This window comes from Streptomyces flaveolus (genome assembly GCF_000716535.1).
In the GTDB taxonomy this organism is placed as follows: Bacteria; Actinomycetota; Actinomycetes; order Streptomycetales; family Streptomycetaceae; genus Streptomyces; species Streptomyces flaveolus_A.
In genome coordinates, this window is sequence record NZ_JNWV01000054.1 from 1 (window position 1) to 42,873 (window position 42,873).

Genomic DNA, 42,873 nt, shown 5'->3' on the forward strand with positions numbered 1-42,873 from the left:
CCGACTCGATCAGCAACGAGTCGAGACTCCCGCCACAGCTGCAATCTCATGCCTGACCAGCGGAATCCGCACACGGCATTCGGAAAGAGAACGGCCTCTCAGAAGTGACGCCTCGCCGCAACTCTTCAATGACCGCTCTGTCCCGGCCGAATCAGAGATCCGGGCTGTCACTCACTTTCGGGCGAACCGGTTCACGGTGGTGGGGTGGCGAACCCGGCGATGCCGTGTGCAAGGCCAGCAATCGCAAGGGGAGTGGTTTCTTATATCCGTCAATTTGGTGCTCAAGAGATGTTGATGGCCTTTGAAGGAACGGAAGCTCGACTGGTCCCGCTGCGTGGTCGGCTCCTCGCACGTCAGAGCGCTAAAAAGGGGGAGTCTCACGGGCCCGTCGCCGGTCGACCGGGGCCGGGCCGGCTCCAAACACCACCTGATCACCGACGGACACGACACCCCGCTCGCCGTCATCCTGACCCGCGGCAGCCACAATGACATCACCCAGCTCCTGCCCCTGCTGGACGCCGTCCTATCCGCCCGCGGCCGAGTCAGCCGGCCGCGCCGTAGAGCGGTCACGCTCTACGCGGACCGCGGCTACGACCACGACCGCTACCGCAAGCAGGTCCGTGCCCGCGGCATCCTGCCCGTCATCGCACGGCGCGGCACCGAGCACGGCTCCGGTCTCGGCGTCCACCGGTGGGTGGTCGAGCGGACCTTTGCCTGGCTCCACGGCTTCAGACGGCTGCGCGTGTGCTGGGAACGACGAGCAGACATCCACGAAGCGTTCTTCAAACTCGCCTGATGCCTGATCACCCACCGACAACTCAAGTAATTCCGTTGGCCGTTGTAAGAAGCGTCGGAGGTGCATTGTGTGTTTGACGCTGCTGAGGGCGCGGGAGGCGAGCTGCTCGACCAGGCGCTCATCGTGGGAGCGCAGGCGCACGGCGACAGTCCGGAGAATCCGGTACCTGTGGCCATAGAGACCGGCCCGGACTGCTCGTTGCCGCGCTGCGCATCGGCAGCCATCAGATCGGAGCCGTCGGCAGGTCGCCAACCAGGCCTGCTCCGTGTTGCGCGAGTACCACCCTGCCGCCCTGCACGCTTCCCAGGGCTAGGAAGACGGCCTGACCAGGACAGACGCCCGAGTAGTCCTCACCCTGGCCCCGAGCCTGGCGAAGGGGGCCCGGCTCACTCTCACCCAGATTCGGGCCGCCCTCGTAGGCAGCGGGTGCACCCGGTCCTTCGACACCGAGGCCGAGCGCCTGCGGACTGTCTTCCACGCCGGGTACACACCACCTCCCGGCCGTCGAGGACGCCTTGGGCCAATGACTGCCCGGCCCTGCTCAAGCAGTTGGACGTCGCCTGCCAGGCGGCGGACGACCTCGCCACGGCCACCGAAGCCGCTTTCCGTCAGCACGCCGACAGCGAGATCCTGCTCAGCTTCCCCGGCCTCGGTCCCCAGTTCGCAGCCCGCGTCGTCACCGAGGTCGGTGACGACCGGACCCGCTTCGCCGACGCCAGAGCATCCAAGCCCTGCCTCGGCTCCGCTCCATCACCCGTGGAACCGGGCAGGAAACGCCTCGTCGGCCACCGCTTCACCAAGAACAACCGGCTCATGCACACGGGTTTTCTCTGGGCGCCTTCTCAGATCCAGGCTTCACCCGGAGCAAACGCGCACTACCGGCACCGGCGCGAACACGGCGACTGGCACCACGCCGACATGCGCCACTTGCTCAACGAGAACAACGCCACTTCCACAGATCCGAGCTGTCGAGCGCGAGCTCAATCGGGGGGCGGGACCGGGGACCGCAGGCCCAGCCACTGCTCGGCGTCCCAGGCCCGGAACCGCTCTACTTCGGTGAACCTCAGCTTCGCCGCGAGGCGCATCGAGCCGGCGTTCGCGCTCTGAGTGTGGAGCACCATCGGCTCGCCGGGAAGAACACTGTCGAACCAGTCGAGTGCCGCCGTGCACGCCTCGGCGGCGTACCCGAAACCCCACGCCCGCGGCAGGAACATGTATCCGAGATCGACCTTCCCCGCGGCGGCCGGGCGACCGTGCTCCGGTACTCTCCTGAGCAGGACCTGGCCGATCATCGCCCCGTCGAGATCAACGACGAAACTCCCTGGCCACCGCTCGGGCGTCTCGGGCAACTCACGCTCAAGCTCGTCACGCGGGCGGGGTCCACCGAGGTAGGTGTGCACCTCCGGTGAGGCGAGCAGCTCGATGAATGCCGCACGATCCCGGGCCTCGGGCTCACGGAGCACGAGCCGCTCGGTCCTGATCGGTGAAGGCGGCCAGGTAATGGGTCCGAGATCGGTCATGTCGGCCAGCCAATCAGCAGGCTCGGCAGCGATCAAGACTCGCGGACCCTCTTGACTTCTCAGCACCCTGAGTTGTCTTGACGCAGCATCTTCGGTCGTCGATCAGGCTGCGGACAAGGGGGGTTTGTGGAATGGGCCCGCCGAGGAGCCGCGCGTCTCTGGTGCGGTGCGGTGGCCCACCCGGTGGTGCACGCGGTGCGGTGGACGGTCGGCGGTGGTGCGTGCGTGGTGCGCATCACTGCCGTTCCCGGCGCGCAGTATGCGATGGTCAGGCGCACCGGGTGCGCACCGGCCGGGGCGGGGTGTGCATGCAGGGCCTGGCCGACGCCGACGGCCTCCAGCTGGCGCAGGACATCGGGGACGTTCTCGTGGTCCTCGGCGAGGATCTGCGCGATGAAGGTGACGACGGCGCGGGCGATGCCCTCCTCGCGTCCGGCCCCCGGCATGCAGGTACGCAGGGTGGTGACGGAGACGTGTCCGAGGGCCTTCGGGGCGAAGGTGTCCGCGCACGACTCGCCCCGTTGGGGCCAGACAGCGCGGTGAGGGTGACGATGATCTGCTCGGCGACGTCGACGAGCAGCGCAGGCATCCGCGGCTCGGTGCTGGTGAACTCCGTTGCGGCTTCGGCGTCGTCGGCCTCCATGGCCCGGAGGTAGGCGAAGGCGCTGATCGCCGCATCCGGCGTCAGGGACCAACGGTCCGCCGTTGCCGGCACCGCGCGGCAGCCGCCCCGGCCGGCCGTCGACGCCCCCGCCGGAGTCCCGCCGCTCTGACGGCCGGAGCTTGGTGGGGTTCCACCTCACCGCCACCGCGGTGCCTTCCCCGCCGGTTGGGCCCGCTGTACGCGCCGCGCCTTCGAACAGACCGTCCAGCTCCTGGAGCTCTTTCTCTCACCGCGAAGGCCGCGCGCCCACCGCCAGCGGGCCTTCACGCTCGCACAGACCGACGACTTGGTCACCCGCAGCCACAGCGACGGCACCCGCGCCTTCGTCTTCTCGACCACCGTGGACCAGTCCGAAGCGCGCCCTGAGCCGGCAACATCCCGCATCGCTGGATCGACGACAGCACCATCGGCGGCCTGGTCCCCGAGATCGGCCACATCCTCCGCGCCTGCTTCGGCTGACGCTCACCGATCACCAGGGCCCGGCGACCCGACGGTCGCCGGGCCGGAAGCGGTGTCGTCAGGCGGGTGATGCATCAGCGGCGGGGAGTCGTTCCGTTCCGCCGCCGAAAGGGAGGAAGACCGTGCGGCTGGCGAGGAACCAGGCGCCGTCGATCTTGTGGAAGATGTCCTCGTAGTGGCCGACGTTCGCCGGGAGTCGAGGCTCGATCATTCCACCCGAGTAGCCGTCGACCCGGTATGTCGTCAGGTACGAGATCGCCCGCGCTGCCGTCTCCGACTCCACAGTGACCAGGATGTTCGTCATCAGACGGTGCGACAGCCTGTCCGCCGGGCGAGAGTCGAAGTAGGCGCGCAGGGCTTCGCGCCCCTCGATGCGCCGGTCACCGAAAGGCCAGTGCCAGACACCGTCGGGGGTGAACAGCTCGGCCACCGAACTCGGGTCGCCGAGGTCTAGGCGGTGGATGAAGTCCACAATGATGCGCTCGCAGGCGCGCTCCGCGAGCATCCGCTCGACCGAGAGCATGACTTTGTCGTCCATACCCCTGTCTATCAGCCCCAACAGGTCCCGCAGCAAAGGCTTTTCCCCGCCAGCACCGGCAGGGGGCGCGCGCTCTTCGCTCCCCACCCTCACCACTCGGTGTACCAGCGGACGAATTGAGGCGACGGTTGGTTTTTGGCCGGGGTGCGTGCACTTCACCGAGTGGCTTCCGACACGGCCTAGACGAAGCACGTCACCGGGTGGGTTTTCTTTCGGCGTGGCCTGCTTCACCATGCCCTGTGCGCTGCGGCATTCCCGGCGTTTCGGTGTGATCGCGGGCGTTGACGCTCGAGCCCGGGCGGGTTTGGTCGGCCACCCAGTCGGTGACGTAGGTGCAGCGTGATCCGGCGGCCGGTGGTAGCCATGTGGAGGGGGTCTGGTCGATTATGGAGCGGTTCGAGGCGGCCGGCACCACGGTCAGCGCCCGGTCGTCACTTGGTCGGCGCCCGGTTGCTTGGCGTGTTCTTCGGTATGCGGGGGCAGGCAGCCTGTCCGCCACCAGACCGGTTGCCGGTCTTGCGCGATGGGTGGAGGTGCGATGGCGGATCGAGCACGGCTACCGCGACCTCGGGTACGGCCTGTGCCTGGACCACTGCTGGGGCGGGGTGGAAGTCCCCGTTGCTCCGCCCCGGTGTCCCGTCACGGCGGCGCAGGGACTGGCCCCGGCCGGTGGCCCCATCGCCTGTGCGGCGCCGGCCCCCGGGACGGTTGCGGCTCCCGCCGATCACCGGATGAACCCTCGCAAAGTCCAGGTCCCGCCGGGTGACAGCAGGAGTGCGTCCTGGTGGGGTCGCCGCTCGTACCGCCCGGCTGGTCGCATGGGCCTGCGGTGCACGACTCGCTGTGCCGTTGCGCCGAGGAGAAGCATGCCGGCTTTGTGGAGTTCGGGACGTGAGCGAGCCGGTGAGGCGGGGTGCCGCTCGGCCCGCCCCACCGGCCCCCTGGGAGCTACGGCCCCCCGGGGGAGCCATGGCCTCCCTGGGGACTTACGGCCCCACGGGGAGCCACGCCCCCGGGGGGAGTTACGGCCCCCGGGAGAAGTTACGGCCCCCGGGGGGCTGTTGGCCCCCTTCGGGGGTTACCGGGTCACTTCCAGGAGTCCTGGTTCGTGGACACCAACTGTCCCGGAATCACCCGCCCCTTGGTCCGGAGCTCGGTGTACGCCCAGTACTCGACGTCAGGCTTCAGCGCAGCACCCGGCCGCAGTGTGTACGGCGGTGTCGTGCCGCGCTCCACTGCGGCCGGCAGTTCCAGCGTCGCCGGCGCGTAGTGGCCGTTACGGCTGAGGACGACGTGGCCGAGCCGGTAGTGGACGACCGGGCTACCCGCGTCCTGCGCGAAGACGTACGCCGTGTACGTGCCCGCTTCCGGCATGAAGACCCAGGCCCGCTCGGAACTGCTCCAGCTGGCGGCGCTCCGGTAGACCAGCTTGTCGCCCTTGTACAGCCACAGGTCGAGGTTGGTGTCCGGGTCGTCGGTGGAGGTGTCCACGACGATTCCGGCGCTGTGTGCCGGCACCGTGAAGGAGTGCGCCTGCACCCCCAGGGCCTTCCGGTCGAAGACCCCGCCGCTGACCCCGGCCTGCATCGAGTACGACTCCCGCTGCATGGGGGCGTAGCCGGTCGACCGTCCGGAGACCGGGCCGGTGAAGCCCGGCTCGAACATGCCGTAGGTGCCGTCGGCGAGCCGGCCGAACTCTTCGAGGTTGTCGTCGTAGGGCCGGGGCGAGATGCCCCACGGGCGCGCGGCGACCGGAATCCGTACCTGGTGGGCGGTGCCGCGCCAGGTGATCGCGCCGGTGACGTAGCGGTCCCACGGTGCGCTGCCGCGCCGCAGGGTGATGGTGACCGAGGCGGTCTCGCCCGGTGCCACCGTCACCGTTGCCGGCGCGACGCTCACCTGCATGCCCTCCAGCCCGCTCGTCGAGGCATGGTACGTCTCCCGCTTGCCGGCGACGTTGGTCAGTTTGCGGGTCACCACCACCGGCTTGGTGCCGTCGTACTCGCGCAGCCCGACCGACGGCAGGTTCAGCTCGAGGCCGTCGGGGTGCGTCGCTTCGCTGAACGCGGTCAGGCTCTTGGCGTCCGGCTCGATGACCAGCCCCGGATCGGCGGCCCCCTGCCGCGACACCAGCCCGCTGCCCTGGGCCAGCGGGCTGCTGTCGCCCACGGTGCCGGCTGTGGTGTGCAGCGCCGAGGCAACCGCAAGAGGCGACCAGTCGGGATGCTCGGCCCGCAGGATCGCCGCCTCACCGGCCACGTGCGGGGCCGCCATCGAGGTCCCCGAGTACGCGTCGTACTGCCGGCCGAAGTTCCCCGGCGGGGAGACGGCCGCGATGATGTCGCTGCCGGGGGCGACCAGGTCGGGCTTCATGAGCCCGGGGTGCGTCTTGTCCGGCCCTGTCGCAGAGTAGTCCGCGATGGCCGGCACACCTGGGGCATGGGAGCCGTGGCTGTTCGAGGTGAGCTGTGCGGTGCCGTCGGCCGGGTGCCTCATCAGGTAGTTGAAGATCTTGCCGGCCTGGTCCCTGGTGTTCAGATAGAGCACGGGGAAGTCGTAGATGCTGTTGACCCGGAAGTTGCCCTGAGGGGCGAAGAGGATCATTGCCGCCGCGCCCTTGGCTTTCAGCTCCTCCACCGCACCGTAGGGGCTGTCCAGGGCGCAGGCGACCACCTTGCCCCTCACCTTCGCCGCATCCAGACTGCCGGGCTCGCAGTACGCCGACCCCTCCTCCACTGCGCCGGCCTGCTCCCCGAAGACCAGCGGCAGAAACCGGCCACCGGGGAGCACGTCCAGCGAGGCCCCGGTGATCGAGGTGCCGTCACCGAGCCGGACTATTCCCCCGTTCACGCGGGTCACGGCCGCGCCGACTGTGGTGACCCACGGCTGGGTGTTGCTGACCGCGCCGCTGAAGCCGCTGTTGCCGGCCGCGGCCGTGACGAAGACTCCTCCCAGCGTGGCGTTGAGGAAGGCCTTGCCGATCGGGGTGTTGGGCTCACTGTCCCCCAGCTGCGTCCCGATCGAGTAGTTGAGCACCTGCACGCCGTCGGCGACCGCCGCGTCGATGCCCGCGATGATGTCGGCGTCGTATCCCGAGCCGCCCCAGAGGACCTTGTAGACGGCGATCCGCGCGTCCGGGGCCACACCGGAGACCGAACCGAAGTCCCGCCCCGAGATGGTGACGTCGTCCACGGGCAGGCCGGCCGCGGTGGACGCCGTGTGCGTACCGTGCCCGACCATGTCCCGGGGGGAGAGCACCTCACCCTCGGGCAGCGTGCCGCCCGACACCGCGAGGAGCGTGTCGGCGAAGTACCGGGCGCCGACGATCTTGCCGTTGCAGTGCTGGGCAGCGAAGGCGTAGCCGGTCTGGCAGGTGCCGTGCCAGCCCGCCGGGGCCGCCGGCATCCGCTTGGCGAACGACGGGCTTTCCGGCCAGATCCCGGTGTCCAGGACGCCGATCACGACCCCGGCACCGGAGCTTCCGCCCGGCTTCTGAGCGGCGGACTTCCGCGCGCCGGCCACCGGCGAGCCGGCCGCGTGGGCACCGGTGACCGATGCCCCAGCCTCGGCGGTCCCGGCTGTCTTGGTGGTCCCGGTTGTCTTGGCGGTCCTGGCTGTCCCGGCGGTCTTGGCCGCCTCAGCGGTTCCGGCGGTCCCGGCGGTCTCGGCAGTTCCGGCTGTCCCGGCTGTGCCCGTAGCCGTGCCAGTCGTCGGCTGCGGCGCGGTGTCACCAAGGGACGCCTGGCTGATACCGACCACCTGGGACCTGGTGACCGAACGGACCCGCTTGTCCGCCTTCAGCTCCTCGACCTGAGCGGCACTCAGCGTGGCGGAGAACCCGTTGAAGGCCGTGGTGTAGACCTCGTCGACCGTGATGCCGGCTGCTTCGGCCACGGCCGTCCGCTGGGTACCCAGGTGCTTCCGGTACGCCTTCGCCGCCCCCGACTGCGGTTCCAGCTGCTCGCCCGGCGCCGGGCGAGTCCGGGCCAGCCCCGAGATCCGGCCCGCGTACGTCGCCACCGGCTCCCCGGCAAGTTCCACGATGTACGGACCGCGACCGGAGGGCATTCGCTTGTGTTCCGCACCGGACTTGCCGGTCTGGTGCGGTCTGAACCGGCCGGCGCCCCCGGTCAGGGTGACCCGGTCTCCTTCGGGCCGCAATCCAGAGCTGACACCGCTGCCCACTGAGGTGTCCGGCTCGGCGCGTGCCGCCGATGCCGTACCCCCGGCCGCGACCGTGCCGCCGCCGGCCAGGATGAAGGCCAGCAGGGGTATGGCCAGCCTCCGTCGCCGGGTTCGTGCGCTCGTAGCCACGAGACTCCTTCCAGCAGCTCCCTGACGGGAGCGATCCATGAACGTCGGCGCCCCCTCCCGGAACATGCGAGGGGAACGCGACCTACCTGACAAAACATCAGTGACAAGGCATTACAGGTTGTTTCACATGCTCACGCGGCCACCGCGGTGGTACTCCCGCGGGAAGACAGAGGACCCCGTAACCGAGAGCGCTCCAGCCTCCTGCGCCCCCACGCACCAGTCGCCGCAGAGCCCGACCTCCGGGCGGACGACCGGCATGCGACAAGACCCACCCCCAATGCCGGTGACGCAACTGCCCCACGACACGATCCCGAAGCAAGACGCCGTACACTCCGGCCCCCTGTGAGAACGACCAACGGGCTCGCTTCACCCGGACGCACGCCACCGACACCTGCAGTTCCACCCACCAACACCGTTGCCGGGCACAGCGTCACGCCCACACCGCACCAGCCGCGCCGTCTCGCCAGACACCTCCTCAACGACGCGTCGCACAAGGCCAACGCCCTCCAAGAGCCGGGCCGCCCGTGTCCGGAACACGGTCACCTCCAGGCGCGCCTGACCACTCGCCCAGGCCCACGGCACAGACGGATTCGCCTGATCACCCCCCGGTGCTGCTCCACCTCAGCCCCGGCCCCCGCCCACACGCCACTCCCGGTACAAGCCCCTTGCGCTGACCAGAAACCGGGGGACGGGCAGCACCTTCCGCTTGCGCAGACACCGCGCCTCAGCAGCACACAAACTGACGGCACACAACTGACGGCACACCGCTGGCAGCACACAACGGGCGGCGCACAACTGACGGCGCACCGCGCGTCGTAGATGAGCACAAAGACGCCCTCGACGTCCGCCAGCAGGCGCTGCGCCCCACCGGACCGCTCCCGGCACCAGGAAGCGGTGCACACCCCATCAAAGTGCGCTCCTTGAACCGCGCAGCCCACTGCAACGCTCGCGGCCACCGCCTGATAGTCAGGGCAACGATCCCTGGTTGCCAAGCGGTGGCCGTCACGCGCTCTACCGGGCGGCCGAGCCCGTTGCGGCCGCAGGACCGGCGCCTGAGAAGTCCAGACTCCAACGCTGAAGATGACCCGGGTCCAGGTTGTAGAAGCCCGGGGTGCCGTCGGTCACGCGCAGCTTCCAGGTGCCGACCGTGGTGACCGCCGAGGCGTCGACCGTGTAGGTCTCGTGCAGCTCGGGCGTGACCACCCACGGACCCCAGGACTTGACGTGGATGACGGTGCCGTCGGGGGCGATCAGGTCGATCACCATGGCGTTGCTGAACCCATGGTCGAGATCGACCGTGACCTTGAGGTCACTCGGTGCGCTGCCCGGCTTCCCCCGCACGACCAGCGGGGACTCGACGGTGCCCCACTTGGGGATCACGTAAGTGGTGGGATTGACGAAGAAGTGTCCGCCGGACTCCACAGCGGTCCAGGTGAACGAGAGAGTCCGGCTGTCCCCGGCCGCGTCCGTGATGACGATGGCCGAGCTGTAATCGCCGGCCTTGTCCGGCGTACCAGTGATGAGACCGGTGGCCTGGTCGATCGACAACCCCCGGGGCAGCGACTTGGCGGAGTAGGTCAGCGCACCCGGACGGCTGCTCGATGCTGTGATCTGGCGGCTGACGGGCTGACCGACCGCCACCGGCTCGGTCGGCGGCCGCTCGACGGCGATGTGATGCACGAAGCCCGTCCCCACATTGACAGCCGCCCAGGCGTTGGCGACGGCCTCGTAGGCGTCGCTGCCTGAACCGTAGAGGTCGGCGGCGGCCCGGAGCGTCGCGGCACGAGCACCGGCGTAGTCGGTGGTGCTGGTCATGTAGACGGTGAGCGCGCGATACACCACATCGGCGGCATCAGCCAGCCCGATGCCCGCCACCGGCAACCCGTCATAGGTGGGGCTGTCATAGGCCACGCCGTTGATGTTCTTCTTCCCACTGCCCTCGGCCAACAGATAGAAGAAGTGGTCCCCCACCCCGGCCGCCATATGCGCCTCGTCCGACTTCGCCTGAGGCGTCCAGTAGTCCAAGGGCGCGTAGCCCACGCTACTGATACCGGCCTTGGAGGGAAGATCCATGTACCGGATGGGCTTGCCATCCCCGTGCAGATCGTCCAGCTCGGCCATCGTGTAGTCGGGCACGTCGTTCGGGTTGTCGGCGTAGAACTCCACCGCGGCGGCCATCATGTCGCTGATCGCCTCGTTCAGCGCCGGTGATTCACCGTAGTCACCCAGTCCGGCCGTGGAGGAGGTGACCCCGTGCGTCATCTCGTGTGCGGCTATGTCCAGCGACGTCACCGGGTGCTGCCCGTCCGCGCCATCGCCGTAGCTCATGCAGAAGCAGCCGTCCTGCCAGTTGGCGTTGGCGAGGGGAACCCCTGGCTGCTGTTCGTAGTGGACTCGGGAGGTGCTGCCGCGACCATCGTCGGCTATGCCATGACGGCCGAAGCGGTCAAGGTAGAAATCCCACGTCGTCCGTGCGCCGTACGCGGCGTCCACCGCCGCGGTCTGAGGGTTCGCCGCCGTTCCGTCACCCCACACATCGACATCACTGGTGAACAGGACACCGCTGGAAGTGACACTCGAATCAAGCGTCCGGTGGCCACCGCGCTGGGGGTCGATCAGGGCGTACGTGCCGTCATCCTGGCGAGTGGAGCCGATCGTGACCTGCCCGCTGTACAGGCTGTTGCCCTGGGCGGACTCCACATGTTCAGCGTTCCCCAGGGTGTCCTCGCTCACCGCGTCCGTCACGACATGGCGTTCGCTGGGGGAACCATCCTGCTGCACACCGGTGACGACCGTCTCCCAAGCCAGTCTCGGCTGATCACCCATCATCCAGACGACCTTGCGGGGGGCCGTGCGAGCGGCCGCCTTACGGGTGCCCTTCGCCACAGCCTTGCTCAGGGCCGCCTTCTTCGCCGTGGCGGCCGGGACCTTGGCCGTGGTCGTCGGCAGGGCCAGCTTCATCTCGGAGGCGTAGGTGACAGTGCGGGTCCCTTCCCCCTGATGGACAACCAGGTCACCACCGATCACGGGCAGCCCGGCATACATGCGCTCGTAGCGGGTGTGAACCGTGCCGTCGGCGTCCTGAATCACGTCCTTCGGAATCAGTTCCTCCTGAGGGCCAAGCCCCAGTGAACGGGCAGTGCCCGGCGCCGCCTTGGCCGCCTGGTCGATAAGCCGCCGACGCTGCCCGGGCGACAGGTGGACGGTCCCGGACCCCGGCCTGGCCGCCACCTTGACCTGCCCGAGCGCCCCCGATGCACGGGCGCCTCCGGAGGCGTGCGACATGGAGACGGCGCCGGCCGAGCCAGGCAGCGCAGAGAAGGCAAGTGCCGCCGCCGTGATCACCACGGTCGCGGCCAGGCGCCGCCGGGACCCGCGCGCACCCTGCGAAGACGCAGCCCTGTTACGGGAGTGAATCAACCCAAAAGTCCTTCCGTTCGGCCGCCTGCCGATGCGGACGGCCGCTGTTACCAAGAGGCCGAGGCCACAGCCTCCGTAGCGGGACGTCAGACATGTGACACACCAGCGGGCCACATTCACAACCGCACATCCCAGTGGACGTGCACCCAACGCCATCTCACCGCCAACGCCGCCCCACCGAAGCGAAGATGCCAATGCATGCGGAAGCGGCGCTAGGGTGTCGAGGTGGCTGATTAGCGCCAGGTGGCACCAACCAGCCAGCAACCGGCCCAGCCGAAACAAAAAATGACGACGTCGGAAACCGAAAGCATGTACACGGCTGCGGCGCCGAAATCACGGCAGCCCTCCTCCCGCTCTTGTCGGCGGACAGAAAACAGCGCAGCGTACGGGCCGAACCCTCGGCAGCGCGAGCGTGGCACACACGCGCCGGCACGCCAGAAACTCCAAACGTCCCCAGAGCGGCCTGCCAGTCCACAGCCCCATTCCCCTAAGCCGAGGCCCGTGGCACCCCCCGACCACCAGCCACGGCCGGCAGGGAGGCATCAGCGGCGAGAACGGAACAAGACAGCGCCAGTCTCCGTTCAGAACGGCGGCTGGGCCATGGAACTGGCGCCCATGCGCACACACGCGACTAGGACGGCGACCCCACGGTCGACGACCGGACTACCGGAGAGCAAATGGAACTTGACGTCGTCGGACTCGACGATGAAGCACAGCGCGTCTATACGGCACTGATCGGCCTGCCCCACAGCACCGCCTCCGAGCTGGCAAGCGCATGCGGAACAAGTACAAGCGCAATGGGACGGCTGCTGTCCATCCTGGTGAAAGCGGGTCTCGCGACCAGATCGGCCGGCCGCCCTCCACACTTCACCGCCACCGCCCCCGACGTCGCCGTCACCGAACTGATCAAAGAACGCGAACGGCAGCTCGACACGGCACGCGCATTGGTACGCCAACTAGCCGACAGACACCGCGAGGCGCAGCGCATCGCCGACCCGGACGTCGCGGTAGAAGTGCTCCGCGGCCGTGACGACATCAGCGCCGCCGTCCGCAGACTCACCGCCACCGCCCGCCATCAGATCCGCGCCTTCGACCGGCCGCCCTACGTGGACCGCCCCGGCAGCAATCTGGACGACCAGCGCCGAAGACAGCGCTCAGGCATCACCCACCGCGTACTCTACGACCGGAGCGCGGTCGCCTGGCCGGGCCGCCTCCGGGACGACATCCTGCCGAGCATACGCACCGGCGAACGGGCCCGCGTGCGACCGCAATTGCCGATCAAACTAATGATCGCCGACGACGCGCAGGCGGTCATCCCCTTCAGCCTCGCCCCAGGCGGCCACCTCGCCGCATACCTGATCAACCGCTCACCGATGCTGACCGCATTGGAAGCACTCTTCGAAACGGAGTGGGACCGCGGATCGCCCCTCCAGGCCCCCGCCCCACCCACCGTCCCACCCACCACCTCTGGCCATCCCGATCACCTCGCCCTCGTCAAGCTGCTCGCCACAGGCTGCTCGGACGCGGCGATCGCCCGCGCCCAGGGCTGGAGCCAGCGCACCACCCAGCGCCGCATCCGCCATCTGATGACCGAACTGGGCGCCAGCACCCGCTTCCAGGCCGCGGTCCAGGCCGCTCGCCGGGGATGGCTGCAAGAGCCTTCGACATTCCCCCAGCCCACCAAAGCGGGCGAGGAAGAAGGATGAAACGCCGAAGGCCGAACGCTGATCGTGAGCAACAAGTCAACGACGAGCAGCTCGTCCCAACGTCCCGTAAGAAGTGCGTCCAGGGCGTCCAAACAGACCCGGCAGAACTGCGCGAAGAGTCGGCACTCAAACGGCGCCAGACTCAGCGGTCGTCATGCGCGCTCCGGCCGTCCTTTCGTCAACACGGTGTCCTTCGGCGTGTATGCGGCAGCGACGGCCAGAGGATCTACGCGCTGGCACTGATGCAGGGCGACTCGGCGTTGGTGACGTGGGATTGTGTGCTGGAGGCCATTGAGAACTCCCGGTCGGCGTTCGAGCAGTACCAGGCCCTGGTGGTGGCCGAGTCGGCGATGTCCCACCTCGGTGCTCAGGACGTTCCCCGGTTGCTGCGAGCGCTCCACACGCAGATGAACGGCGGCTGGGTCAACCGGTCCATCGAACGTCGGAAGTTGGCCCAACGCATCCTCGTCGCGCTCGGACACGACAGTGGGCGGCTTCCCTCCTGAAGCGTGAGCAGGCCGGCGACCCGCTGCGCCCCCGCGCGCGCTGGCACAGTGGTGGCGGGCGCCGTCGACAGCAGGCATCTCTCTGCGGCCGATGGTTCGACGAACCACGCGCGACCGCGTAGCGGCCCATCCACAGGGACCGACGATTACTCCTCGGATACGACGCCATTTGCGGGCCCCGACCGGATGGTGTGCACCAGGGGCACCTTCTGCGGAGGTCAACCGCGACCGGCCCAGTCCAGGACGGTCTCGGCGAACTCATGCGACACCTCGCCGGTGCCGTGACGTGCCCCTCGGACAGCACTCTGGCCGGGCAGTCGAGCGCTGCCGCCCCCGGACGCGGAGACGGCAGCTCGCGGGGAGCACTGCTCGTGCCGGCCATCGGTGATGAGCCACCTGGTGTCCGGCTGCCAGTCGCGCCGTTACCGACGGCGCCGTGCCGCGCGGCCCGCCGAGGCGGCGGCCACCAGAAGCCCTGCCTAGTAGTGCTTCGTTAGGTTGTGGGTCTGGTTCTGCTGGTGGTGAGGGGTCGGCCGCAGGTGGTGCAGGTGCCGGTCCAGCACCTCAGCAGGTCCTGGAGGGCGTCCAGGACCTGGTAGAGGGTCAGGCCGGCGTCTGGGCTTTTGGGTCGAGCCGTCGCAGGGTGAGGAAGGCCTGGGCGGCGGTGACGAGGGTGACGTGGTGGTGCCAGCCGCGCCAGGTGCGGCCTTCGAAGTGGTCCAGGCCCAGGCCGTGTTTGAGCTCGCGGTAGTCGTGCTCGATCCGCCAGCGCATCTTCGCCCACCGCACCAGGTCGGCGACCGGGGTGGTCGCGGGCAGGTTGCTCATCCAGTAGCCGGTCGGCCCGTCGGCTTCTTCGGGCTGTTCGACCAGCAGCGTCCTCACGGGCAGCACACCGTCCCAGCGGCTGCGTCCACCGGCCTGTTCCTGGGCGGTGCGGCAGGCTTCCTTCCCCGAGGGCCGTACCTGGATCGCGGCGAAGTGCGAGGTCATCGTGCCTTTGCTGCCCTGCCGCCAGGTGACCTGCTCGAACACAGCCCCCTCCAGGAGGCCCGGCAGCGAGCGGGGCGCCTCGCGGTATCGGGCCAGGGTCGGCGGCCCCAGGCCGCCGTAGGCCGGCTGATACGGCTTGGCGCCGGCAGGCCGTGCGACCTCCTTCGGGTCGACGGCCATGACATAGGACCAGCCGCGCTCTTCCAGCGCGAGCCGGAAGGAGACGCTGCGTCCGTAGCCGGCATCGGCCACGATCACCGGCACCTTCAGGCCCTGCGCGGCAAGACGGTCCAGCAGCCCCAGAGCCAGGCGGGTCTTGGACACATGCCCGACCTCTTCGGGTATCCCGGCCCGCTGCCGCCGCCGGTCGTCGTGCACCCATTCCTCGGGCAGGAACAGCTCCCACTCCAACGGGCACGACGCCGTGTCGGTGGCGGCGTGCACACTGACCGCGACCTGGCAGTTCGCCCGCTTTCCCAACGCTCCGCAGTACTGCCGGGCCACCCCGACCGAGGCGGTGCCGCATTTGGGAAACGACACATCATCGACGACCCACACCTCGGGGCCGACCGCCTCGCACAACCGCGCGGCGATCCGCCGCCGCACCGGCAGCGGATCCCACGGCGACTGGTTTACTGCAACGGTGCTTGCTGTGACTGATGGCCAGCTCAGGGGCTGTGTCCGCGCCGCTTGTAGTGGCTGATGCGAGCTTGGTGTTGTCGTCGTCTGCGCCAGGTCGACCAGTGCAGGATGTGCTCGGCGGGTGCAGGTCGGCGGTCGGTGAGGCGGGTGATCAGCCGTCGTATCTCGGCGAGGCTGAGGTGGGTGAGCTGGGAGGATCCGTTTCTGCTTTCCCGGCATCCAGCTCGAGGGCTCGTAGGACGGTCAGGCAGGCGTGGGCAGCCATCGCGAGGGTCATGTGGCGGTGCCATCCGGGATAGCGGCGGACCTGGTAGTCATCCAGGCCGCATTCCTGTTTCGCGCTCTGGAAGCATTCCTCGATGGCCCATCGGCTGCCCGCGCGTCGATGGCCGGAGCCCTGGGCTACCACTCCACCGATCCCGATCGCGGGGCCCGCCTGTGCTTCCACCTCAAGCCCGGCAGCTACGACACCGCCGGCCTCATCGAGGTCCTGGAGCAGGTGAAGATGTTCTACCGCGGCGAGCGGGTGGTCATGGTCTGGGACGGCCTGTCCGCCCACTGGAGCCGGGCGATGCGGGCCTGGGTAGCCGAACAAGAGTGGCTCACCCTGGAACGATTACCCGCCTACGCTCCCGAGCTGAACCCGGTGGAACTGCTGTGGTCCTCGCTCAAGAAGCGTGAACTCGCCAACCTCGCCGGCGACCACCTCGCCGATGTCGCCGACGCCACTGAGCAAGGCATCCACCGCATCAACGCCAACCCCCGACTGCCATGGTCATTCCTCGCCCATACCGGCCTGACCATCCGCCCACCACACCCGCCGAACTTACGAAAAGATCAGTAGTGCTGAGGTTCGTCCGGACCGCGCGGGTTGGTGGTCCCGCTCCCGGCCGCCTCCGGGTCTTCTTGCTCGCCCTCGAAGAGCTGCTCACGCCTGGCTTGCCCCCAGGTCACATACTGATACCACATAAGTGCCACCAGGGCGGCGACGCCTACCACCACGCCCGTGGCGAACCCGGCGACCGCCGAGTGACCAGCGACGATGGTGCCCAGCAGGCCAGCCGCAGAACCGGTCAGGACCGCAGTGACCACGCCGATCATTCCGGCGACCGTCCGGAAGACCTGGGTGTATCCGCCATGCAAGCCGTGCATGGCCAGCCGCCGCGAGGGCCGGACGCTGGCCAGGTAACGGGTCAACTCGGGCGCGAAATCGAAATAGTAAGCACGGAGCCGCGCGATCCGTTGCGCGTACTGGAGATCTTCGATCCCAGATTGGAGAACCCGGTCGAAGGTGACGAAGCCGACAAAGGCAAGCGTCGAGAGCAAGATCAGGCCGAAGGCGTAGAACGCGGTGCTGATTTTGGTCGCTGAGACGACCAACCCGAGGGCGACCATTCCGGCCGACACCGCACCGATGAAGATCGTTGCCCGGCCGGTTGATTCGGAGACTGCCTCGGCCCTTGCTCCCTGGAGGGTGAAATGCTCGGTGGTCACGAACGAGACGGCGGCCGACCGCGGATCCGTGTCGCGTGCCTCCGCTCCCGCGTCCTCGTCGCTGCTCGTAGTCCCACCAGCTTCCGTATAAGGGTCAGGATGTGACTTTACGACAGGAGCAACCACAGGGTTGATGTAGACACTCCGTACACGGCCCACCCTGCCGGAGGATGAGACCGGGCACGTCCCCCACCGCGCAGGTGCCGAGCGTCTCACCCAGGGCGTTCTTCTCCGCCTCAATGGTGCTGAGTCCGGAGATGTACTTGATGTCGCTCGAGACGCCGGAGCAGGTGCACCAATAGGCGGCCGATGGCGTGTGACGAGGTGCCGTAGTTGGCATCGGCGCACGTCGCTGACCAGGTCCGAATGCCATCTGGCCTGCGTCGTTCGGCTGCCGAATTACTGGGGATTGTTGGCACCGTCGTACAGGTCGATGCCCCGCCGGTGCGTGGCCCGGCCGCTCTACCTGCGTGAGCCGAGACACGATAGTTGGAAACCGCACCGCCCGGTGACCTGGCAGTTCTGACCCAGTGGGACACTGTTGTTGGAACCATCTGGTCACGCTTCTTGCAATCTGTGCTGGATTGCCATTCATGTTGCAGCCAGTTCCAAACTTCCCTGGGTGGCGGCGTCCACCGCCGCTCTCCGGGAAGACGTCAAACTGAGCGAGCGCCGGATGATTGGCAAGACTCAGGGAGTCACCTGCGGGCTGGTCGCCAGCATGTGGCTCCCTGGCCCATTCCTCGATAGCTGCGGGTCTTTGCCGTCAACGAAGCCGCAGGTTGTTTTCGGCAGGAACGGAGGCCACTCCGCCAACGGCAACGAGAGCCACGATTGAGTGGACCAGTGGATTGGCGGCGCTTGGCTGCCCGCTGTGCCGGCGGGCCGCGCCCGGCGGGCTCTGCCGGATTGGGAATGCCGGGCGGGGGCTCCCGCCCTACGCTGGCCATATGTCCGATTTCATCGCCGCCGGCGCCTCAGCCGACGACCTTCCCGCACCGGCCGAGGGTCTGCTGGTGACGCACTTTCTCACGGTCGGCGACATCCCTCGCTCGCGGGCGTTCTATGCCGATGTGCTGGGCGGGCAGGTGGTGCTGGAGGAGAACCCCTGCATCATCAAGGTCGCCAACAGCTGGATCATCATGAACCCCGGCGGCGGGCCCACGGATGACAAACCCGACGTCATACTGCGCCCACCGGAGGACCGCCACATCGCCTCCAGCTTCCTGAACGTACGGGTGGCGGACATCCACGGCTTCTACGCGGCAGCCCGCGCCAAGGGAGCCGAGTTCCTCACCCCGCCCATCGACCGGCGCGCCGAGCTGCGCTGCTACATGCGCGACCCGGATGGCTACCTCATCGAGGTCGGCCAGTCCACGGGCCTGCTCAAGGGCATCCTGGCGCGCACCGATACCGAAGCCTGACCACTGCACCGCGCTGCACTGCTGACCGAATTCGTCAGATGCGACGGACCGGGTCCGTGATTCCGCCGGGGCACGCAAGCGCCGCGATGTCCCATCCGGCACGTTGGGCCCCGGCCTGGTAGGCGCTTGCGTAGAAGGCGAGCACGGCGGCACGTGGATCCGCCTCGGCGCGGGCCGCGTCGTAGCGCAGCACAGCCAGGTGGCTGTCGCCGCGCGCGACCCACTGCGCGGACGCCGGGCTGAGCGGCGCTTGGGCCAGACCGGCGGGCTCGGGGGCGGTGTACGAGTAGAACGCGGGCTCGGCAAAAGTGTCGTCGCCGAACCAGAAGCCGAAGCTGATCACTTCCGAGGAGTACGCCTCCCGGGTGACGGGGTCGGCCTGCCTGGGCTGGTCGACCCGGCGCCCGGAGAACCGGCTGTGGGCGATGTCGAAGGTGTGCCAGAAGTGGTGCACCGGGCTGGCCTTTCCCGAGAAGCCCGCCGCGAACTCCTCCAGCACGGACGCCACCTGGCTCAGCACCCGCCAGTAGCGGTTTGCGGCTACCGGGTCGTAGGTCGCGTGCTCGGTGTCCTCGGTGAACGGCCGGTCGGCGTCGGGTAGATCGAAGGGCCTGGGAATAGCGATGTCCACCCGGACGCCCAGCGCGGCCAGAGTGGCCAGGGTCTGGTCGTAGAAGGACGCGACGGACTGGCCCGGAAGCGGAAAGGACCGCTCTTCGCCGTCCAGCGTCATGACGGCGAGCCGGTGGTCGACGAAGTCGAAGTCGACCGTGAAGATCGGATTCCCGTCGACCTGACCCATCGGACGGGTGGTGATGCCGCGCCCAGTGACATGGAACGGGACATTCCACCAGTGGTTGCGCCGAGCGCTCGCGGCCAAGCGGATCTTGCCGACAATCTGCGCGAAGCGGTGCAGCGTCTCCTTCGTGTCCCGCCACTCCGGCAGCGGCGTCGGCGGGAACAGCTCCATCACCTGCCCCTTCCCGCCCGGCGCTCCCGCGGCGGCCGGGCCGTCTCATCATGACCCCGCCGGGGACATCCCGCACGCCGCCGAGGGAGCGGTCCACCCCAGCCGCCGCACGGGCCGCCACCCAGGTCCCGCCGTCGCCCGGCCAACGGCGGGAAACTGGCGGACCACGTCATCGACAGCCACGGGCTCACCCAACCCGACGCCAGTGACACCCAGCTCCCCCGAAGCCAAGGGCCCTGGTTCCAACATGCGTGGCCAGGTTCCACCTATCGTTTCCTCACTGCGGTTTCCGGAGCAGAGCGATCTTGGTGCCAACTATCCCGCTTTTGTGCCAACTAAAGAGCCTCTTCACAGGCGGTTCCTCCCCCTTGGCATCGCAACGCCCGGAATCTGTCCACAGGTGATCCGTGGTCCTTGGGAGGCATGAGCGAACACGAGCAGCAGCAGCCGACCACGCCGCGGCAGGGTCCTGGAGGCCCTCACGTGGGCGGAGCGGAGGGTTCTTCACCCGGCCTGCGCCGAATCCGCAAAGGCTCAGGTGAAATTCCTCCTCACGCGAGCGAAGGGGTCGACCAAGGCCCTGGCGGAGCGCCTGGGCGTCTCGCGCCGGACGGTGGAGCGCTACCGCGCCGGGAAGCTGGCGACCCCGCAGAAGCGGCTCCAGGCCGCCCTGGTGGAGGAGACCTAATCCGAGTGGCAACCGCAGGTCAGAGCGCAGGCTCGGGAGCAGGCTTCCACGTCCAGCGGGATGAGGGTGGAGGTGACGGCGTACTTCGGATTCACGTGCTCGGGCAGCTCGGACGACGGCCGCATCCGCACCATCACCACCCCGATCTCGCCCACCTACGCGAGGCGGATCCCGGAGCTCCAGGAGGCCGGAGCGACGGAGGAGGATCTGCATCCGGTCGTCGCTGAGGCCATCACCGAGTCGTATTTCACGGAATGGGGCACCCGGGCCGATGGCCTGCGCGCGGATTTCACGCACGTCGAGTCCATAGATTTCCGGTTCTGACACGGTCGAATTCAGGGCCTGCTATAAACCATATATTCGTGAGCCGAAGCGCGGTAGTTGTCACACAGCCAGGCCTGTTGTCACCAGTTCGGCGAGGGGATGGCCCTCTACCGCGAAGATTCCCCGCCGGGCTCGGGGTTGTGGCTCTTGACGGGCTGGCGTGGTCGGCGCTCGGGAATCCGTGTGATCGCGGCGCTCGCTGTCAACCCGAACGTGACACCGACGGCGGCGGCGATGGTCTGCGCCCAGACCTCGTCGAGGGAGCCAGGCAGGGCGGTGCTGGTGAGCCGGCTGGCGCCCCATAGAAGCGTCACCGCGGCCAGGGCGGCCAACCAGCGGTGCCGTAGCCCTTGGAAGATGTCGTCGACGACGTTGAAGAGGAGCAGCAGCGCCATAAGGTGGCTGCCGTCGAATTCGTCGTCCCAGTCGATCGCGGTGAGGCCGGCTCCGCAGGCGAGCACGAACAGCCAGAGCCCTGCCAGTCGCCACAGGGGCCAGGGTGGCTGTCGCCTCATGCCCGACGGAAGCCAGAAGAACCGTGTGATGTGCTGGACGATCACGTACTTTCGCATGGCTCGCGTCCCGTCCCTGGGGGGTTGGCTCCTGGTCGGCGCTCAGTAGTGGGACGCACAGGAGCAGGCCGGGGTTGTGGTGTGGTGTCGCCGCATGGAATCGCCTCGGGGAGCCAGAGGCTTTCGACCTCCGCTACTGGTGACAGAAGGACAGCCGAATGAGCACGTGTGACGAGCCGCGTGCCTCGTCTGTGACAACCGGGCTGCTCTGACCTGTCGTGTACACCGGATTTTCTGGCTCCCCTGGTGACAACCATCGTGCTTCGGCTCAGTTACCCGGCCCCAAGAACGACGCGGAACGGGTGGCGACCCGTCAGACCGCCGGGGAAGGCGCCAGCTTCGTCGACTCGGAGAAGGAGCTGGGATGGCTCTGACAGAACTCGAAGCCCTCGCGGCCCGGGTGCGCTTCGACCTGGAGAGCGCCGGCTTCACGCCGGTGCCACCCGACCACGAGGACGACTCCGAGGGCGGCCTGCTCGTTACGGTCTTCAACGACCACGTGCACGTCAGCTGGGGCATGCACGACCGGCTCGGCGAGGCCGCACTCGACATGCAGGAGGCCGGCCGCCAAGGTGAGGATGTGGTCGTCCGGTACGAGACCACCCGCGCGACGATGCACCTCGCGCTCGGCAGCCTCCTCAACGCCTATTGGGCAGGACCTGTTCTCAGGCAATGTCACAGCAGCTGCTCGCTCGTCTGCCAGCCTCGCTGCAGGGTACGTGGTAGGTGCCGTCTGTGAGGCGGCGACCGGGCCAGAGACCGGGTTTGTGTCGACAGCGGGATGTTTCGCCGCAGGTTATCTCACGAGTAAAAGCGTCGAAGCCTGGCTTTCCTGACATCTCAGGCGAGCTCTTGTCCAGGCTCACGTGCCATTAGGAGGTCAGTATGGGGATCGGCCGCAGGATCGAGAACATCGAAGACGGTACTCGCGGTCATCCGTGGGGCACCTTGATCGCAGCGTTCCTCGCTGTCTACCTGCTGATCGGCATCGTGATGACCGTAACTGGTTCGTCGGCCAGGCAAGCATGGTTGGCACCGCTGCCCGTGCTGCTCGTCGTCGGAGCCGGCATCGGTGTAACCCGAGCCCGCCGCCGATGATGCGCTCCGATCCCGCCACGTCGAAGATCGGTACACACGCCTGAGGACTGGCTCATCAAGCAGGGCGTTCCGCATGAGCAGACGCGGGACGCCCTGGCCGGCCCCCGCCGCCGTACGCCACCGCTTCACCCTCCACACCCTCGACGGCGCCGTCGTCCGGGCTGCGCTGCTCGACTGGTGGACCCACGGAGGAAGTAGCGCGGGACACGTTCCGCCGCCGGGTCGGCGAGTACGGGAGCATGCCCGATGCTCGCGTTAGCCTCACCAGCGAGGAGACCACCGAGGTGCTGGCCACCTGGCCCGACGACCGGTAGAGGCCCGCGCCGACTACTCGGCTGGCGGATCGTCTTGAGCATGCGGCTGCGGGTGGGGGAGATCGATTTGGTGCGCGCACCGTCCCACTTGGCCAGGGGCGGCCGGTGCGCGCGTCGCAGTTCCTGCGCGAGACCGTGCCCGCCCACCAACACGACGCTGTCATCGCGGCCATCCCCCACCTTATTGGTGGTGTGGTCAACTGCGGTTCGGTGCCCGGCGGTGTGGCTCATCAGGCTGCGAGTACCCGCCCTGAGTGCGGCTGCTGCAGCGGCCTGGACTCTTCGTCCGCTTCGGCGTGCTGCCGGGGTATGGGCAGGCGGAGTGTGCGGAGGGCCCGGGTTTCCAGTCGTACCGCGGCATCGCGGCTGCGGCCGTGTTCCAGCAGGCGGCCCAGGGCCTGTCGGATGCGGGTGGCCGGTTCGTCGATGCAGATACGTTCCTCCGCGTAGGCGTGGACGAGGGGGTGGAGACGGAAGCGGCCGGCCGTGGTGCGCTCGATCAGGTGCGCTGCCGTCAGGGTGGTGAGATGCTGCTCGGCAGCGGCGCGTGGTTCGTCCAGGAGCGCGGCGGCCGTGGCGGTGTCGATCTTCTGAGGTGGATGGAGGGCCAGCAGGCGCAGCAGCCGTTGGGCGCTCTTCGGCAGCCGTGCGTCGGAGGTGGACAGCGCGGTCCGTACGCCGTCCTCCAGGGCCAGGCTGATCAGGGGCTCGCGGTAGTAGTCGTCCAGCGCCCAGGTGGGATGGTTCCGCATGTGGCGGCCTATGACCGACAGCGCCAGCGGGAGGTGGCCCAGCAGGTCCGTGATCTGCTTTATGGCCGGGATGTCCGGGGCGATGCGGTCGGCTCCCGCGGTCACCCGCAATAGTTCGACAGCGTCGTCCAAGGCGAGTGGCTGTAGTGACAGGCGCGTGGTGTCACCGAGGCCGGTCAGTGCGCAACGGCTGGTGATCAGCGTGCGGCATCCTCGGATTCCGGGCAGCAGGGGCCGCAGTTGTTCCGCGTCGGCCGCGTCGTCCAGGACGATCAGCGCTCCGGTTCCGGCCAGCTGTTGCCGGTAGAGAGCGGCGCGTGCGTCGAGGTCGTACGGGATGCGGTCGCCGGTGGTGCCGAGCAGGCGGAGGAAGGTCTCCAGGACAGCGGCCGGGTCGGCGGGCGGACCCTGTGATGCAGAGCCACGGAGGTTCGCGAACAAGACGGGTGCGTCGGTGCGTTCCTCGGCGAGCAGCCGGTGGGCGAGGTACAGGGCCAGCGACGTCTTGCCCACCCCGGGCATGCCCTCGAGCGCGAGCGCCGGCACGTCCCGGCCGCCGGCCAGTAAGTCCTCTGCCTGCGCCACCAGATCAGTCCTGCCGACGAACATGGACGGGGCCGTGGGCAGCCGGTCGTAGGCGCTGACTCGTGCCGCGGCCTCGGCCTCGCCGAGGACGGCTCGCAGCGACTGCCGCCAGACGGAGAGGATGGCTTCGTCGGCGCCGACGAGTGCCTGGACCACTGCCAGCAGAAGGTCGGAGTTGGGGCGGCGACGGCCACGCTGGAAGCAGTTGGGAAGCAGTTGCCCACCGTCGAGCGGGCCGGCCATTCGCCTCGCGGGCGTCCTGCCCGCTGCCAGTCCCGGTGGATACGCCGAGTGATCTCGGTGATCGACGGGTTGCCCGCCCACGCTTTGAGCAGCCGCAGCTCCGCGATGAACTCGTCGATCGTGCGGGCCTTTCCTGGATCCAGTACCTGCGGCACGAACATCCTCCCCCTGGGACACCTGGCCACCACAACTTGGAACGCTCGTTTCAAGTTAGACGACTTGGGGGTTCGGCTGTCAAGCGATATCCGAGGGTTGACCTTTGGCCACGGAGCATCCAGGATCATCCACGATCATTCCGGAAGCCCACATTCCGTCCTGATGCTGAGGCCCGTCCCCGCTCACTGGCACCCGAGAATCCCACTCGCCACCGACACCAGCCCAGGTGCCTATTTCCTTCCAGGACAGGAGTCCGTGCATCGCCATGCCCGAAATCGGTGTATCCCTACGCCCCGTCGGCGGCAGCGTCGTCGTGGGTCGGGCCAGAGACCACACGCTCACCATCGACCGGCCCAAGGAGAAGGAGGGCACCGACGCCGGCCCCATGGGCGGGGAGTTGCTGCTTCTGGCCCTCGGTGGGTGCTACGTGAGCACCTTCCTCGCCGCCCTGAAGGCCGAGAACCCGCAGGCCGACGCCTCCGAGATCACCTTCCAGGTCGACGGAAGCCTCGTGACCGCGCCGACCCGCTTCTGCGAGATCACTGTGCAGGTGTCGGCGCCCGCCGCCCTTCAAGACCTGATTTCCAAGCCCCTGCTCAAGGCCGAGCGGGGCTGCATCGTCCACAACTCGATCCGCGACGCCATAACGGTCCGCTTCACCCACGAGTGGCACTGACGCTTCCCCCCACCGAAGGAGACAAGACGTGGAAACGCAGCACACCATGATGCAGGACGCCCCGGGCCAGGAAGAGCGTGGCATGGCGGACGTGGCCATGCGCCAGAGCGGCATGCAGCACGACTCCATAGGCAGTGCAGGTCCCGGCACGCGGCGCGTCACGATCGTCGGCGCGGGCTTCTCGGGCACCCTCACCGCCATCCGGCTGCTCCACTTCGCCGATGCGCCGTTGGAGATATGCCTGATAGAGCGGGAGGAGGGCTACCGCTACGGCGGTATCGCCTTCGGCCAGGCATCCACCAACTGGGAGCACATGCTCAACATCCAGGCCGGCCGTATCACCCTGCGCCGCGAGCGCCCGGAGGACTTCCTGGAGTGGGCCAACGAGGAGGCGGACCGCTCCGAGTGGCCGCAGAAGTGGCGGTACCACACCTTCGGTGTGGCCTGCGTCGTGCCGCGGCGGATTTTCCGGCAGTACCTGGCCGAGCGGCTACGCGACGCGGCCGCCGACGCCCACGCCGAGGTGACCCTGCGGGAGCTTTCCGGTGAGGTCATCGACGTACACCGGCGGGGCGAGGGCTATGTCGTCAAGTACGCCGACGCCTCGGACCAGGGCGGTGTGCACGATCTGCCGTCGGACCAGGTGATCCTGGCGACCGGTCACCTCTCGCCGGTGCAGGCTCCCTTCTACCACCGCATCAAGGACTGCGACCGCTTCCTCGCCGACCCCTACGCCCCCGGCGCGCAGGACTGGTTCCAGGAGGTCGGCGCCGAGGAGAGCGTCCTCGTCACGGGCTCCGCGCTGTCGGCCTTCGACACGGTGATCTCCCTCATCCACGCCGGCCACAAGGGACAGATCCTGATCTGCTCGCGCGGCGGCCACATGCACGGCACCTACCCTGTCGACCACGAGCACGACATCTGGCAGGCCCGCCGCCCGCCCTTCCTCGACGCCAAGGACCTCACCCCCGCGGCGGTGGTGGAGGGGATCAAGGCGGAGTACGCGTACCTGCGCGACCAGCACGGCGTGGAGCCGGGCAGCGCGCTCGAGGCCGTCTTCCCCGAGCGGGTCATGAAGGCGTGGGAGCCGTACGTCATCGAGCTGGTCTCCCGCATGGACGCCCGCGACGTGCGGATGCTGCTCGACAAGTACAAGAGCCTGATCGTCACCAACCGCACCAGCACCGTGCGGGAGATCGGCGGCGTCGTGCGCAGCCGGATGCGCGGATACAACGGCGCCCCGAAGACCATCGACTTGCTGTCCGCCGGCATCCAGGACATGCGCCCCGTCGAGGACGGCACGAAGATCCGAGTGGTCTTCGCCGACCAGCCGGACATCGTCGTCGACCGGGTCGTCAACTGCCTGGGAAACAACACCGACTACGAGCGCACCGACCACCCCCTGTGGCACGGCCTGGTCAACGCGCACGGCTACGCGCAGCCGCAGACCAAGACCCACCGGGGCATCGAGGTCGGCACCCACGGCCAGCTCATCGCCGTGGATGGCGAGGTGGCAGCGGGCCTGTTCGGCGTCGGCCCGATGCGCCAGGGCGACGAGACCACCCGCCGCGGCCGGCTCGGCGCGTTCGTGTTCAGCATCGGCACCCTGCGCAACCAGTGCTTCGACACGGCCATGGAGGTGCTGCGCCGCCTCGAATACGCCAGCGACGAGGAGCAGATGGACATTCCCGACGGCATCCACCACTGCCTGATCCGCAGCAGCGACTGGATCGCCGCCGACCTCGCCACCGAGGAACCGCAGGCCACCCGCCTGCGTAAGCGCCTGCAGGACTACGCCCGCGACAGCGCCTACCCCAACGCCGTCAACTACTTGCAAGCCCAGGACCGCACCGAGCGCCGCAAGTACCGCACCATCCTGGACAACGACCTCGCGGACTTCGGCGCCGCCCTGGCCCGCGAGTTCGGTCTCACCGCCCAGCAGGCCCGACGGACCGTCTCCCTGCTGGCCACGCTCGTGCAGAAGCACGCAGTGCACAACCTGTGCGACATCACCAAGCTGGCGGGCTGGGACTCCCAGTACGCCGGGCAGGTCAAGCACGCCCCGACGAAGGGCGCGTGATGACCGAGCGCACCGAGCAGGAGCTGCTGAGCCGGCTGTTCATGGTCCGGCACGGCGAATCGACCTGCAATTCCGTCCACCGCATCGCCGGACAGCGCGACGCCCCCCTGACCTTCCTCGGCCGGATCCAGGCCGAGAAGGTCGCCAAGGGCCACCGCGGCCAGCACTTCGACCGCGTGTTCGTCTCCCCACTGACCCGCGCCTACGAGACCGCCGACACCATCTTCCGTCTCGACGCCACTACCGCGGATGCTCCCGAGGTCGTGGTCGACGAGCGGCTGATGGAGCGCGACTTCGGCAGCTACACGCTGGAGAGCAAGTCCATCCTCCAGCGCCGCCACGGGATCGCCGAGTACGAGCGGGCCATGAACGCCGACAGCCCCACCATGCACGGCGGAGAGGCGTTCCAGCAGTTCAAGGACCGCGTGCACGCCTTCTACGAGCACGAGCTGCTGCCCGCGCTGCGCCGCGGCGAAGTGGTCTGCGTGGTCTCCCACAAGTACGTCGTCGAGCTGATCTGCAGGTTCATCCTCGCCCGTCCGGCCGACGAGTCCTACGACCTACGCCTGCCCAACTCCCAGATGCTGCAGGGCGACCGCATCCACAGCTACGTCAAGAACGAGAACAAGGCCATGAACATGGTCTACGACTGGATCGTCGTCAACCATCCCGTGGTCTTCTGCGCCGGCCTGGCCGCCGGCCTGCTGACCAACCTCGCGGGCCTGCGCCTGTCCGCATCGCCGTATGTGCTGCTGATGCTCCTGGTGCTGGCCAGCGTCATCACCATGTGCCGCATCGAGCTGGAGAACGCGCGCACGTTCGTCACCGACCGCGGCACGCTCCGCTCGGTCGCCCTGCGCCACCTCGCCCTGCCGGTCGTCTTCGCGGCCCTGGTGCGCTGGTCGGACGCGGGAAGTACGAGTACGGCGGCGATCGCCGCGGTGTTCCTCGCCACCCCCAGCTCGGTGGTGGCGATGACCGTCAGCCGCTGCCTCGGCGGGATGATCATGCCGACGTTCGCGCAGGTCCTGCTCTCCTCGCTGGCCGCGACCTTCTCGTTCTCGACCGTCCTGGCGCTGACCTTGCACGAGGACGTCGCCCCGGCCATCGCCATCAGCGCGGCCACTTCCACCGGCGTCGTCACCGCGGTCTACGTCCTGGTCAAACGCCTGCGGGAACGCTCTCCGATCCGCACGGCCAAATACGGTGAGCGCAACGGGTACGTGGCCGTGCTGCTGCTGACCGCGTTCATCGTGCTGGTGTGCCTCAAGCTCGACCTGCACGGCTTCACCGCCTATGCGCCCACCGCCATGGGTATCGCCGTCGGCCTGCGCCTGGTCGCGGCCCTCCTCAAGCGCCGGCGCCACGTCCAGACACTCGACGACTACACCGCCATGACCTACCCGAACGTGTTCGTGGTGGTCATCATCGCTGCGCTGACCGGCAATCAGCCGCTGGAGCAGGTGGCGATCTGGACGCTGCTGCCGATGTTCGTCCTGTCCTTCTTCGACAGCTTCTACGCCCGCTACCTCGTCGTCGCCCCCGACGACGTGCGCTGGCCCACCGTGCTCGGCCTCAAAGACCGCCCGGCGGCCGAGCAGCACGCCGCCGCCTCTGTCGGCGTCCTTGACGACCCCGACGCCCAGCTTTCCGCGAGGAGTTGACCTTGTCCGCGCCACCCGCTTCGCTGATACCCCGGCCGTTACTGTTCTGGACCGGTGTCGCCCTCACCTGCGCCGGCGTCGCCGAGCACCTGTGGATGTTCATCGACTCCGCGTCCATGCACTTCCACATGTCCATGATGGACATGTCACCAGGAATGATGTGGGCGGCCATGGCCGCCATCGTGGTCGGCGTGGTGCTCTCCGGCATCGCGGTCGTCCCGTCCCGCACCGCCGCTCCCACCCCTGCTCCGGATGCGGGGGCCGCCACGGCGGCGAGCCGGCGCCGCCTCATCGCCATCCTCAGCTTCGCCCTGCTGGTGGACCAGATGAAGCCCGCCACCCTGGCGTTCATCTCGCCCGGCCTGCGGGCCGAATACGGCCTCAGCGCCGCCGAGGTCTCGTGGCTGCCCACGGTCGCCCTGACCGGCACCGTGCTCGGATCGCTCATCTGGGGACGCGCGGCGGACCGCATCGGCCGGCGGGCCACGATCCTCATCGCCTCCCTGCTCTTCCTCGGCACCACCGTGTGCGGTGCCATGCCGACCTTCGGCGGCACGCTCCTCATGTGCGCCCTGATGGGCATGGCGGCCGGCGGCATGCTGCCCGTCGTCTACGCCCTGATGACCGAGAGTCTGCCGCCCGGCCGGCGCGCGGCCATCATGGTCCTCCAGGCCGGCCTGACCACCACCGGCGGCTACATGGCCGCCTCCGGCCTGGCCGCCGTCCTCATCCCGCTGGCCGGCTGGCGCGTCACCTGGTTCGCCCAGCTCCCGCTGGTGCTGATCCTGATCGCGCTGAACCGCTGGATTCCCGAATCGGCCGCCTTCACGGCCCGCCAGACGCGCACCGTGAAAGTCCCCGCCTCCGCCCTGTTCAAGCGCCCGCAGACAGCCAAGACGCTGGTGGTCAGCGCCTACGCGCTGGCCTGGGGCGTGGTCTACTGGGGCTTCATCACCTTCCTGCCCAGCCAGCTGGAGTCCGCAGGCCGGCACGGCATGTCCGCCGCCACGTTGCTGTTCATCTCCTCGCTGCTTGCCATCCCCACCTGCGCGCTCGGCGCCTGGCTGTACATGCGCTGGTCGGCCAGGGGCACCATGGTCGTCTACGCGGCCCTCACCGTCGCGGCCCTGCTGACGCTGGCAGCCATCGGCCTGGACGGCAGTCGGCCCGTCCTGCTGGCCACCGTGATGCTGCTGTTCGCCGGCACCGCCGGTGTGATCGCGCTCATCGGCCCCTACACGGCCGAGATCTACCCCATGGCCATCCGGGGCACCGCCGGCGGATGGGCCGCGGCGATCGGCAAGTCCGGCGGAGCCTTCGGCCCACCCCTGATCGCACTGATCCTCTCGGCACCCGGAGGTATCCGCACCGCCGCAGTGTTCGTGGCGCTCCCCATGGCACTGGCAGGACTCGCCGTCGCCGTCCGCGGCAGCAACCCTCAGGCCGCCGCCCACAGTCTCGAAGGCACCAGCCCGCTGGACGCCGAACTCGACGAACTGGTCAGCAGCGAGGCCGTCGCCGCACGCGTCACGGCGACAACGCACCTGCCGGGCAAGGGAGGTGCGGCGACATGACCGGCGGTGTCAACGGCGTCGCCCTCGCCGTCTTCGCTCTCTTCTTCCTGGCCGTCACCGTCATGGGCTTCCTGGCCGCCCGCTGGCGCAAGGCCGGCGACGAACATACCCTCGACGAATGGGGCCTGGGCGGCCGCTCGTTCGGCACCTGGATCACCTGGTTCCTGCTCGGCGGCGACGTCTACACCGCCTACACGTTCGTCGCCGTACCCGCGGCGATCTACGCGGCGGGGGCGGCCGGCTTCTTCGCGGTGCCCTACACCATCCTCGTCTATCCCCTGATCTTCACCTTCCTGCCTCGCCTGTGGTCCGTGTGCCACCGCCACGGGTACGTCACCACCGCCGACTTCGTCCGTGGCCGCTTCGGCTCGAAGGGTTTGTCGCTCGCCGTCGCCTTTACCGGCATCCTGGCCACGATGCCGTACATCGCGCTCCAGCTCGTCGGCATCCAGGCCGTGCTGGACGTGCTGGGCGTCGGCGGTGGCGAGAACACCAACTGGTTCATCAAGGACCTGCCGCTGCTGATCGCCTTCGGCGTGCTGGCCGCGTACACCTACTCCTCGGGCCTGCGCGCCCCCGCCATGATCGCCTTCGTCAAGGACACGCTGATCTACCTGGTCATCGTCGTCGCGATCATCTACATCCCGATCAAGCTGGGAGGCTTCGACGACATCTTCGCCAAGGCCAGCCAGGCGTACAGCCAGACCGACCCCGCGACCGGCAAGCCGCGCGGCGCCCTGGTCAGCGCCCCCAACGCGCAATGGACGTACGCGACGTTGGCGCTCGGCTCCGCGATGGCCATGTTCATGTACCCGCACTCGGTCACGGCGACGCTGTCCTCCCGTAGCCGCGACGTGATTCGACGCAGCACGACGGTGATGCCCCTCTACACCCTCATGCTGGGCCTGCTCGCCCTGCTGGGCTTCATGGCGATCGCGGCCGGGGTCAAGGTCACCAACGGGCAGCTGGCGATCCCGCAGCTGTTCGAGGACATGTTCCCGTCCTGGTTCGCGGGGGTGGCGTTCGCTGCGATCGGCATCGGCGCGCTGGTGCCGGCGGCGATCATGTCGATCGCGGCGGCGAACCTCTTCACCCGCAACATCTATAGGGACTTCATCAAGCCGGACGCCACGGCGAAGCAGGAGACCAAGGTCTCCAAGCTGGTCTCCCTGCTGGTGAAGGTGGGCGCGCTGGTCTTCGTGCTGACCATGGACAAGACGGTGGCCATCAACTTCCAGCTGCTCGGCGGAATCTGGATCCTGCAGACCTTCCCGGCCCTGGTCGGCGGCCTGTTCACCCGCTGGTTCCACCGCTGGGCACTGCTCGCCGGCTGGGCGGCCGGCATGATCTACGGCACCCTCGCCGCGTACGGCGTCGCCTCGCCGACCCAGCAGCACTTCGGCGGCTCGGCGAAGGAGATCCCGGGCATCGGCGAGATCGGCCTGACCGCGTTCGTCCTGAACGTGGCCGTGACGGTGGTCCTGACCTTCGCTCTGAAGGCGGCGAAGGCCTCTGAGGGCATCGACGTCACATCGCCCGCTGACTACACGGCGGATGCAGCAGAAGCGGCAGCGACGGCGGCCCCCACCCTGCGTCCGGGCACTTCTCCTGCACCCAACCCCAGTTGAGAGCCAGATCCACGCACCTCTAGGCCGCCGCCCGGACTCCGATCGAGTCCAGGGCGGCGGTCACCGTCGTGCGCAGGGTCGCGGCGTCGGCACCGGCGCGCGAGCGCAGGTTGACGCCGTAGGCGAGCAGCGCCAGCAGATCGGCGGAAGCGCCCGGATCGGCACCGGGGGACAGCTGCCCTCGGCCGTCGGCGGTGACGAGGGCGGCGTACATCGCATCACGCAGTTCCTGGTGGTGCTGGTCCAGGACGGCGCGTACCTCGGGGTCGCTGTTCTCGGCCCCGGCGTGCGCGTTGGAGACCATGCAGCCCCACCGGGCGTACTCGCCCGAGCAGCGGGCCTCGATCAGGCCGCCGAAGAACTCGGAGACGGCGGGCAGGCCCCGCTCGTCCTCTGCGAGGCGCCGGAACATCGGCTGGGACCGCTGCTCCAGGTAGCGACGCAGCGCGGCGAGATAGAGCTCCTGCTTGCCGCCGAACGTGGCGTACAGGCTGGAGCGGTTGAGCCCGGTCGCGGTCACCACGTCCTGAATCCCGGTCGAGGCCACGCCCTGGCGCCAGAACAGCCGCACCACGGTCTCCAGGGTGGCGTCCGGATCGAAGTGCTTGATGTCCGGCATGTTTCACCCCACCATCCTGAAATGAGAATTCCAAGATACTCCCAGTTCAGTCCTCCGCAAAGGTGCCGACAGGTACAGAGCGGGACAGGCCCCCCAGCAGCGCGAAGGCGTCCAGCTTCGTCCACGATCCGCCCCAGGAGTGCCGCGCGCCGCGACCATGCCCCCATGAATCGCATACCAGCCCTCTGGGCGGCCGCATACGGGTCACAGACCCCCCGCCTCCGCCGCTACCTCGCCCGCCGCGCCGTCCATCTCGCTGCCTTCGTCAAGGCTCTGGCCCTGGCCGACCACCGCCCGTTCACCAGCCTCTGACGCACCGGTACCTCCGCATGACTGGCGCGGGACCACGCACGCCCTTATCTTGGAACGGTCATTTCAAGATTGATTGGCCCCGCCCCAGTCACCGTCCCGGAGGAACGAGCCCCATGACCGCTCTCAACGCCGAACTGCGTACCTTCTACGAAGCCCGCCAGCAGCAGATCCCCGACGAGATCCGGCAGATCATGCAGCGGGCCGGCCAGGAACTCGCCGACTCCGGCCAGGCGGAGCGCGCCCTGACCGTCGGCGCCCAGGCCCCGCGCTTCAGCCTCCCCTCCGCGACCGGCCAGACCCTGGCCCTGGACGACCTGCTCGTCGACGGCCCGGTCGTGCTGACCTTCTACCGCGGCGCCTGGTGCCCGTACTGCAACATCGCCCTGCGCTCCCTCCAACAGCACCACGAGGCGATCACCGCCCGCGGCGCCCACCTGGTAGCCGTCTCCCCGCAGATCCCCGACGAGTCCCTCACTCTCACCGAGAAGCACGACCTCGCCTTCGACGTCCTCAGCGACATCGGCTCCGACACCGCCAAGCAGTACGGCCTCGCCTTCGACCTCCCCGACGACCTCGCCGCCGTCTACGACGAGCTCGGCTTCGACCTCCAGCGCGTCAACGACGGCCACCCGCGCACCCTCCCACTGCCCGCCACCTACGTCATCGACCGCGACGGCGTGATCCGCTGGGCCTTCGTCAACGCCGACTACACCACCCGCGCCGAGCCGGCCGACATTCTCGCCGCCCTCGACGCGCTGGCCTGACACGACAGCCGACCAGAGCGCCACTTGGTGTCGTGATGGTGGAGGCGCTCCGGTGCGGCGGCGGCCCAGCCGCAGCAGGGCCGGCCATCGGAGGCGAGTGAGAGATTCACGAGTGTGCTTCCCGCACCCGTCAGTTGGTGAGGAAGGACAGCCGCGGGTCGGTCAGGTTCGGGGTGATCTCGATGACCTCCGCGCGGCCTGGCGCATCTCGTCAGTGATCTCGAAGGGGTACTTGTCACTCATCACCCCACCTTGGACGATCACCCCCGGTGATGGCCATACCGCGCGGTCATCAAACTGGACGCCGTACGGCGAAACGCTGGTCAGCCGGTGATCGCCCGTGGCAGGCCCGTGATTTTCCAGGCGAGGGGGCATCTAGGGGGAAGGTTTCGCGGAGACGGAAGGCGAACTGTGTCCGGACTGCAAGGCGGTTCCCGGTCCGGAGAACGTCTGCGTTGGGGTGGGGCTGCCGATCCAGATGTGGCACACGCCAGACTGCCTGACTCGATCGCCTTCGGTTCGGCGGACCCACGTCCCAGGACACCTGCATCGACGCCATGCGCGCCCGCTTCCCGCGCCCGTGACCCGGAGCCGTGGGTGGCATTCTGCGGATCGGTTGGGTCGTGCATGCCGCGCGGACTTCGGGACGTTCGACGAGGTGGCCGCGTTCGAAGCGAGCCCCGGCGCGAACGAGGGCGATGAGGTGGGGAGCGTTCACAGCCGCTGCACCGAACCAGGCTCGGCCGGCCGGGCACCCAAGAACCGCACGGACGCCACCGCCACTGCCTTCCTCAACACCGACTGCCAAGGCGACACTTACTACACCCTGCCCCCAGGCACAGGCGCATCCGATCGCCTGCTCCTGCGCTCCGTCGTCTTCTCCTGAACCGCGACCACCGTGCCGCTGCCGGCCGGGCACCGGCAGCGCCCGCCCTGAGAACCCGGCTGCCGGGCCGGCCCCGCCAGTTCGCGTAAGGCGGGGCTGGGTGGCGGCGACATACGGCACCGCCATCTCGTTGATCTTGCGGGTACCGTTCAACACAGCGATGCCCGCATCTCGTGGGTATCGCCGGCACGCACGCCGTGGGCATGCTGCCCACCTGACCCGGAAGGACCTGCGACTGTGGAATTCCCCAGCATCGACGTGCCTGGAAGCGGACAGCTCCATGCCCGCATGACCACCTCTCTCGGCGAGATCGTGGTCCGCCTCGAGGAATACCGGGCCCCCAGCACGGTCAAGAACTTCGTCGGCCTGGCGACGGGCACCATCGACTGGAACGATCCTGTCTCGGGTGAGTCGATGAAGGGCACGCCGCTGTACGACGGCACGCTTTTCCACCGGGTCATCCCCGGCTTCATGATCCAGGGTGGAGACCCCCTCACCCGCACGAAGGACACGGCCTCACGCTGGGGAACAGGCGGTCCCGGCTATACGTTCCCCGACGAGTTCCACCCCGAACTTCACCACAGGAGCGCCGGCGTGCTGGCCATGGCCAACTCCGGCCCCGCAACCAACGGCTCCCAGTGGTACATCACCGAGGGACCGGCCCCCCACCTGAACCGCAAGCACACCATCTTCGGCCAGGTCGTCAGTGGCCAGGACGTCGTCCACGCGATCGCCAACGTTCCCACCACGCAGGACCGCCCCAACTCGGACGTCGTGCTGCAGCGGGTAGAAGTCTTCCGGCAGTAGACCAGGCCACCGTGCTGCTTGGCGCCCCAGCGCGTCAGGCGGCTTCGCCGCGGCAGACACGGTCCTCGTGGACATCGGTGTCGCTCCCGTGCAGCCCGCTGGGTTCATCAGCCCCCTCCTCGGGCGGGTCACCGGCACAAGGCGCTCCCGCCCGCCCCCCGAAGTGCGAAGGCCGCCCAGGGCCGAGTGGAGGAGCTGGCCCGCAGGGCGGCCTGAGGAGTGTTCGGTCACTCCTCGCCCGAGCCGAGGAGATCGCGCTCAAAGTCGGCGAACTCGTTCCGCGAGCTTCTCGAAGCACTCCACCACGCCTGGGTTGGGGTTGTCCTCCTCCCAGTGCATCGCCTGGTTGCGGCCCGCCGCGTGGGCGGGGCCGCCGGCTGCGGTCCCACCCACGCGGTGCTGTCCCGGGTGACCTCCCGGGGGGGGGTGACGTCAGCGCAGGCCGAAGGCCCGGGTGATCGTCTGCGAGACGGTGTTGCCCGCGCTGTCCCGGGCGCCGACCCGGAGGGTGACGAAGTCGGCGGACCGCGGCGCGCGCAGGTTCGTCTGCCATCCTTCGTCGCGCCGGCTCAGGTCGGTCCGCTGCCAGGTCGCACCGTCGTCGTACGACACCTCGACGGTCGGTTTCCCGATGGTGGTGGTGGTGCCTGGCAGGTGCGAGGCGGTCACTGTCAGGCCGGCGTGCCGGTCGGCACGGCCGGACTTGTCGGTGTCCACGCCGTAGTCGAGCTGGATGAGCGGCAGGGACACCGCCGCATCGCTGCCGGTGACCGCGGAGGTGAAGTTCCACTCGGTCAGCGTGTGCGTCGAGTACGGGTTGGCCCAGGTGCCGCGGTCGTTGTCGAGGACCAGCCGGTAGGGCAGGCGCTCGGCGCCGAGGCCGGGAACCTGAAGGTACTCGGCGTTGCCCCAGTCGAGCTGCTGGTCGCCCTGGTAGAGCGACATCCAGTCCTTGACGTCGAAGTTCGCGCCGGCCTCGCCGACGTGGCCGGACCCCGAGTCACCCCAGCCGGGCGCGGTGATGTACATGGTGTCGAGGTAGCGCACCGGCTGGTAGTTGATCGGCCCCATGCGGGGCCGCTGGATCGGGCCGAACCAGCTGACCTTGCCGGTCTTGCGCGCCGGGTAGGTCAGCGGCTCGATCGAGTGCTGCCCGGTCTCGCCCTGGATGAAGGCGTCGTCCAGCCACGTGGTGCCGGCGGTGACCCAGTCGGTGCGCTCGCCCTGGGCGGGCGCGGTGAGCTGGTTGCCGACGGCCCAGCCGCGCCAGACGTCCGGGCGGAACTCCATCGCCTTGCCCTGCCGGTAGTTCCGGAAGGAGACGTCCACCCGGCCGAGATCCTTGGACTCCTCACGCCAGGTCGGGTCCGCCGGAACGGCACCCGTCCAGTGGTGCACGACGTCGTAGACGTAGTCGGTCGTGGGGTGCGAGGTGACCTTCAGCGAGACCGTGCCGTGCCGGAGTCGGCCGAGCAGGTCGGCGCCCTGGTCGGCGTTGAGCGTCGCCACCGTCACCGGGGCCGGGCTCTTTGGGCTCCAGGGGTTCTCGTCCCAGGGCTCCATGCGGCCGACGCCGTCGTTGACGACCAGCAGCAGCCGGGCGCCGGCGGCCGCGGCGACCTCCGCCTGGGCCTTGATCCCTGCCGTGCCGGCGCCGCGCACCACGACGGCCTTGCCGCGCACGTTCTGCCGCGCGAGCTCCTCGGCCGTGCCGTCACCGGCGAAGACCGCCGTCAGGTTCCGGGTACCGGCGGGCAGCGGCGTGGCAGCGCGCTTGACCAGCGGGTCGTTGAAGGTCGTCGACTTCGTGCTCACAGTCAGCGCAGGCTGTTCGAGGCGGAAGCGGGCGCCGGTCTCGAACTCGCCGTCGGTGACCTTCTTGTCGGTCGGGAGCGCCCAGATGCTGTCGTACGACGAGTCCGGCAACATCGACGTCTCCACCAGGCTGTCGGTGAAGGACCGGTGGGCATCCAGGCGCGGCGCGACGGCGGTGGTCTGCTGCGGCACGCGCGCCAGGATCCGGCGTGCCTTGCGGCCGTCCAGGGGGACGGTACGGTCCTGGTCCAGCTTCACGTCGTTGAAGGCGAGCAGCACCATGCCGCGTGAGTGCGGGCCTTCGGCGCCCTGCACGTCACCGGTGAGCCAGCCGCTGTAGCTGCCGACGGGCAGCCGCGCCGTGCCGGTGCCGGACGCGTCGAGGTCCATCACCGTGAAGAGGTGCTCGGCGGTCAGGACGACCCGGCCCTCCAGCGGCTTGCCCGAACGGTCCTTGGCCACCACGGTCAGATTCTGCCGCTGGCCCTCGCGGGCCGCGCCGATCAGGGTCCGGGCGCGGACCGTCCCAGCGCCGTCCGTACCGGTGATCATGGCGCTGACCGACTGGTCGCCCGCCAGCTTGTCCAGAGCCGCGGTCAGCGTGACCGCGGCGGTGCCGTGCGCGGGCACGGTGACATGGTCCTCAGAGAGGCTGAACAACCCGGCTGGGACGGTGCCGTCGACCGCCAGGCTGAGGCTGGCCGGGGCGTCGCCGACGTTGGTGTACGTCACCGTCTGGACGTCAGTCTCTCCGGGCTTCGGGGGCCACGTGTGGAAGCCGGAGTAGACGGTCGTGGTGGCGAAGACCGTGGTGTGCACGGCCGCCAGCGCGTCGAGCCGGCCGGCGCCCGCCTGGTACGGGGTGTACGCCGTGGTTGCCTTGGCGCTGCTGACCAGCGCCTCCTTGAGCTGGGTGCCCGTCCAGTCGGGGTGCTCGGAGGCGAGGAGCGCGGCGGCACCGGCGACGTGCGGTGTCGCCATCGACGTGCCGCTCATCGTGGTGTAGTAGCCGGAGCCGCGCTTGTAGTGCGAGCGCGCCGCGACGATGTCGACGCCGGGCGCGGTGATCTCCGGCTTCAGCCCGCCGTCGCCGTCACGCGGGCCCTGGCTGGAGAAGTCGGCGAGCGTGTCGGTGGAGTCGACGGCGCCGACGGTCAGCGCGGAGTCCGCGGCACCGGGGCTGCTGATGGAGTGCGGGCCGCCGTTGCCCGCCGCGATCACGAACAACGCGCCCGTGTCGTGGCTGAGTTCGTCGACGGCCTGGCTCATCGGGTCAGTCTTGTCACCGCCGCCGCCCAGACTCATGCTGATGATCCTGGCCTTCTGGTCACGGGCGGCCCACTCCATGCCCGCGATGATCCAGGATTCCTGACCGCTGCCCTCGGAGTTGAGCACCTTGCCGACGGCCAGCCGGGCGCCGGAGGCGACACCCCTCTCCTTGCCGCCGGAGGCACTGCCCGTGCCGACGATGGTCGAGGCGACGTGCGTGCCGTGGCCGTTGTAGTCGGCGATGTCGTCCTCGCCGGGGACGAAGCTGGCGCTGTCGGACACCTGCCCGACCAGGTCCGGGTGTTCGGTGTCCGCGCCGCTGTCGAGCATCGCGACCTTCACGCCCTGGCCGGTGTCGCCCTCCGCCCATACCTTCTGCGCGCCGATCTGGGCGGTGGAGTCGGCCAGGTCGGCCTTTACCTTACCGTCGAGCCACACGTTGGCGACGCCGCCCGCGAAGGACGGCTTCGCGGACCGGGCCGCCGCGCCGGAACCCCCGGTGAGCGACGACCAGAACTCCGGTGCCTGCTTGTGGTTCTGGGCGAGGGCCGCGCCCTGGATGCTGTCCAGGCGGCGGACGTCGGTCGAGCCGGCCATCTTCGTCCGGGTGCGGGCCTTGGCGGCAGCTCCGGTGTAGCGCACGATCAGCGGCAGCCGGGAGCTGTGCGCGTCGTCATAGCCCTCGGTGATCAGCCGCGTAACGTTGAAGAGCTGCTTGTCGAGTTTGCCGGCGCTCACGTACGGCAGGGCGGCGTCGGGGTAGACATAGGTGGCGCCGTCCACGACAACGCGGTGGAAGCCGGTGGTGGCTCCGCTCGCGGCCTGGAAGGAGCGCACGACGGTGCCGTCGGCGGCGGTCCCGATGGTGACCTTGTCACCCGTGATCAGGGTGACGGTGTGCGTGCCGGCATCGCCGGGGGTTCGGTGTCCGGCGTCCTTGTGCGACACCTCGCCGGCGGCGTACGCGGACACAGCGGCAGTCGCCGGTATGACGCCGAGTGTGAGCGCGACCGCCACGGCGAGGGCGATCGGCCCGGGCCGGGGGATGGGAACCTTGGGCAAAGAAGACTCCTGAGACGCGGCGAAGAGCGAAAGATCACTGGATCCTGTGGCCTCCCTCGCCGTCGTTCAAGGGGTCGCACATGTCGCTCTTGCGCCGTGGCACAGTTGCGCCGCGAGCAGGCGGCGTCGTCGGCCACCGCGCGGCCGGGGGACGGCGGCGGACCGCCCCATGAATTCGGCGTGAGGGACGGAACAACGGGCCTGTGGGGCATCCCAGGTCGGCGGCTTGGCGCATGCCCTCCGCCGGGGCGGACGCCAGGTGCGGCGGGCCCGCGCCCTCACGTCATCGACGGGTGATGGGCCTTCCCACGGGGGCCGACAGCCCCACGTGGTCGTGGCGTCGCGCTTTGCCGTCAGGCTTTGAGGTCTCGGACGGCCTCCGCACGTTCGCACAGGGGTGCCGCCGTCTGAGGTATCTACGCGCGTAGCCGAACCCTGGGTAAGCTGACGCCTCGCGGCGACCGTCCCCGTGACCGCCGTCGAGGCGGTGGTGACCGCCATCCAGCGTGAGCCGTGGCGGTCGTCTGGCGGTCATTACTGAGCCTGAAGACGTAATGTCGGGCGATCAGCTGCTCTGCCCACCGAAGTCCTGGAAGACCTGGGGCTATGCCTGAGCAACTGCGGAGGTGGTCTCTGACCAGCGGAACAGTGGTCAAGCACATGCACTACGGGCTCAGGGTGCAGGTTCCGTCCGGGGAGATTGGTGTGGTCGACCGCGTCGATATCGCTGAGGGCTATCTCGACCCCACAGAGTGGCCAGCGGTCGGCTCCGTGGTCACCGTTGTCGGTGCTGGATACGCAGGTCGTCAGCTTCGGCTGAGCATTCGCCCAAGGCACCGCGAAGAAGCAGGGATCCGTGCGGCGACAGACGAGGGGGCGGCTGACGAGGCCGAGTCTGGTGGTGCTGGACGGACCCCCGGAACCTGCCCGAGCTGATCAAAGGCAGCGATCTGGACCGGTCGTGGCCAGTCCGGTGCCGACGAGGCACCCGTCGATGAGGGCGGGCCGGTACTGGACCTCTCGCAAGCCACGCTTCAGGGCGCGCATCAGGTGGGCGGGGTCGGTGAAGGCGGTGTTGGCCTGGCAGCGGCGGCGAAGGAGAGACCAGACCCCTTGGACCGGACGGTGATCCAGTCCTGGGCGTCGATGAACCCGCGTATGCGGCGGTCGCGGTGGACGTTGAGGTTGTCCCAGACCAGAACGATCGGCTTGCCGAGTTGGCGGTAGGGGACGGTCAGCAGGCTCGGTAGTCGGTCCAGGCGAAGCTGCGGCGTCCTCCGGTCTTGTGGTCCGGGTGGACGAGCGGCTGGTAGATCAGCCGGGAGCGCTCACCCGGCTTGTAGCAGGTCAGGGCCGCGATGGAGATGCGACGCTGGGAGCGTCCGCGGACGCGGATAATCGGGGTGTGGCATCGGCGGGACCAGGTGCGGGCAGTGGGCGGCGTCATCGAGAAGCCGGCCTCGTCCTCGAACACGAGGTAGGCATCGAGCTCCGCCGCGGTGCTTCCACGGACGGCCAGGTCTCCTTCACCCAGCCGGCCACGGCGACCTCGTCCCGCTCGACCGCGCGTCGGGCCGGGACCTGGTGGCTCCAGCCGTGACGTCGCAGCATCTGCGAGACACCCGACAGCGTGAAGGACTTGTGGAACCGCCGCCCGATGAGCGTCTTGATCCGGGCCAGAGTCCAGGTCTGGTCCGGCCAGCCATGCGCAACCCCGCCCTTGGCCAGCTCAACCTCCAGCACGGCGAACAGCGTGTCGCTCAGCTTCGGCGTGGAGACCGGCCCCGCCGACCGCAACCCCTCGCAGCCAGCTTCCTGCCAGGCCCGGCGCCACCGCTGCACCGAGCGTTCGCTGACCCGTAAGTCCCTGGCGACCTCCCCGTTGGAGGCACCAGCAGCGAACCGTTCGGCTGCCTCCATCCGGATCCGCTCACGAAAACAACTGGCGTTCAGGCGTCAGCCCACCACCCTGCGGATACCTCATACAACCGTAATACCGCGAGGATCACCCTTCGCCAGCCTCTTCCGACATCACGCTTCGAAGGTCAGTAACGGTGCCGTGGCGGTGCCTTGGAGGGCCGCGGTGTGGGGCGGAGCCCCGCAAGTCCTGAGGCGTTGTCAGTGGTGGCTGTCAGTCCGGGAATGGCCAGGTGGTTGCGGGGATCGTGCTCGTAGCGAGGGCTCGGATGTCGGTAGTCGGACAGCCGGGACATCGTGCGTTCGATGACCCGGCGGCGGCCCGATCGTTCGCTGGACTCGATGCCGTTGTGCGTGATCGGCACTCTGATGCGTTTGCCACGTAGCCATTTCCGCAGGTCGGCGTGGTCGTGGGTCTTGTCTGCGTGGAGGTGCTGGGGCTTGGAGTGGCGGCCGTGGTGGGGGTCGTGTCTCGTTGGTGACTCTCGATCATGGGTTTGAGCTCTTCGCTGTCGTGGGTGTTGTCAGCCGAGACGCCGATGAGGAGGGGTGGTGTGTTCGTGTCCGACAGGTCGTGCGTCTTGGGACCCGGCCTGGCCCGGTCCACGGGGCTCGGGCCTGTGTGTTCGCCGCTTTTTTAGTCCGGATGTGGGCGGTGTCCAGGTCGACGCGGGTGCGTCGACGAGGCCGGGGTCGTCGAGCCGGTGCAGCACGGTTTCGTGCAGCCGCCCTCAGACGCCGGCTCTCGACCAGATCAGGAACCGGCGGTGGGCGGTCGACTTCGATATGCCGAAGCGGGGCGGCAGTTGACGCCAGGCACAGCCGCTGACCAGCACGTAGATAATGGCGGTGAACAGCGTCTCGTCAGGCGTGTCCTGCGTTCCGCCGTCCTGCGGCCGTGTCTTTGACGGTGGGATCAGCGGCTTGGTGATCTCCCACGGCCCGTCCGGAACAATCCAACTCCACGCGCTCCGCGCCGTACCGAGGTCAACGACCGCCTCACCACGTAGGACACGGTGTAAGGGGCCTCTGGGGACCTTCACAGTGCCCGCGGGCCCCTTGTGTGCGCCAGGGCTGCAAAGCCCCGCTCGAAAGCGCTCAGAGGCGCTGGGGACGCTTTCGCGGGATCCTCCGGCAGATCCGCGCCAGCCCCTGCCTGCCGCCTGGCTGTCCCACCGGCGGCCCGCTCGTGCCCGCTGTCCGTGCCTGCCGTCCTCCCGTTCCCGCTGCGCCCGTGTGCCGTCCCGCGGCCGGCCACCCGCCGCACCGGCCCTCTGGGCCGGCGGCCGGATGGGTCTCCGCTCCAGGGTCATCGGCCCCCGCCCGCCGGCCGGCCGTCCTGGGCCCGGGCCTTCCGCCGTACTCCCCGCGCCGCCCGCGTCGCCGCCCCGTCCGGCTCGTCACGCTTGTCACGCCCACCGGTCCCCGTCGTCCGGCCGTCGTGGCCCCGCCCGCGCCCCTGGCTGGCCGCGTCTGGTCTCTGGCCGCCCGTCGGCGGCCCGGCCGTTTCGCCCACCGAGCTGCGCCGGTCCGTGGCCGTCCGCAGGCCGAGTTGTGCGGCGTCCTGGCGGCCCGTCCGTCCCGCCCGTTCGGCACCTGACCGCTGCCCGTCCGTCCCGCAG

General features: G+C 68.9%; 29 protein-coding genes and 7 pseudogenes. 21 read left to right on the top strand and 15 right to left on the bottom strand.

Annotated features, from left to right (window positions below):
• Positions 1–313: 313 nt before the first annotated feature.
• Positions 314–796, top strand: a pseudogene (locus OO52_RS40905) (IS5 family transposase); the annotation flags it as partial.
• Between the two features lie 235 nt (positions 797–1,031).
• A pseudogene (locus OO52_RS48675) lies at positions 1,032–1,732 on the top strand (transposase); the annotation flags it as partial.
• A 44-nt stretch (positions 1,733–1,776) separates the two neighbouring features.
• Here the strand turns inward: OO52_RS48675 and OO52_RS40910 are convergent.
• Positions 1,777–2,316: a GNAT family N-acetyltransferase gene (locus OO52_RS40910; RefSeq protein WP_078877444.1), complete on the bottom strand. Its 540-nt coding sequence runs from the start codon at positions 2,314–2,316 to the stop codon at positions 1,777–1,779.
• 308 nt (positions 2,317–2,624) lie between these two features.
• Between OO52_RS40910 and OO52_RS52290 the strand changes: the two genes are divergently transcribed.
• Positions 2,625–2,972 carry a hypothetical protein gene (locus OO52_RS52290; RefSeq protein WP_031029184.1) on the top strand — a complete coding sequence of 116 codons (348 nt, stop codon included), beginning with the start codon at positions 2,625–2,627 and terminating at the stop codon, positions 2,970–2,972.
• A gap of 525 nt (positions 2,973–3,497) precedes the next feature.
• Here the strand turns inward: OO52_RS52290 and OO52_RS40920 are convergent.
• From OO52_RS40920 to OO52_RS40930, 3 genes are all read right to left on the bottom strand, one after another.
• Positions 3,498–3,977, bottom strand: coding sequence for a nuclear transport factor 2 family protein (locus OO52_RS40920; protein ID WP_030656812.1), 480 nt, complete (start codon positions 3,975–3,977; stop codon positions 3,498–3,500).
• A 1,086-nt stretch (positions 3,978–5,063) separates the two neighbouring features.
• A complete protein-coding gene (locus OO52_RS40925) occupies positions 5,064–8,291 on the bottom strand; it encodes a S8 family serine peptidase (protein WP_037630854.1) in 3,228 nt (1,075 codons plus the stop codon).
• A 1,011-nt stretch (positions 8,292–9,302) separates the two neighbouring features.
• Positions 9,303–11,639 (bottom strand): M4 family metallopeptidase, encoded by a 2,337-nt coding sequence (locus tag OO52_RS40930; protein WP_030656815.1) that lies wholly within the window; start codon positions 11,637–11,639, stop codon positions 9,303–9,305.
• Positions 11,640–12,388: 749 nt separating this feature from the next.
• Between OO52_RS40930 and OO52_RS40935 the strand changes: the two genes are divergently transcribed.
• The gene (locus OO52_RS40935) at positions 12,389–13,417 is read left to right on the top strand and encodes a helix-turn-helix domain-containing protein (RefSeq protein ID WP_030656817.1); all 1,029 of its coding nucleotides are present in this window, start codon (positions 12,389–12,391) and stop codon (positions 13,415–13,417) included.
• A 278-nt stretch (positions 13,418–13,695) separates the two neighbouring features.
• A complete protein-coding gene (locus OO52_RS52295; RefSeq protein ID WP_158717494.1) occupies positions 13,696–13,923 on the top strand; it encodes a hypothetical protein in 228 nt (75 codons plus the stop codon).
• A 603-nt stretch (positions 13,924–14,526) separates the two neighbouring features.
• On the opposite strand, the pseudogene OO52_RS40945 reads toward OO52_RS52295, so the two are convergent.
• Positions 14,527–15,552: pseudogene (locus OO52_RS40945) on the bottom strand (IS701 family transposase); the annotation flags it as partial.
• 157 nt (positions 15,553–15,709) lie between these two features.
• Positions 15,710–15,943, bottom strand: a pseudogene (locus tag OO52_RS48685) (IS701 family transposase); the annotation flags it as partial.
• Between OO52_RS48685 and OO52_RS40950 the strand changes: the two are divergent.
• The gene (locus OO52_RS40950) at positions 15,842–16,402 is read left to right on the top strand and encodes a transposase (protein WP_432422519.1); all 561 of its coding nucleotides are present in this window, start codon (positions 15,842–15,844) and stop codon (positions 16,400–16,402) included. The pseudogene OO52_RS48685 and the gene OO52_RS40950 sit on opposite strands and share 102 nt — an antisense overlap.
• Here the strand turns inward: OO52_RS40950 and OO52_RS46300 are convergent.
• The gene (locus OO52_RS46300; protein ID WP_048910438.1) at positions 16,396–17,052 is read right to left on the bottom strand and encodes a hypothetical protein; all 657 of its coding nucleotides are present in this window, start codon (positions 17,050–17,052) and stop codon (positions 16,396–16,398) included. The two genes, OO52_RS40950 and OO52_RS46300, sit on opposite strands and share 7 nt — an antisense overlap.
• A gap of 950 nt (positions 17,053–18,002) precedes the next feature.
• Between OO52_RS46300 and OO52_RS40960 the strand changes: the two genes are divergently transcribed.
• Positions 18,003–18,476 (top strand): VOC family protein, encoded by a 474-nt coding sequence (locus OO52_RS40960; RefSeq protein ID WP_030656828.1) that lies wholly within the window; start codon positions 18,003–18,005, stop codon positions 18,474–18,476.
• A gap of 34 nt (positions 18,477–18,510) precedes the next feature.
• On the opposite strand, the gene OO52_RS40965 is transcribed toward OO52_RS40960, so the two are convergent.
• Positions 18,511–19,446, bottom strand: coding sequence for a DUF5996 family protein (locus OO52_RS40965; RefSeq protein ID WP_030656830.1), 936 nt, complete (start codon positions 19,444–19,446; stop codon positions 18,511–18,513).
• A gap of 538 nt (positions 19,447–19,984) precedes the next feature.
• On the opposite strand from OO52_RS40965, the gene OO52_RS51820 reads away from it, so the two are divergent.
• Both OO52_RS51820 and OO52_RS51825 read left to right on the top strand, forming a co-directional pair.
• Positions 19,985–20,134 carry a helix-turn-helix domain-containing protein gene (locus tag OO52_RS51820; RefSeq protein ID WP_234339938.1) on the top strand — a complete coding sequence of 50 codons (150 nt, stop codon included), beginning with the start codon at positions 19,985–19,987 and terminating at the stop codon, positions 20,132–20,134.
• A gap of 60 nt (positions 20,135–20,194) precedes the next feature.
• Positions 20,195–20,458: a hypothetical protein gene (locus tag OO52_RS51825; RefSeq protein ID WP_199820048.1), complete on the top strand. Its 264-nt coding sequence runs from the start codon at positions 20,195–20,197 to the stop codon at positions 20,456–20,458.
• Between the two features lie 107 nt (positions 20,459–20,565).
• Here the strand turns inward: OO52_RS51825 and OO52_RS40975 are convergent, their stop codons facing one another.
• Complete coding sequence (locus tag OO52_RS40975; protein ID WP_051818998.1) at positions 20,566–21,030, bottom strand: hypothetical protein; 465 nt, start codon at positions 21,028–21,030, stop codon at positions 20,566–20,568.
• A 364-nt stretch (positions 21,031–21,394) separates the two neighbouring features.
• Here OO52_RS40975 and OO52_RS40980 point away from each other — a divergent pair, with 364 nt between their 5' ends.
• Positions 21,395–21,769 (top strand): hypothetical protein, encoded by a 375-nt coding sequence (locus OO52_RS40980; protein WP_199820049.1) that lies wholly within the window; start codon positions 21,395–21,397, stop codon positions 21,767–21,769.
• Positions 21,770–21,915: 146 nt separating this feature from the next.
• Complete coding sequence (locus OO52_RS40985) at positions 21,916–22,128, top strand: hypothetical protein (RefSeq protein ID WP_030656836.1); 213 nt, start codon at positions 21,916–21,918, stop codon at positions 22,126–22,128.
• A gap of 544 nt (positions 22,129–22,672) precedes the next feature.
• On the opposite strand, the gene OO52_RS40990 is transcribed toward OO52_RS40985, so the two are convergent.
• Positions 22,673–24,022 (bottom strand): NB-ARC domain-containing protein, encoded by a 1,350-nt coding sequence (locus OO52_RS40990; protein WP_051819000.1) that lies wholly within the window; start codon positions 24,020–24,022, stop codon positions 22,673–22,675.
• 421 nt (positions 24,023–24,443) lie between these two features.
• On the opposite strand from OO52_RS40990, the gene OO52_RS40995 reads away from it, so the two are divergent.
• The 5 genes from OO52_RS40995 to mctP are packed head-to-tail and all read left to right on the top strand — an operon-like array spanning position 24,444 to position 31,800.
• Complete coding sequence (locus tag OO52_RS40995; protein WP_030656838.1) at positions 24,444–24,854, top strand: OsmC family protein; 411 nt, start codon at positions 24,444–24,446, stop codon at positions 24,852–24,854.
• A gap of 28 nt (positions 24,855–24,882) precedes the next feature.
• Complete coding sequence (locus OO52_RS41000) at positions 24,883–26,934, top strand: FAD/NAD(P)-binding protein (RefSeq protein WP_030656841.1); 2,052 nt, start codon at positions 24,883–24,885, stop codon at positions 26,932–26,934.
• Positions 26,934–28,598, top strand: a complete 1,665-nt coding sequence (locus OO52_RS41005) for a histidine phosphatase family protein (RefSeq protein ID WP_030656843.1) — start codon at positions 26,934–26,936, stop codon at positions 28,596–28,598. The genes OO52_RS41000 and OO52_RS41005 overlap by 1 nt, the downstream gene beginning before the upstream one ends.
• A gap of 2 nt (positions 28,599–28,600) precedes the next feature.
• Positions 28,601–30,172: an MFS transporter gene (locus tag OO52_RS41010; RefSeq protein WP_234339939.1), complete on the top strand. Its 1,572-nt coding sequence runs from the start codon at positions 28,601–28,603 to the stop codon at positions 30,170–30,172.
• On the top strand, positions 30,169–31,800 hold the full coding sequence (gene mctP / locus OO52_RS41015; RefSeq protein WP_030656850.1) for a monocarboxylate uptake permease MctP: 1,632 nt from the start codon (positions 30,169–30,171) through the stop codon (positions 31,798–31,800). The genes OO52_RS41010 and mctP overlap by 4 nt, the downstream gene beginning before the upstream one ends.
• 19 nt (positions 31,801–31,819) lie before the next feature.
• Here the strand turns inward: mctP and OO52_RS41020 are convergent, their stop codons facing one another.
• A complete protein-coding gene (locus tag OO52_RS41020) occupies positions 31,820–32,419 on the bottom strand; it encodes a TetR/AcrR family transcriptional regulator (RefSeq protein WP_030656852.1) in 600 nt (199 codons plus the stop codon).
• A 165-nt stretch (positions 32,420–32,584) separates the two neighbouring features.
• On the opposite strand from OO52_RS41020, the gene OO52_RS51830 reads away from it, so the two are divergent.
• The 5 genes and pseudogenes from OO52_RS51830 (at position 32,585) to OO52_RS41035 (ending at position 35,188) form a co-directional block, all read left to right on the top strand.
• Positions 32,585–32,731 carry a hypothetical protein gene (locus OO52_RS51830; RefSeq protein WP_167347955.1) on the top strand — a complete coding sequence of 49 codons (147 nt, stop codon included), beginning with the start codon at positions 32,585–32,587 and terminating at the stop codon, positions 32,729–32,731.
• Between the two features lie 113 nt (positions 32,732–32,844).
• A complete protein-coding gene (locus tag OO52_RS41025; RefSeq protein ID WP_030656853.1) occupies positions 32,845–33,495 on the top strand; it encodes a peroxiredoxin-like family protein in 651 nt (216 codons plus the stop codon).
• A 506-nt stretch (positions 33,496–34,001) separates the two neighbouring features.
• Positions 34,002–34,079, top strand: a pseudogene (locus OO52_RS54810) (DUF6058 family natural product biosynthesis protein); the annotation flags it as partial.
• A gap of 119 nt (positions 34,080–34,198) precedes the next feature.
• Positions 34,199–34,381, top strand: a complete 183-nt coding sequence (locus OO52_RS41030) for a hypothetical protein (RefSeq protein WP_078630121.1) — start codon at positions 34,199–34,201, stop codon at positions 34,379–34,381.
• Positions 34,382–34,669: 288 nt separating this feature from the next.
• Positions 34,670–35,188 (top strand): peptidylprolyl isomerase, encoded by a 519-nt coding sequence (locus OO52_RS41035; RefSeq protein ID WP_051819006.1) that lies wholly within the window; start codon positions 34,670–34,672, stop codon positions 35,186–35,188.
• Positions 35,189–35,446: 258 nt separating this feature from the next.
• Here the strand turns inward: OO52_RS41035 and OO52_RS54105 are convergent, their stop codons facing one another.
• The 4 genes and pseudogenes from OO52_RS54105 to OO52_RS50300 all read right to left on the bottom strand — a co-directional run bounded on the left by OO52_RS54105 (position 35,447) and on the right by OO52_RS50300 (position 42,207).
• A complete protein-coding gene (locus tag OO52_RS54105) occupies positions 35,447–35,581 on the bottom strand; it encodes a hypothetical protein (protein WP_267881583.1) in 135 nt (44 codons plus the stop codon).
• Positions 35,582–35,620: 39 nt separating this feature from the next.
• Entirely contained in the window at positions 35,621–39,334 is a 3,714-nt protein-coding gene (locus OO52_RS41040) for a S8 family peptidase (protein ID WP_030656863.1), read from the bottom strand.
• A gap of 936 nt (positions 39,335–40,270) precedes the next feature.
• Positions 40,271–41,318, bottom strand: a pseudogene (locus OO52_RS54815) (IS630 family transposase).
• Between the two features lie 61 nt (positions 41,319–41,379).
• Positions 41,380–42,207 (bottom strand): annotated as a pseudogene (locus OO52_RS50300) (IS5 family transposase).
• Positions 42,208–42,873: the final 666 nt, after the last annotated feature.

Bases quoted from the DNA above. Each gene is read 5' to 3' on its own strand.
- OO52_RS41020 (WP_030656852.1), bottom strand. From the start codon at position 32,419: ATGCCGGACATCAAGCACTTCGATCCGGACGCCACCCTGGAGACCGTG.
- OO52_RS40960 (WP_030656828.1), top strand. From the start codon at position 18,003: ATGTCCGATTTCATCGCCGCCGGCGCCTCAGCCGACGACCTTCCCGCA.
- OO52_RS40920 (WP_030656812.1), bottom strand. From the start codon at position 3,977: ATGGACGACAAAGTCATGCTCTCGGTCGAGCGGATGCTCGCGGAGCGC.
- OO52_RS40935 (WP_030656817.1), top strand. From the start codon at position 12,389: ATGGAACTTGACGTCGTCGGACTCGACGATGAAGCACAGCGCGTCTAT.
- OO52_RS40965 (WP_030656830.1), bottom strand. From the start codon at position 19,446: ATGGAGCTGTTCCCGCCGACGCCGCTGCCGGAGTGGCGGGACACGAAG.
- OO52_RS41035 (WP_051819006.1), top strand. From the start codon at position 34,670: ATGACCACCTCTCTCGGCGAGATCGTGGTCCGCCTCGAGGAATACCGG.
- OO52_RS40995 (WP_030656838.1), top strand. From the start codon at position 24,444: ATGCCCGAAATCGGTGTATCCCTACGCCCCGTCGGCGGCAGCGTCGTC.
- OO52_RS41025 (WP_030656853.1), top strand. From the start codon at position 32,845: ATGACCGCTCTCAACGCCGAACTGCGTACCTTCTACGAAGCCCGCCAG.
- OO52_RS40990 (WP_051819000.1), bottom strand. From the start codon at position 24,022: ATGGCCGGCCCGCTCGACGGTGGGCAACTGCTTCCCAACTGCTTCCAG.
- mctP (WP_030656850.1), top strand. From the start codon at position 30,169: ATGACCGGCGGTGTCAACGGCGTCGCCCTCGCCGTCTTCGCTCTCTTC.
- OO52_RS51830 (WP_167347955.1), top strand. From the start codon at position 32,585: ATGAATCGCATACCAGCCCTCTGGGCGGCCGCATACGGGTCACAGACC.
- OO52_RS52290 (WP_031029184.1), top strand. From the start codon at position 2,625: ATGCAGGGCCTGGCCGACGCCGACGGCCTCCAGCTGGCGCAGGACATC.
- OO52_RS40910 (WP_078877444.1), bottom strand. From the start codon at position 2,316: ATGACCGATCTCGGACCCATTACCTGGCCGCCTTCACCGATCAGGACC.
- OO52_RS40985 (WP_030656836.1), top strand. From the start codon at position 21,916: ATGGGGATCGGCCGCAGGATCGAGAACATCGAAGACGGTACTCGCGGT.
- OO52_RS40975 (WP_051818998.1), bottom strand. From the start codon at position 21,030: ATGCGAAAGTACGTGATCGTCCAGCACATCACACGGTTCTTCTGGCTT.
- OO52_RS41005 (WP_030656843.1), top strand. From the start codon at position 26,934: ATGACCGAGCGCACCGAGCAGGAGCTGCTGAGCCGGCTGTTCATGGTC.
- OO52_RS51825 (WP_199820048.1), top strand. From the start codon at position 20,195: ATGAGGGTGGAGGTGACGGCGTACTTCGGATTCACGTGCTCGGGCAGC.
- OO52_RS40980 (WP_199820049.1), top strand. From the start codon at position 21,395: ATGGCTCTGACAGAACTCGAAGCCCTCGCGGCCCGGGTGCGCTTCGAC.